The sequence below is a fragment of the Roseibium sp. genome (assembly GCF_051016195.1).
In the GTDB taxonomy this organism is placed as follows: domain Bacteria; phylum Pseudomonadota; class Alphaproteobacteria; order Rhizobiales; family Stappiaceae; genus Roseibium.
This window is the reverse complement of the sequence record NZ_CP134616.1, coordinates 5,370,031-5,427,037: the sequence shown is the minus strand read 5'-3', so window position 1 is coordinate 5,427,037 and position 57,007 is coordinate 5,370,031. Positions and strand designations below refer to the sequence as shown.

54 protein-coding genes, 1 pseudogene and 1 riboswitch (2 of these 56 running past the window's edge) are annotated in these 57,007 nt (G+C 58.4%); of the genes and pseudogenes, 30 read left to right on the top strand and 25 right to left on the bottom strand.

Annotated elements, in window-relative coordinates:
- The 3 genes from RDA78_RS24705 to RDA78_RS24695 all read right to left on the bottom strand — a co-directional run.
- Positions 1-332, bottom strand: the 5' portion of a protein-coding gene (locus RDA78_RS24705; protein ID WP_434052415.1) for a diguanylate cyclase domain-containing protein. The gene continues 1,213 nt to the left of window position 1, outside the view; the window shows 332 of its 1,545 coding nt (coding positions 1-332); it begins with the start codon at positions 330-332; its stop codon lies off the left edge, out of view.
- A gap of 226 nt (positions 333-558) precedes the next feature.
- Positions 559-2,094 carry a diguanylate cyclase domain-containing protein gene (locus RDA78_RS24700; protein WP_434052414.1) on the bottom strand — a complete coding sequence of 512 codons (1,536 nt, stop codon included), beginning with the start codon at positions 2,092-2,094 and terminating at the stop codon, positions 559-561.
- Positions 2,095-2,178: 84 nt separating this feature from the next.
- Entirely contained in the window at positions 2,179-3,372 is a 1,194-nt protein-coding gene (locus tag RDA78_RS24695; protein WP_434052413.1) for an aminotransferase class V-fold PLP-dependent enzyme, read from the bottom strand.
- 54 nt (positions 3,373-3,426) lie between these two features.
- On the opposite strand from RDA78_RS24695, the gene RDA78_RS24690 reads away from it, so the two are divergent.
- Complete coding sequence (locus tag RDA78_RS24690; RefSeq protein WP_434052412.1) at positions 3,427-4,032, top strand: gamma-glutamylcyclotransferase family protein; 606 nt, start codon at positions 3,427-3,429, stop codon at positions 4,030-4,032.
- 11 nt (positions 4,033-4,043) lie between these two features.
- Here the strand turns inward: RDA78_RS24690 and RDA78_RS24685 are convergent, their stop codons facing one another.
- Positions 4,044-4,775, bottom strand: a complete 732-nt coding sequence (locus RDA78_RS24685; RefSeq protein WP_434052411.1) for a VIT1/CCC1 transporter family protein — start codon at positions 4,773-4,775, stop codon at positions 4,044-4,046.
- A 275-nt stretch (positions 4,776-5,050) separates the two neighbouring features.
- On the opposite strand from RDA78_RS24685, the gene RDA78_RS24680 reads away from it, so the two are divergent.
- The 5 genes from RDA78_RS24680 to gltX all read left to right on the top strand — a co-directional run bounded on the left by RDA78_RS24680 (position 5,051) and on the right by gltX (position 11,646).
- Entirely contained in the window at positions 5,051-6,433 is a 1,383-nt protein-coding gene (locus RDA78_RS24680) for a class II 3-deoxy-7-phosphoheptulonate synthase (protein ID WP_434052410.1), read from the top strand.
- A gap of 156 nt (positions 6,434-6,589) precedes the next feature.
- Positions 6,590-7,141: a response regulator gene (locus RDA78_RS24675; RefSeq protein WP_434052409.1), complete on the top strand. Its 552-nt coding sequence runs from the start codon at positions 6,590-6,592 to the stop codon at positions 7,139-7,141.
- A 145-nt stretch (positions 7,142-7,286) separates the two neighbouring features.
- Entirely contained in the window at positions 7,287-8,954 is a 1,668-nt protein-coding gene (locus RDA78_RS24670; RefSeq protein WP_434052408.1) for an NAD+ synthase, read from the top strand.
- Positions 8,955-9,014: 60 nt separating this feature from the next.
- Positions 9,015-10,235: an MFS transporter gene (locus RDA78_RS24665; RefSeq protein ID WP_434052407.1), complete on the top strand. Its 1,221-nt coding sequence runs from the start codon at positions 9,015-9,017 to the stop codon at positions 10,233-10,235.
- A gap of 49 nt (positions 10,236-10,284) precedes the next feature.
- Positions 10,285-11,646, top strand: a complete 1,362-nt coding sequence (gene gltX / locus RDA78_RS24660; protein ID WP_434052406.1) for a glutamate--tRNA ligase — start codon at positions 10,285-10,287, stop codon at positions 11,644-11,646.
- On the opposite strand, the gene RDA78_RS24655 is transcribed toward gltX, so the two are convergent.
- A complete protein-coding gene (locus RDA78_RS24655) occupies positions 11,609-12,841 on the bottom strand; it encodes a DUF2865 domain-containing protein (protein ID WP_434052405.1) in 1,233 nt (410 codons plus the stop codon). The two genes, gltX and RDA78_RS24655, sit on opposite strands and share 38 nt — an antisense overlap.
- A gap of 251 nt (positions 12,842-13,092) precedes the next feature.
- Positions 13,093-13,593 carry a MarR family winged helix-turn-helix transcriptional regulator gene (locus tag RDA78_RS24650; protein ID WP_434052404.1) on the bottom strand — a complete coding sequence of 167 codons (501 nt, stop codon included), beginning with the start codon at positions 13,591-13,593 and terminating at the stop codon, positions 13,093-13,095.
- Positions 13,594-13,963: 370 nt separating this feature from the next.
- On the opposite strand from RDA78_RS24650, the gene RDA78_RS24645 reads away from it, so the two are divergent.
- Together RDA78_RS24645 and RDA78_RS24640 are read left to right on the top strand one after the other, a co-directional pair.
- The gene (locus RDA78_RS24645; protein ID WP_434052403.1) at positions 13,964-15,196 is read left to right on the top strand and encodes an MBL fold metallo-hydrolase; all 1,233 of its coding nucleotides are present in this window, start codon (positions 13,964-13,966) and stop codon (positions 15,194-15,196) included.
- Positions 15,197-15,348: 152 nt separating this feature from the next.
- Positions 15,349-15,864 (top strand): CreA family protein, encoded by a 516-nt coding sequence (locus RDA78_RS24640; RefSeq protein WP_434052402.1) that lies wholly within the window; start codon positions 15,349-15,351, stop codon positions 15,862-15,864.
- Positions 15,865-15,905: 41 nt separating this feature from the next.
- Here RDA78_RS24640 and RDA78_RS24635 read toward each other — a convergent pair whose 3' ends face one another.
- From RDA78_RS24635 to RDA78_RS24625, 3 genes are all read right to left on the bottom strand, one after another.
- Entirely contained in the window at positions 15,906-16,247 is a 342-nt protein-coding gene (locus RDA78_RS24635) for an ArsR/SmtB family transcription factor (protein WP_434052401.1), read from the bottom strand.
- Between the two features lie 73 nt (positions 16,248-16,320).
- Complete coding sequence (locus RDA78_RS24630) at positions 16,321-16,509, bottom strand: sugar transporter (RefSeq protein ID WP_434052400.1); 189 nt, start codon at positions 16,507-16,509, stop codon at positions 16,321-16,323.
- A gap of 139 nt (positions 16,510-16,648) precedes the next feature.
- A complete protein-coding gene (locus RDA78_RS24625; RefSeq protein WP_434052399.1) occupies positions 16,649-18,307 on the bottom strand; it encodes a L,D-transpeptidase family protein in 1,659 nt (552 codons plus the stop codon).
- Between the two features lie 274 nt (positions 18,308-18,581).
- Here RDA78_RS24625 and cysS point away from each other — a divergent pair, with 274 nt between their 5' ends.
- From cysS to rarD, 4 genes are read left to right on the top strand one after another with little or no spacing between them, the layout of a single operon-like run.
- A complete protein-coding gene (cysS, locus tag RDA78_RS24620) occupies positions 18,582-19,997 on the top strand; it encodes a cysteine--tRNA ligase (protein WP_434052398.1) in 1,416 nt (471 codons plus the stop codon).
- Entirely contained in the window at positions 19,994-20,515 is a 522-nt protein-coding gene (locus RDA78_RS24615; RefSeq protein ID WP_434052397.1) for a GFA family protein, read from the top strand. The genes cysS and RDA78_RS24615 overlap by 4 nt, the downstream gene beginning before the upstream one ends.
- A gap of 28 nt (positions 20,516-20,543) precedes the next feature.
- Positions 20,544-22,139 carry a citramalate synthase gene (cimA, locus tag RDA78_RS24610; RefSeq protein ID WP_434052396.1) on the top strand — a complete coding sequence of 532 codons (1,596 nt, stop codon included), beginning with the start codon at positions 20,544-20,546 and terminating at the stop codon, positions 22,137-22,139.
- 28 nt (positions 22,140-22,167) lie between these two features.
- Positions 22,168-23,079, top strand: a complete 912-nt coding sequence (rarD, locus tag RDA78_RS24605) for an EamA family transporter RarD (RefSeq protein WP_434052395.1) — start codon at positions 22,168-22,170, stop codon at positions 23,077-23,079.
- 24 nt (positions 23,080-23,103) lie between these two features.
- On the opposite strand, the gene RDA78_RS24600 is transcribed toward rarD, so the two are convergent.
- The 3 genes from RDA78_RS24600 to RDA78_RS24590 all read right to left on the bottom strand — a co-directional run bounded on the left by RDA78_RS24600 (position 23,104) and on the right by RDA78_RS24590 (position 25,387).
- Positions 23,104-23,346, bottom strand: coding sequence for a hypothetical protein (locus tag RDA78_RS24600; protein ID WP_434052394.1), 243 nt, complete (start codon positions 23,344-23,346; stop codon positions 23,104-23,106).
- A gap of 17 nt (positions 23,347-23,363) precedes the next feature.
- Positions 23,364-24,602: a GGDEF domain-containing response regulator gene (locus RDA78_RS24595; protein WP_434052393.1), complete on the bottom strand. Its 1,239-nt coding sequence runs from the start codon at positions 24,600-24,602 to the stop codon at positions 23,364-23,366.
- A gap of 149 nt (positions 24,603-24,751) precedes the next feature.
- The gene (locus tag RDA78_RS24590) at positions 24,752-25,387 is read right to left on the bottom strand and encodes a TIGR00730 family Rossman fold protein (RefSeq protein WP_434052392.1); all 636 of its coding nucleotides are present in this window, start codon (positions 25,385-25,387) and stop codon (positions 24,752-24,754) included.
- Positions 25,388-25,576: 189 nt separating this feature from the next.
- Between RDA78_RS24590 and RDA78_RS24585 the strand changes: the two genes are divergently transcribed.
- From RDA78_RS24585 to RDA78_RS24575, 3 genes are all read left to right on the top strand, one after another.
- On the top strand, positions 25,577-27,319 hold the full coding sequence (locus RDA78_RS24585) for a LysM peptidoglycan-binding domain-containing protein (protein ID WP_434052391.1): 1,743 nt from the start codon (positions 25,577-25,579) through the stop codon (positions 27,317-27,319).
- Between the two features lie 134 nt (positions 27,320-27,453).
- Positions 27,454-27,846, top strand: coding sequence for an ArsR/SmtB family transcription factor (locus tag RDA78_RS24580; RefSeq protein WP_434052390.1), 393 nt, complete (start codon positions 27,454-27,456; stop codon positions 27,844-27,846).
- 142 nt (positions 27,847-27,988) lie between these two features.
- On the top strand, positions 27,989-29,836 hold the full coding sequence (locus tag RDA78_RS24575) for an ABCB family ABC transporter ATP-binding protein/permease (protein WP_434056204.1): 1,848 nt from the start codon (positions 27,989-27,991) through the stop codon (positions 29,834-29,836).
- 44 nt (positions 29,837-29,880) lie between these two features.
- On the opposite strand, the gene RDA78_RS24570 is transcribed toward RDA78_RS24575, so the two are convergent.
- Both RDA78_RS24570 and RDA78_RS24565 read right to left on the bottom strand, forming a co-directional pair.
- Entirely contained in the window at positions 29,881-30,315 is a 435-nt protein-coding gene (locus RDA78_RS24570) for a 6,7-dimethyl-8-ribityllumazine synthase (protein WP_434052389.1), read from the bottom strand.
- Positions 30,316-30,386: 71 nt separating this feature from the next.
- Positions 30,387-30,530, bottom strand: a riboswitch (FMN riboswitch).
- A 101-nt stretch (positions 30,531-30,631) separates the two neighbouring features.
- The gene (locus tag RDA78_RS24565; RefSeq protein ID WP_434052388.1) at positions 30,632-30,823 is read right to left on the bottom strand and encodes a hypothetical protein; all 192 of its coding nucleotides are present in this window, start codon (positions 30,821-30,823) and stop codon (positions 30,632-30,634) included.
- Between the two features lie 95 nt (positions 30,824-30,918).
- Here RDA78_RS24565 and RDA78_RS24560 point away from each other — a divergent pair, with 95 nt between their 5' ends.
- From RDA78_RS24560 to RDA78_RS24545, 4 genes are all read left to right on the top strand, one after another.
- Complete coding sequence (locus RDA78_RS24560; RefSeq protein ID WP_434052387.1) at positions 30,919-31,836, top strand: LysR family transcriptional regulator; 918 nt, start codon at positions 30,919-30,921, stop codon at positions 31,834-31,836.
- A 188-nt stretch (positions 31,837-32,024) separates the two neighbouring features.
- Positions 32,025-32,729: a phosphatidylserine decarboxylase gene (locus tag RDA78_RS24555; RefSeq protein ID WP_434052386.1), complete on the top strand. Its 705-nt coding sequence runs from the start codon at positions 32,025-32,027 to the stop codon at positions 32,727-32,729.
- Between the two features lie 68 nt (positions 32,730-32,797).
- Positions 32,798-33,610, top strand: coding sequence for a CDP-alcohol phosphatidyltransferase family protein (locus tag RDA78_RS24550; RefSeq protein ID WP_434056203.1), 813 nt, complete (start codon positions 32,798-32,800; stop codon positions 33,608-33,610).
- Between the two features lie 82 nt (positions 33,611-33,692).
- Positions 33,693-34,442 carry an SDR family oxidoreductase gene (locus tag RDA78_RS24545; protein ID WP_434052385.1) on the top strand — a complete coding sequence of 250 codons (750 nt, stop codon included), beginning with the start codon at positions 33,693-33,695 and terminating at the stop codon, positions 34,440-34,442.
- A 40-nt stretch (positions 34,443-34,482) separates the two neighbouring features.
- On the opposite strand, the gene RDA78_RS24540 is transcribed toward RDA78_RS24545, so the two are convergent.
- The 4 genes from RDA78_RS24540 to RDA78_RS24525 form a co-directional block, all read right to left on the bottom strand.
- Positions 34,483-35,886, bottom strand: coding sequence for an amidase (locus RDA78_RS24540; protein WP_434052384.1), 1,404 nt, complete (start codon positions 35,884-35,886; stop codon positions 34,483-34,485).
- Positions 35,887-36,090, bottom strand: a complete 204-nt coding sequence (locus RDA78_RS24535; protein WP_434052383.1) for a hypothetical protein — start codon at positions 36,088-36,090, stop codon at positions 35,887-35,889.
- Between the two features lie 62 nt (positions 36,091-36,152).
- Positions 36,153-37,304: a M24 family metallopeptidase gene (locus RDA78_RS24530; protein ID WP_434052382.1), complete on the bottom strand. Its 1,152-nt coding sequence runs from the start codon at positions 37,302-37,304 to the stop codon at positions 36,153-36,155.
- 49 nt (positions 37,305-37,353) lie between these two features.
- Positions 37,354-38,511, bottom strand: a complete 1,158-nt coding sequence (locus RDA78_RS24525; RefSeq protein WP_434052381.1) for a M24 family metallopeptidase — start codon at positions 38,509-38,511, stop codon at positions 37,354-37,356.
- 364 nt (positions 38,512-38,875) lie between these two features.
- Between RDA78_RS24525 and RDA78_RS24520 the strand changes: the two genes are divergently transcribed.
- The 8 genes from RDA78_RS24520 (at position 38,876) to RDA78_RS24485 (ending at position 45,409) form a co-directional block, all read left to right on the top strand.
- Positions 38,876-39,718 carry a transporter substrate-binding domain-containing protein gene (locus RDA78_RS24520; protein WP_434052380.1) on the top strand — a complete coding sequence of 281 codons (843 nt, stop codon included), beginning with the start codon at positions 38,876-38,878 and terminating at the stop codon, positions 39,716-39,718.
- 54 nt (positions 39,719-39,772) lie between these two features.
- Positions 39,773-40,438, top strand: a complete 666-nt coding sequence (ehuC, locus tag RDA78_RS24515) for an ectoine/hydroxyectoine ABC transporter permease subunit EhuC (RefSeq protein ID WP_434052379.1) — start codon at positions 39,773-39,775, stop codon at positions 40,436-40,438.
- 4 nt (positions 40,439-40,442) lie between these two features.
- Positions 40,443-41,111 carry an ectoine/hydroxyectoine ABC transporter permease subunit EhuD gene (gene ehuD / locus RDA78_RS24510; RefSeq protein ID WP_434052378.1) on the top strand — a complete coding sequence of 223 codons (669 nt, stop codon included), beginning with the start codon at positions 40,443-40,445 and terminating at the stop codon, positions 41,109-41,111.
- A complete protein-coding gene (ehuA, locus tag RDA78_RS24505) occupies positions 41,111-41,923 on the top strand; it encodes an ectoine/hydroxyectoine ABC transporter ATP-binding protein EhuA (RefSeq protein ID WP_434052377.1) in 813 nt (270 codons plus the stop codon). The genes ehuD and ehuA overlap by 1 nt, the downstream gene beginning before the upstream one ends.
- 99 nt (positions 41,924-42,022) lie before the next feature.
- Positions 42,023-43,045, top strand: a complete 1,023-nt coding sequence (locus tag RDA78_RS24500) for a helix-turn-helix domain-containing protein (protein ID WP_434052376.1) — start codon at positions 42,023-42,025, stop codon at positions 43,043-43,045.
- Positions 43,046-43,225: 180 nt separating this feature from the next.
- The gene (locus RDA78_RS24495; RefSeq protein WP_434052375.1) at positions 43,226-44,029 is read left to right on the top strand and encodes an aspartate dehydrogenase; all 804 of its coding nucleotides are present in this window, start codon (positions 43,226-43,228) and stop codon (positions 44,027-44,029) included.
- Between the two features lie 96 nt (positions 44,030-44,125).
- Positions 44,126-44,779, top strand: a complete 654-nt coding sequence (locus RDA78_RS24490) for a GntR family transcriptional regulator (RefSeq protein WP_434052374.1) — start codon at positions 44,126-44,128, stop codon at positions 44,777-44,779.
- 108 nt (positions 44,780-44,887) lie between these two features.
- Positions 44,888-45,409 (top strand): GNAT family N-acetyltransferase, encoded by a 522-nt coding sequence (locus tag RDA78_RS24485; RefSeq protein ID WP_434052373.1) that lies wholly within the window; start codon positions 44,888-44,890, stop codon positions 45,407-45,409.
- Between the two features lie 12 nt (positions 45,410-45,421).
- Here RDA78_RS24485 and RDA78_RS24480 read toward each other — a convergent pair whose 3' ends face one another.
- From RDA78_RS24480 to RDA78_RS24460, 5 genes are all read right to left on the bottom strand, one after another.
- The gene (locus RDA78_RS24480; protein ID WP_434052372.1) at positions 45,422-46,372 is read right to left on the bottom strand and encodes a GNAT family N-acetyltransferase; all 951 of its coding nucleotides are present in this window, start codon (positions 46,370-46,372) and stop codon (positions 45,422-45,424) included.
- A gap of 124 nt (positions 46,373-46,496) precedes the next feature.
- Positions 46,497-47,405: a fatty acid desaturase family protein gene (locus RDA78_RS24475; protein WP_434052371.1), complete on the bottom strand. Its 909-nt coding sequence runs from the start codon at positions 47,403-47,405 to the stop codon at positions 46,497-46,499.
- A gap of 516 nt (positions 47,406-47,921) precedes the next feature.
- A complete protein-coding gene (locus tag RDA78_RS24470; protein ID WP_434052370.1) occupies positions 47,922-51,902 on the bottom strand; it encodes an efflux RND transporter permease subunit in 3,981 nt (1,326 codons plus the stop codon).
- Positions 51,899-53,002, bottom strand: coding sequence for an efflux RND transporter periplasmic adaptor subunit (locus RDA78_RS24465; protein WP_434052369.1), 1,104 nt, complete (start codon positions 53,000-53,002; stop codon positions 51,899-51,901). The genes RDA78_RS24470 and RDA78_RS24465 overlap by 4 nt, the downstream gene beginning before the upstream one ends.
- A gap of 23 nt (positions 53,003-53,025) precedes the next feature.
- Positions 53,026-53,577, bottom strand: a complete 552-nt coding sequence (locus RDA78_RS24460) for a PadR family transcriptional regulator (RefSeq protein WP_434052368.1) — start codon at positions 53,575-53,577, stop codon at positions 53,026-53,028.
- A 312-nt stretch (positions 53,578-53,889) separates the two neighbouring features.
- Here RDA78_RS24460 and RDA78_RS24455 point away from each other — a divergent pair, with 312 nt between their 5' ends.
- A complete protein-coding gene (locus tag RDA78_RS24455; protein WP_434052367.1) occupies positions 53,890-54,267 on the top strand; it encodes a hypothetical protein in 378 nt (125 codons plus the stop codon).
- A 30-nt stretch (positions 54,268-54,297) separates the two neighbouring features.
- Here RDA78_RS24455 and RDA78_RS24450 read toward each other — a convergent pair whose 3' ends face one another.
- The gene (locus tag RDA78_RS24450) at positions 54,298-54,426 is read right to left on the bottom strand and encodes a hypothetical protein (protein WP_434052366.1); all 129 of its coding nucleotides are present in this window, start codon (positions 54,424-54,426) and stop codon (positions 54,298-54,300) included.
- Positions 54,427-54,753: 327 nt separating this feature from the next.
- Here RDA78_RS24450 and puuE point away from each other — a divergent pair, with 327 nt between their 5' ends.
- Positions 54,754-55,668: an allantoinase PuuE gene (puuE, locus tag RDA78_RS24445; RefSeq protein WP_434052365.1), complete on the top strand. Its 915-nt coding sequence runs from the start codon at positions 54,754-54,756 to the stop codon at positions 55,666-55,668.
- A 61-nt stretch (positions 55,669-55,729) separates the two neighbouring features.
- Positions 55,730-55,858: pseudogene (locus RDA78_RS24440) on the top strand (DUF6538 domain-containing protein); the annotation flags it as partial.
- Positions 55,859-56,372: 514 nt separating this feature from the next.
- Here the strand turns inward: RDA78_RS24440 and RDA78_RS24435 are convergent.
- Positions 56,373-57,007, bottom strand: partial view of a ParB N-terminal domain-containing protein gene (locus tag RDA78_RS24435; protein ID WP_434052364.1) — the 3' portion only. 238 nt of this gene lie beyond the right edge of the window; only the last 635 of its 873 coding nucleotides appear in the window; its start codon lies off the right edge, out of view; it ends in the stop codon at positions 56,373-56,375.

Genomic DNA, 57,007 nt, shown 5'->3' with positions numbered 1-57,007 from the left:
CGGTAGTTGGTCCACAGCGCATCGAAAGTCTCCCGGGCAAATTCGGGATCAAAGGTTCTCACCAGCCTGTCGACTGACTTGTCCGATGAGGCAACGCCGATCTGTTCCCGGATGATCGTGATTTGCTGGTCGGCGACGACACTGCGGAACAGACGCTCTTCATTGGCGATGGTCTGTTGCATCGACGCGCGGGTCGCGACGAAACCGACGAAGAGCAGGGATACCGACGTGACCGCAATCAGAAGGCCTGCCAGCACAAACGCCAGGCGCGAGATGTGCTGTCTGGCGAGCTTTGGCGCCTGATCGCTGTATCGTCTCCGGAATTCGCCCAAGTTGTGAACTCTTCGTCTGCTACATCAGGTTTAGTTTTCGGTAGTGATGCGAGAGACGAATAAAGACCAAATTGATTAATATCGGGTGCGAATATTTGTAAAAGAGATAAATTGTTCTTGAGCTATTGTGACTGACGCAGACGGGTATGGTCGTTTTATCAATCTCGGGAGTCACCACACGCATCTTGAGCAGATAAATTCTGAAAGTTCGAAGACAATCAGAGGATTAACTTGCTTTGGCGCGCGTGTCCGCAGTCCCATGGGTATCGCTCGCGTCAAGATATGGCGGTAACGCAAACTCGACCGTGTCCCGGCCGTTTTCCTTTGCCCGGTAAAGGGCCAGGTCCGCCAGCCTTATCAGGTCCTTGTCGTTCAACCCGCATTCGGGTGCCGTGGCAATTCCGACGCTGACGCCGATCTCAACGCTGTTGCCACCACCGATTTCGATCGGAACCGACATGGACTTCCGAAGGTTTTCGGCAATGTCCTCAAGTTCGTTCGCGTTTTCGTATTTTGTCACCAGAACGATGAATTCGTCTCCACCGATCCGGCAGACGACCGAGTCCTTGCTGAAGTGCCGTTTGAATCGGTCTGCGACGCAACAAAGGACCCTGTCTCCGGCTTCGTGGCCAAAAGTATCGTTGATGGGTTTGAACCGGTCGAGATCGCAGGCGAACAGCGCAAAGCCCTTGTCCGGTAGACTGTCGATCGAATAGGCAAGGCGGTCGGAGAAGTGGTGCCGGTTCGGCAAACCCGTGAGCGCATCGTGGTTTGCGAAATGATGGTTCTTGCGCTCGCTCTCCTCGAGCTGTGATGACAGGCGGCTGATTTTCGCGGCGGCGGCAAAGGCGACGGTCGAGATGATCACGGTCATCAGGAGAATGAGCGGGAGAGCCATCAGCCAGATCTGCTGCCCGGGTTTTTTCTGGCTCCAGCGGAAAAAGCCGAGGACCGTGCCATCGGCGGCCGTGACAAGATGATTGGTAGGATGATCGCGCTCCGGTTCACCCCAAGTGAAGCGCAGATCGCTGTAGTTGAGGCTGTCGTTCAGTTCGGCGACCATGAGGTCATCGATATAGACGGCATTTATGAGAACGGCAGGGTAATCGTCGCGCATGTCAACGTCGCCATAGTCCGGAAGAACCGGGACTGCAACAAGAAGGGCAGGTTGCCCGTCGACAACGGCAAACTCGGAATTTGTCACCTCCAGAAGAATGGACTGGGGCAGGTACCAGTTGGCGAACGCCGAGTTCGATTGCCGCTTTCGCTCGGCGAATGTCGCGCGCGTGCGTTCGGCCAGCGCACGAATGACAGGCGCCGCCTCTGTTGTTTGTGCCGGGAACCGGATGTGGTCCTCAACGGCCTGTGCAATCAGGGTGCCGTCCGCGGCAACGACAAAGGTTCTTTCCAGATCGAACGTTTCCCAAAGGGCGAGAACGATCTGCTCCTTGAGGAAATCGCGATCGATAGGCTTCTGGAGGGCGGTAAAGGTTTCGTCCCATTGAGCGAGGTCGAACTGGTCGATCGCAATCATTTGCGTGTAGTTGCCGAGGTTGCCGGAAAAGCGGAGCTTTTCGCTATCTAGCGACCGCCGGTCGGCTTCGACCCAGGCAAGATGCGCAATGAATGTCAGCGAAGCGGCAGACATCGCGATCAAAAGCGCCGCCAGGCCGTAGATCCAAAGCTTGATCTGACGTCCAGTCGCCGACCTTACGGCATCCCCGTCCGGGGCAGCACTGGCCTTTCCCGTACCTCCAATCACGGCGAACACCCTCCTCAATCCAACGAACTGGATAGCAGAGCGAACTTAACGTCAGCTTTTGAACTTCGGATTTTCGGCGGAAACTCAATTCAAAATGCCAAGTGCCTTAACGAAGCGTTCTATTTCGTCCTCTGAATTGAACGCGTGCAGAGAGGCTCGGACAACGGAATCGAGCCCCCTGTGCGGCAGGTCAATCTGTGCGGAGGTTCCCTTGCTGACCGAAACGTTGATGTGTGCCGAAGACAGTCTCGCCTGGGTCTGCGCGGGCGTTTCCCCCTCCAGGGCGAAGGTAACGATTCCGCCCTTGCGGGCACCCTTGTCGTGAAGTGTCACGCCTTTTACGGCGGAGAGCTCCGAACGAAGTTGCGCCCCGAGTGCGCAGATCCGGTTGCCGATGCGTTCCATGCCGTAGCCGATGGCGTAACTGACAGCGACACCCAGTCCGATCTGACCCGCCACGTATCGTTCCCAGGTTTCGAAGCGCATGGCGTGCGGGACAAGTTCATAGCTGTTGTCATCCAGCCAGTTTGCAGACTGAAGGTCGATGAAAGGCGGTTCGATCTGGTCCAGAACATCATCGCTGACATAAAGGAACCCCGTGCCCCTCGGTCCGCGAAGGTACTTGCGTCCCGTTCCAGAGAGCATGTGGCAGCCAATTTCGCCGACATTCACGGGAATCTGGCCCGCCGACTGGCAGGCGTCCAGAAGATAGAGAAGCTTTGCGGAACGGGCGATTTCACCAACCTCTTCTGCCGGATTGATCAGGCCGGAGAATGTCGGGATATGCGTCAGCGCGATCAGGCGCGTCCTGGGCGTGATCGCGGATTTCAACGCGGCAAGGTCGATCTGACCGCTTTCATCGTCCTCGATAAGATCGATCTCGATATTCTTGCGTCGTTTCATCTGCAAAAAGGCGACGTAGTTCGAGACATACTCCGCACGCCCGGTGATGATCCGGTCTCCCGCGCGAAAGTCGATGCCGTAGAACGCCATGTCCCAGGCGCGGGTGGCGTTTTCGATATAGGCGATCTCGTGCGGCTTGCAGCCGACAAGGGCGGCAAGGCTCGTGTAAAATGCGGCCATCCCGCTGCTGTTTGCGCTTGCCGCTTCATAACCGCCGAGCGTTGCCTCGAGGTCGAGGTGCTGCTTGACGGCATCAAGCGCTGGCCGCAAGGCGAGGCCGGTACCGGCATTGTTAAAGTGGATCAGTTGCCCTAAACCGGGCGTGTCTTCCCGCATGGCCGCGACATCTTTTTGGGAAAGGGATGGAACAATCATGATGACCTTCGGCTTCGCGTTATCGGCATTCCACAGATCCGAGACCTGCACTCAATGACGATCACATATTTTGGATATGGTTCCCTCGTCAATGCCGACACGATCCCGGCCGACGCAAGTGTCACTCCAGGCACGCTTCACGGATGGATGAGAGAGTGGCGAGTGTGCGGCATGGGTGAGGACGGGCAGGGCCGCTGCGCCTTGAGCGTGCGCGAAGCGCCGGGCCGCGAGATCCGGGGCGTGATGGTGCGCGAACCCCGGTCCCGGCTGAAGGATCTGGAAAAGCGGGAAAAGAGATACCGCAAGGTCGAGGCTGTGGGCGATGCGTTCCGCTGCGACGCTGAGCGAACAAGCGGACCGGGCGACCTTTTTGTCTTTGTCGGTTCAGATGAACACAGTCGATGGGGCACGGACACGCATCCGATCCTGCAAAGCTATCTGGACTGTGTCCTGGCAGGGTTTTTCAGGCTCTGGGGCGAGGAGGGCATCGAGCACTTTCTCGATACCACTGATGGATGGCATGTGCCGGTTCTGCGAGACCGCGAAAGCCCCGCTTATCCGCGCGCTGTCGTTTTGCCGGATCGTCTTCGCCAGATAATCGATGCAGCCACCGCATCCAGGAACCTGACTTATATCGATGCTCCGGCGCGCAGCCGATGAACGGTTGCCCATCAGGCGATGAGCCCGTGGAGCAGGGCGCCCGCGAGATAGGCGATACCGGCGGCGCAAAGACCAATGCCGGTCGTCTCCAGTCCGGACACGATCCAGGACTTTGTCGACCAGCGCGCCTTGATCGAACCGATGAGAAAGAAGGCGAGCGCGGTCAGGACGGTAGTTTGCATCTCTGACGAACGCGACCCGAAAAGAAAGGGCAGCAGCGGAAGGCTGCCGCAGACCAGAAACGCCGTGAAAGTTGCCAGGGCCGCCTTGACCGGAGACCGCGCCGTGGAGCTTAGCCCGTACTCAGCCTGCATCATCGTCTCGATCCATGTGGCCTTGTTCGAGGTCACCAACCGGACGATTTCATCCAGATCTGCACCGCTGAAGCCCTTCGATCCGAAGATCTGCCTGATCTCTTCCCGCTCACCTTCCGGCGCGAGTGCGATGTGCTTTTCTTCGATGGACAACAGGCGGGCGTAGTCCTCCTCTTCGGATTTCGTTCCGCTGTAGTTGGCCGCCGCCATGGAAAAGCCATCGGCCAGCAGGTTTGCGATGCCGAGGATCAGGATCGTCTTTGCCGAGAGAGCCGCGCCGACCGCACCGGCAACGATTGCGAATGTGGTGACGGCGCCGTCGATTCCGCCGTAGATCCAGTCCCTGAGATAGCTGGCTGGGGGCTTTCCGGAGAGCCTGGACGCGATGTCATCGGGTCTGTGGCTGTGCTCCAGTCTTGGAGTTGGCATGAGACTGTCCTATCTTGTCGCAAGCAAATGGTGACGCGCGAGACCCGGCGCCGCCATGATCCCGGTCAAGGCCGAATTTTTCCGTGTCTTTCACCAAGACGGCCTGCGCGCCGGGTGCCTGACCAAAATTGCCGGATTGAACGGTGGCGCTTGCGCCCAACGGCGTGTATAACGCCGCACGTTTGCTGTCGTTTGGCAATCGAAAACCAATGAAAATGTCTCGGACGGCGCACTACCGTGAGAGAAATTGCGCACGTCCTGTAGGAGTAGGAAAAATGGCGGAGAAGTGGAGCCCGGAGACTTGGAGATCGAAACCGATCTTGCAGGTCCCGGAATACCAGGATCAAGAGGCTTTGGCGGATGTAGAGCAACGCCTGTCGACGTATCCGCCGCTTGTCTTTGCAGGGGAAGCGCGCGCATTGAAGCAGCAGCTTGCCGACGTTGCAGCGGGCAATGGTTTCCTGCTCCAGGGCGGCGACTGCGCCGAGAGTTTCGCCGAGCACCATCCCGATCACATCCGCGACTTCTTCCGCGTCTTCCTTCAGATGGCCGTTGTGCTCACATACGCCGCCAGCCAGCCGGTCATTAAGGTCGGCCGGATTGCCGGGCAATTCGCCAAGCCGCGGTCTTCCAACTTTGAAACGAAGAATGACGTCGAGCTGCCGAGCTACCGCGGTGACATCATCAACGACATCAACTTCAGCCCTGACAGCCGGATCCCGGACCCGAGCCGGATGGCGATGGCCTATCGTCAGTCCGCCGCGACGCTCAACCTGCTGCGCGCATTCGCGCAGGGCGGTTTTGCGAACCTTGATCAGGTGCACCAGTGGATGCTCGGTTTCATCACCGACAGCCCGCAGGGACACCGCTACAAGGAACTGGCCGACCGCATCACCGAAGCGCTTGCCTTCATGCGTGCCTGCGGCATCAGTTCAGAAAACGTTCCGCAGATGCGCGGCACCGATTTCTTCACCAGCCACGAGGCACTGCTTCTTGGCTACGAAGAGGCCCTGACACGCGTGGATTCCACCTCTGGCGAATGGTACGCGACGTCCGGCCATATGCTCTGGATCGGTGACAGGACACGCCAGCCGGACCATGCGCATGTCGAATTCTTCCGCGGCATCAAGAACCCGATTGGCCTGAAATGTGGTCCGTCCCTGACGCCGGATGGCCTGCTTGAGCTGATCGACATTCTCAATCCGGAAAACGAACCCGGGCGGCTGACGCTGATTGCCCGGTTCGGATCGGACAAGGTGTTTGATCATCTGCCGCAGCTTGTTCGCGCCGTCGAGCGCGAAGGCAAGTCTGTGATCTGGTCATGCGACCCGATGCACGGCAACACGATCACGGCGGGCGGATACAAGACGCGTCCGTTTGACCGCATCCTGAAAGAGGTGGAATCCTTCTTCGAAGTCCACCGGGCCGAGGGGACCCATGCAGGGGGTGTCCATGTCGAGATGACCGGGCGGAACGTGACCGAGTGCACCGGCGGGGCGCACGCCCTGACGGCCGAGCAACTCGGTGACCGCTACCACACCCATTGCGATCCGCGCCTCAACGCGGACCAGGCTCTGGAACTGGCATTCCTGATTGCGGAAAACCTCAAGAAGGAACGCGATGGCCGTCAGGCAACACCGATTGCGGCAAGTGCATAAAATCCACGAGCCAGTGGTCACCGAACGTTAACCAAAAAGGCGGCTTTTGCCGCCTTTTTAGGTAATTTGGACAGTCGTTTTCGCATTAGGTAAGCCACATTTAACGCTCGCGCCCCATATCTGAGGAACAGCAAATTTTCCGGAGGAGACGCAAGGGTGCGCGAGAAGTGGGATCTGTCCAGAATTTCCTGCCTGATTGCAGATGACAATCCGCATATGCGTACGATCCTGCGCTCTGTTCTGACAGGGTTTGGCATTCGCTCGATCTTCGAAGCGAGCGATGGCGCTGAAGCGCTCGAACTCGTCGTCGACCGGAAGCCGGACGTTGTCCTTCTGGATTGGGTCATGAACCCGTTCGGCGGAAGCGAGTTCCTGCGAATCCTGCGCGGCGACCGGGATCCGGTCATTTCAACCATTCCCGTGCTCGTCATCTCTGCCCATGCGAACCGGGCAACGATCATGGAAGCCATCAGCATCGGCGTCCACGGCTTCGTTGCCAAACCGATCGCGCCGGCGATCCTTTACCGGCACATAGGCGAAATCCTCGAACGGCAGGACATGAACGGCCGCTCGAAGGGGATCATGGGTCTCGGTTCACAGAAGCCGACACGCAAGCTAAACATTGCCGATGTGCAGCAGCCGCCGGGTGAAGGGCTTGCCGAAGCCGGGTCCGAAGGCGAAGATGACGCCGGTCTCGCGCTGCTTTGAGCGGCTCAGATGCGCTCGAATTGATGTCTTCCAACGCGTTTTTCAGGCGACAGCAATCTGCTTCCGGCTAATCCGATTTGAATGATTGCAACGGGACCTTCTTGCCGCTAAATCAGCAGGAACCTCTTTTCCTGGAACAGGTTCCATGATTTCCGATCACTTCAGACTGGCTGTCGCGCAGCTTAATCCCACGCTCGGAGACGTTTCCGGGAACGCAAAACTTGTCCGTGAAGCCAGGCGGGAGGCTGCGGAAGGAGGCGCGCACATCGTGCTGTCCTCCGAACTCATCCTGTCGGGATATCCGCCGGAAGATCTGGTGCTCAAGCCTGCCTTTGTCCGCAAATGCATGGACGCGGCCAGGGAACTGGCGGCCGAGACCGCGGACGGTGGCCCGGCGCTCGTGATCGGGACACCCTGGCGGGCCGAAGACGGCAAGGTGTTCAATGCGGTGCTGCTGCTGGACGGCGGTGAGATCCGCGCTGTCCGCTACAAGTACGACCTGCCCAATTACAGCGTGTTCGACGAGAAACGTGTTTTTGCCGCCGGGCCGCTGCCCGGACCGGTCGACTTTCGCGGGGTGCGGATCGGTCTGCCTGTCTGCGAGGATATCTGGAACGACGAGGTGTGCGAATGCCTTGAGGAAACGGGCGCGGAACTCCTGCTGGTTCCGAACGGATCGCCTTACTGGGTCAATCGTGCCGAAGAACGACTGCAGATCGTGGTTTCGCGCGTTGTTGAAACCGGCTTGCCTCTTGTCTACTGCAACCAGGTCGGCGGGCAGGATGAGCTGGTCTTTGATGGCGGGTCCTTCGCGCTTCAGGCGGACCGCACCCTTGCATTTCAGATGACGCAGTTCGAAACATCCCTTTCATTCAGCAATTGGCGCCGTGACGGCGAAACATGGGTCTGCGAAACCGGTGACGTCGAGAAGCTGCCGGATCTGGACGAAGCCAACTGGCGCGCCTGCGTCATGGGTCTTGGCGACTACGTCAACAAGAACGGATTTCCCGGTGTCGTTCTCGGCCTCTCGGGGGGGATCGATTCCGCGATCTGCGCCGCCATGGCCGTCGACGCCCTTGGCGCTGAACGCGTCCATGCGATCATGCTGCCCTACAGATACACCTCCGGGGAGAGCATAGCGGACGCTGCCGCATGCGCATCCGCGCTGGGCATCCGCTATGACACCGTGCCGATTGCCGAACCTGTTGAAGGTTTCAGGTCCGCACTGGGCGGACTGTTTGAGGGAACGGAAGAGGATACGACAGAGGAAAACCTGCAGTCGCGCGCGCGCGGTGTGATCTTGATGGCTGTGTCGAATAAGTTCGGCCGGATGGTGATGACCACCGGCAACAAGTCGGAAATGTCCATCGGTTATGCGACCTTGTACGGCGACATGAACGGTGGCTACAACCCGATCAAGGACCTTTACAAGACGCAGGTCTATCACCTTGCCGCATGGCGGAACGCCAACGCGCTTTCGGGACTGCGCGGGCCGGAAGGGGAGGTGATCCCGTCCAACATCATCACCAAGGTGCCGACGGCCGAGCTCAGGGAAAACCAGACGGACCAGGATTCCCTGCCGCCCTATGACGTGCTCGACGACATACTGGAATGCCTTGTGGAGGAGGAAATGTCCGTCAGCGAGATCGAGAAGCGCGGACACGACAGGGCTCTGATTCACAGGATCGAGCATTTGCTCTATATTGCTGAATACAAACGGCGTCAGGCACCTCCAGGCGTCAAGATAACGGAGCGGAATTTCGGAAAAGACCGCCGTTATCCAATCACGAACCGGTTCCGGGATCGCACTTAAGGCCATACCGGAGCCGTTCCCTTTCCTTCGGGCCCGTTTCGGGCACTCGGCTTGGCGTATATGTCCTATTTTGCTTTCCTGCGCGACAATGCGCGCTGGCTGTCCGCGAGTTATTTGCTCGCCACGTTTTCCGGTTTTGGCCAGACGTTCTTCATTTCGCTGTCCGCGGGAGATCTGCGCGCTGAATTCGGTCTTAGCCACGGCGACCTGGGCATGCTTTACATGCTGGCGACGCTCGGTAGCGCGCTTACGCTGCCTTACGTCGGCAAGAGCCTCGATCACTTTCCGGCGCAGAAAATCGCGATGGTCGTGGTCGTCAGTTTCGCCCTGTTTTGTATTGCCCTGGCGAACGCCTTCGCCGTTTGGATGGTGGCACTGGCCTTTTATGGCTTGCGCCTGTGCGGCCAGGGAATGATGACCCACACCTCGGTCACCACGGCAGGGCGGTGGTTCTCCGCACAGCGGGGCCGGGCGGTCTCGATTGCGATGCTCGGCTTTCCGACGGCCGAGGCGATCTTCCCGTTCTGCTTTGTCCTGTTGAGCGGTGTGATCGGCTGGCGCGGTGCCTGGTATGTCGCCGCGCTTGTTCTGGTCTGTGTTGCGCTTCCGGTCCTGTTCTGGTTGCTGGCGAAGGACCGCATCCCGTCAAAGGCGGAAGTCGCTTCGCTCAAGGTGGAGGGCAGGCAGTGGACGCGCGGCGAAGTGTTCCGCGATCCCCGGTTCTGGCTCGTGTCCTGCGGCATCAACGCGCCCGCTTTCATCGGCACCGCGATCCTGTTTCACCAGGTTTACCTGGTGGAGTTGCGCGGCTGGTCGCTGGAGATTTTTGTCAGCGCGTTCCTGTTCATGGCCGGAGGTGTCGTGGCAGCCTCGCTGCTGATCGGTCCACTGATCGACAGGTACTCGGCAAGAAAGCTGCTGCCTTATACGCTCCTGCCGCTGTGTGTCGCCTGTTTTGTTCTTGCCAACGTGCATGCACAGGTGGCCGCATTTGTCTTTCTCGGCCTTGTGGGGATCGGCAACGGTTTCAATGGAACACTCGTCGGCTCCTTCTGGCCGGAAGTCTACGGCACGCGCAACATGGGTGCGATTCGCGCCATGGCCTTTTCCATCATGGTCTTTGCCTCGGCTGCCGGGCCATTTCTGGTCGGCTGGCTGATCGATGTCGGCGTATCTCTGGATGTTCAGATCATGGGCATGGGTCTTTATTGCCTTGTTTTTGTCGTGATCCTGTCCCTGATGGCACGCGCCTATCGCGCAAGGCAGGCTGGTTTGGACTGACGGCACTTTTTGGTTGCCGTCCTCCCTTTCAGAAGCTAACTCAGGCGCCATGACTGTCACTGTTCGTTTCGCGCCGTCACCGACCGGCCACATCCACATCGGCAACAGCCGTCCTGCGCTCTTCAACTGGCTCTTTGCCCGGAAGGAGAATGGCCGTTTCATCCTGCGTTTCGACGACACCGACCTCGAACGCTCGAAAGCCGAATACGCGGAGTCTATCGAGAAGGATCTGCGCTGGCTGGGCATTGAACCGGACGTGATTGAACGCCAGTCCGAACGGGTGCCAAGTTATGACGCCGCAGCGCAAAAACTGAAGGACGCCGGACTTCTTTATCCCTGCTATGAAACACCGGATGAGCTTGACCGGCGTCGCTCGCGCCAGCGGGCGCTTGGCCGCCCTCCGGTCTATGACCGCGCCGGGCTGAAACAGACCGCGGAAGAGCGTGCCGCGTTCGAGGCCGAAGGCCGGAAGGCTCACTGGCGCTTCGTTCTGCCCAACCACGATGGCGACCCCTTTGAAACGAAGCGGACGGACGTTACCTGGCATGATCTGTGCCGGGGCAGTCAGTCTGTCGATCTGGCATCTCTGTCCGATCCGGTGCTGATCCGTGCGGACGGCACATATCTCTACACTTTGCCGTCGATTGTCGATGACATCGACATGGGCGTGACGCACGTGATCCGCGGTGAGGATCATGTCGCCAATACGGGTGTCCAGATCGCCATCTTCGAGGCGCTTGGAGCAAGCGCCCCGGCTTTCGGCCATCACAACCTGCTGACAACGCGCGACGGTGAGGGCCTTTCCAAGCGCAAGGGAGCACTGTCTATCGGCTCCTTGAGAGAGGCCGGGCTGGAACCGATGTCGGTCGCTTCACTGGCGGTCCTGACGGGGACAAGCCAGGCAGTGGAACCACTTCCCGACATGGACGCGCTCGTTGAAAAGTTCGATCTTTCCAGCGTCTCAAGATCGTCGGCAAAATTCGATCCCGAAGAACTCAAGAGCCTCAATGCACGGCTGGTGCACGATCTGCCCTTTGAAGCAGTCAGGGAGCGCCTGTCCGAAATGGATGTCGGCGGCGGTGCCGGTTTCTGGGAAACGGTGCGCGGCAACTGCGAGATTGTCCGCGACGCATTGCTTTACTGGAGTGTCGTCACGGGGCCAGTCACCGCGCGTGTCGATGAGGAAGACCGCGAATTCATCGCGCAAGCCAGAGAACTGTTCCCGGACGGTGACGTCTCCGAGGAAACCTGGGGTGTGTGGACAGCGGCCTTGAAGTCGGAAACCGGCCGGAAGGGGCGAGGCTTGTTCATGCCCTTGCGGCGTGCGCTGACCGGTATGGATCACGGTCCTGACATGAAGATGCTGCTGCCCCTTATTGGGCGACATAATAGTCTGGACCGACTACCCTGACCGGAGCCGAAGTTTCGGGCATTGGACGAAAGCCCTGATCGTCGGATTTGAAGACAGGCGAAACCGAAACGGCTTCGATCTCGTCTGCTTCCTTCTGCTTGCGGAGCGAAAGCAGGGGGAATTCACCATCCGAGACTGCGACAGGCTGAGCCCCGCTTGCATCGGACGAATTGCGTTCCGTCGAGAGAAAGGCGGCAACCTTCGTCACGTCAAATCCCTTCTCGAGATTGAACAGCGTGCCCGGATCTTCGTATCTCGGCAATTGCGACGAGTTCAGTGGAAGCCTTGAAAGGATTGCCGGCGCTTTGTCCGCCTCTTCGAACGTATTGCCCTGACTGGGCTGAATTGCACGGTTCGGAAGGCCTGAACTGATGTCGGAAAAGAACAGGCGTCCGCCGGACGATACGCTGACTTCGGACCACGCGGATTTCGATTTCGATTTCCCTGTCAGCCGGCAGCTGCATCCTTCGACGAATTCGGACTTGTATCTGAACGCGAATGGCTGCTCGGCATAAGGAATGCCGGCCAGTGACATCATTTGCGACTGGTCTCCGCCCGGGTTCCGGTAGACGTAGAGTTCGGTCGGGGCTGCCGGGCAGATCTCGTTGCAACGGGCGGCATCATTCACGAACTGGCTCTTGTCAGTTGAAAAGCTCACCGGAAAGAAATAGCCGTCGCAGGTGCGCACGCACAGCGTCCTGAAAACGCCGCCGGAGGGAAGTTTCGGGCGCGAGACATCCGAGCGCCTCTCTCTTCTGACGGTTGCAATCTCGCGGTCACCGGTCCGGGCTGCGGTTTGCTCCACCTGCGGTCCGGCGTTGAAGAGCCGGGAAAAGAACGATCGCTCCTTCGGCTGGTCCGAATTCGACTGCGCGTTCGCCTGCCGGTTTCGCGCCGGTGCGTTGCAGTCTTGCCTGTCAAGCGCCGCGCGCACCTGCCGGATCCGTTTCGTGTTCTTGACCGATGCGCCTCCACCGGATCGCTTGAGCTGACGCTCGATCGCGGCCAGATTGGAGTTCATACGTTTGAGTTTGCTGTTGAGGTCCCTGCATTTCGCGTTGCCGTTTTGCGCGCATCCGAAATGTCTGGCATCGCGCGAGGCCGCTGCGATCGCCTTTTCCTGCTGCCGTTTTGCTTTCGACCATTTGCGTGCGGCGGCTGACTGGGATCCGCCCGACGATTCCAGCTTCCGCAATTCTGACTTCAGGGCAGAGCAACTCGCTGCGTACACGGCATGGGATGGCAACAGCAGCGCTGTCGCAATAAAGACCGCCCGCACCAGTCGAATGGATTTGGCTCTTTTCTGACGCCGCATCGCTTGTCCCCGGCAGTTCAGCCTTCACGCCGAACCGTTATTACCCACTGAAGTATCATCCTTGTTGCCATCAATAGCAATGAAAGCGCTCACGTTAGGTTAATGCTGCGCGGACAAGATCAGGTTCGGTTTCAGGCACCGTCGCGCTCGCGGACAGCGCGATGGAGATGATCGAATATGTCGGCGAGCACTTGCTTCTGTTCGCTCGTCAGCGCGCTTTGAAGGTCCTCGGAGTAGGCAAGCGCCTTCGGAATGATGTCTTCGTAAAGTGAAATCCCCGCCGGAGCCAGTCTCAGCGCTTGCTCGCGCATGTCGTTCGGATTCTTGTCGCGAGCGATAAAACTGCGCTTTTCCAGCGCTGCAACGGCTCGACTGACCTTGGTCTTGTGCATCGACGTCGCCGTGCTGATATCGCGCGCCGTCATGACTTCGTGCTCACCAAGCGTTGCGATCACGCGCCACTCCGGAATACCGATGCCGTATTTCTCCGCGTAAATTTTCGAAAAGGAGCGGCTGACGGTCTCGGCAAGGTGATTGAGCTGATAGGGCAGGAAGCGGCTGAGTTTCAGAATCGGCCGGTCACTTGCACCGTTCGAAATCGTCCGGGTGTCGGAACCTGTTTTGCGCGACATGATGTATTCCAGCCCTGCAATCTGTCATCCGCCAAATCCCGATGGCAGAAATCCATGCCGTGTTCCGGCCACTTTGTGTCACTAGCAAGTATAACCGATCAAGCTGCGGGTGAAAGACAACCAGCGCTGCTTCGAAAATCGTTCAACATTGGAGCCAAAATTTACACAGAGCTTCGGCTGTCCAAGTCTTGGAGTGGACGAATTGGCGGACCTATCTGTTGATAAATAAGGAATAGTTAAGGAATGCAGGCGTGAAAAATTGCGAATCAGAGATGGAAACTGAGACGCTGCAGTCAACAGGGAAGTGGTGTGTGGCAGTTCGAATATTCCTGGAAGTCAACCAGACAGCTGGCATGAAAGCGAGGCCGCAATGACGGACAATTCGAAAAACTCCGAAAAATCCAAAGGAGCGAATGAACGGTTCGAGGAACTGGGTCGCGGTTGCTACGCCTACAGCTCCGACGGTTGCTCCAGCACGGGGGTCATCGTCGGTGAGCGCGGTGTCCTGATCGTCGATGCCCAGGCAACACCGGAACAGGCCGAGCGGGTGCTGGAGAAAATCCGCACCGTGACGGACAAGCCTGTCAGGCAGGTGGTTCTGACGCACTTCCACGCGGACACTTCGCTAGGGGCGGGCGCATTCGAGGCCGGCGAGACTGTCGCTTCCGACCTGACAAAGCGGATGATGGACACACGCGGTGCGGAAGAAATCCTGGTGGCCCGGGAACGGGTTCCTGATCTCTTTGCCGGGCTGCCGGCATCCACGACCGTAAGTCTTCCGAGCATGACCATCGCGTCGTCGATGTCGATCGATCTGGGTGGCATTGATGTCCGTCTCATGCATCTGGGGCGTGGCCACACCACGGGAGATCTCGTGGTCTGGGTGCCTGGCAGTGCGGTCATGTTCACCGGGGACCTCGTGCAGACATCTGCGGTTCCCTATTGCGGCGATGCCCACCTGTCCGACTGGACCAGAGCGCTTGACCGGATCGCGGCATTCCGTCCCACAACGCTCATGCCAGGCAGAGGCAAGTCCGCCATCGGCGCAACGGCTGTTGCGCAGGCGATTGAAAACACACGCGACTTCGTCACAACCTTGCGGGACGCTGCTGCGGCATGCGTGGAGCAGAATCTCGGGCTTAAAGACACTTTTGCAGCAGTGAGTGACGCGCTGGGTTCACAGTTCGGGTCGAAAGCGGACTTCGAACTCAACCTGCCGATCAATGTTGCCCGCGCCTACGACGAGGCGCTGGGGCTGGACCAGCCGCAAATCTGGACGCGTGAACGATGCGCCGATCTGAGGGATGCTCTGAGTGGGGTCGAACCGATCCCGCAAGCTGTCGAGGAAGACGGCGAAGTGGCGTCAGAGCTTCCTGAAAATCCGGTCGACAGGGCAGCCTCCGAGCTTGTTTCAGACAATGATTTCGCCGCGTCGCTTCTGGAACGCGACGCCGAAGACGCGCAAATTGAGGAAGAGCCGCTTGACCTGTCCTCGGAGGACATCGTCCGGCTTGGCGACGACGAAGCACAGAGCGGTTCGAGCGATGACGAAGACGTCAAGGAAGCGCCTGAGCCGAAAGTCCTTATGGAGGCTGCCCGATAAGCGGGACGCATCCAGTCGGTAACGAAAGCAAACTCGTTGAAACGCATGCCTCCCGGGGCGTGCGTTTTGTTTAGAGGCCTGACGGAAGGCTTGCTTGATTGAACCGGCATCGTCACCACATGTCAGTCCGATCTGCATTCGGAGGTAAATCGATGCGTTTTTCACTTGCCGGAGTTCTCGCGCTCGCTATCGGCATGCTTCTGGCGGCACCGGCTTTTTCGGCTGATGAGCCGGACCTGATATTCAAGAAATCGACCGTCTGGAAGTTTTTGACCCCTGATCACAAACTGGCAACCTACGCCATCGATGATCCCCTTGTGGACGGTGTCGCCTGCCATTTCACAGTCCCGGAAAAGGGCGGTGTATCCGGTTGGCTGGGTGTTGCGGAGGAAGTCTCCGACGTTTCGCTGGCTTGCCGGCAGGTTGGCCCCGTCACCATCAAGGAGAATTTCGAGCAGGGTGAGGAAATGTTTCGCCAGCGGAGGTCGCTGGTTTTCAAGAAGATGCAGATCGTGCGCGGCTGCGATGTGGAGCGGAACGTGCTGGTCTACCTCGTTTATTCGGACAAGCTAATCGAAGGCAGCCCGAAAAACTCCACGTCGACCGTGCCACTCATGCCCTGGGGAGACCAGGCGCCACCCAAATGTGGTGATTACCTGACGGATTGAACGGCTCGGGGGTCTCGAAAAAGTGCACTGGGGTACGGCGCCTAGTCTGCGTCGAGAGTTTCCAGGTGCTTGGCAACAGGTAACTCGGCATCGGCGCAGAAATGCTTGTAGAGCATGGCCATCACGTCTTTGACGGGCTCGCTCGAGAGCCGGTAATAGATCGTTGTGCCTTCCCGGCGGGTCGAGACCAGCCCTTGAGCGCGCAGGAGTGAAAGCTGTTGTGAAACGGTCGGCATCCTCATGCCGGTAGCCTCTGCGAGTTCGCTGACGCAGCGCTCCTCTTCAAGTACGAGGCACATGAGAAGCAGCCTGGGGGCAGATGCCATCATCTTCAGGAAGTCGGCTGCGGATTCTGCCTTGTCTTCGAGAGCTTTATAGTCCATTTGCTGACTTTGCCAAACGCGCGTTGAAACTGCAAGTCTTGGGTAAGACCCGCTGCAAGCGGTCGAAGTTCTCCTAAATCCGGCCCGCTACGGTGACAAGTATGTTGCCGTCACCGCATCCGGTTCCGGTTGCAAGACAGATGCTTTTTTGCTGCAACTCGCCGCCAAAAGCCTTGGTCCCGTCCGTAATGGCAATCAGCGCGGCGAAGGGGCCGCCGAGAACGAGGGCCAGAAAGAGAAGGACAAAAACGCGGTTCAACATCGGGGTCTCCTGAAGGCAATCTGTATCGATTGCCCGGAGACTACGGTTCGGCGCTTGAACTGATACTGAGCGGTGCGTTCAGCGTCCGTTCAGTTTTCTAAATATTTCCAAAAACTGAATAATAACAGTTGCTTGACCGCTAAAGATTCTCCGTCATTGCTTTGCGGAGCGCCTTGAGCAGCACCTCGTCGCGGCTATAGATGTCTTTGCGGAAGTGGGTGGACCCATCCTTGTTCATCCAGGCGGTCAGGTAAGTGAGATGGACCTCGACGGGAACGACTGGCTTGATGACCGTCCGTTTCTGCGTATCCCGAATGCCTTCCCAATGCCCGGGCGTGGAGTTGTTGTCCGCCAGCAGCACATCCGCAAGCGCAAACGGGTTGGACGCCCGGATGCAGCCATGACTGTAGGCGCGTTCGGCGCGCGAGAAGAGAGACTTGGACGGCGTGTCGTGGATGTAGATGTTGAACTCGTTCGGGAACATGAACTTGATGCGCCCGAGAGCGTTGCCGTCGCCCGGATCCTGGCGCAGCCGGAAGGGAAAATTGCCACCAGAATAGCTGTTCCAGGCGACACGCGTTGCCGCCACTTCGTTGCCATCCTGAAACACTCTGATGTTCTGGCGGCTGAGCGCTGACGGGTTCTGTTTCAGCTTCGGCAGATATTCCTTCGTGGCAATCGAATAGGGCACGTTCCAGAACGGATTGATCTCGACATATTCCAACTGGTCGGAAAAGACGGGGGTCGCATGATAGGGTTTGCCGACAACGACCCGTGTTGTGTGGATCGTCTTTCCGTCCCGCACCACCTTCAGGTTCTGATCGGCGAGGTTCACGAAGACATAGAACTCGCCCAGGTAGTCGCGCATCCAGCGCCGGCGCTCCATGTTGAGCTCCATCTGGACGAGTTTGTCCTGAAGGGGGATGTTGAGGCGCGCCAGCGTGTTTTTGCCGATCACGCCGTCGGTTGCCAGACCGTTGTGCTCCTGAAAGATCTTCACCGCTTCGACGATTGCGCCGTCATAGACATCGCCGCTGTGCTCTTCGGCGCCGGGGATATCCTCTTCCATCAGGCGTGCGCGCAGGACAGAGACGCGCGGGTCCGTCATGCCGGGCTTGAGCACTTCACCCTCCGGCACGGAGGTGAAACCGCCGGTTTCCGCTTTCTGCCTGTATTGGGCGAGCCGGCGCTTCAAACGTGCATAATTGTCGGATTGCGGCGCGAGACTGTCGAGAAAGGCGCTGAAATCGACAGATTGTTCTGCGTTTTCAAAAAGGGTCTTCGGCTCCGGCCGGTCCGGAAAGAGGTTCAGGGCCCTGTTGATCTTGTTGGGTTGCACCCGTCCTGAGGACAGATGTGTCGCGTAGCGCAGGAACTGGTTGGAGAGCTCCAGGTCGAATGCTGCCCATTCCGCCGGGGTCTGCGCGGATTCGGTCTGTTGCGCCAGGCCGAGGGGATTGTAGTTGTTGGGATTGAGCGCGTGGTCGTTGGCTTCGGCCATCGCGGCGATTGCCAGGTGCGCGTTTTCCCGCAGGCCGTTCTGATCGAACCACACGGGTGCGTAGACGCGTTCATCGTAGTAGGTCCGCAGTCCTTCCGGAACGGCTTCGGAGATGGACGCCTTTATGGCAATGGCGATCGGGGTCTGAGGTTCAGGGGCGGCATTTTCGACCAAGGGGGCTTGCGTTTCTGATGACTGTGCAAAGACGCTTGCATCAAGGATTGACGCAGCGAACACGAAAGCGCCGGCCAATGCGGCAGCGTTGGAAGCCAGTTTTTTTGAACGCGGCACAAGCATGCGAAATCCCCCTCTGATTCCCTTTGGGTAAAGTCTAGTCGATGTGGGAGGATGCGCCAACGCCGCGCTTTTCCAGGTGCGGCGCAAGTCAAAATGCAGCCTTGACCGCGTGCTGCATTCCGGTCCATAAAGCGCCCATGATGACGGCCACACGGAACATCATTTCGATCACCATTATTTGCAGCTAGCGACACCGCTGGCTGTGGCCGTTCCCTCTTGGCATAACATCTCCTGAGACGGATCGCCCGGTCAGCCGGCCAGGAGACCGTTTGACATGAGCGCCGCTGAGACTGAAAAATCCAGCATATACAAAGGCTTGAAGTTCACCAATACGCTGACCCGCGAAAAGGAAGATTTCCGGGCCATCGATGACGAGAACGTGCGCCTATATGTCTGCGGCCCCACAGTCTACGACTTCGCCCATATCGGAAACGCGCGCCCCGTGATCGTGTTCGACGTGCTTTACCGCCTCCTGCGGCACGTCTATGGACCGGGCCACGTCACCTATGCACGCAACATCACTGATGTGGATGACAAGATCAACGCCCGCGCGTTGCGGGATCATCCGGAGCTGCCGCTCAACGATGCGATCGCCCGGGTCACTCAAAGAACGGCGGATCAGTTCCACAAGGACATTGAGGCGCTGAATGTGCTTCCGCCCGATCATGAGCCGCGGGCGACCCAGCACATTGACGGGATGATCGAAATGATCCGCCTGCTGATCGATAAGGGGCATGCCTACCAGGCCGAGGGAGAGGTGCTCTTCGACACCGCATCCATGCCGGATTACGGCGGCCTCTCCAAACGCAAGCTGGACGAGCAGATCGCTGGTGCGCGCATTGCGGTCGATGCACACAAGAAAAACCCCGGAGACTTCGTGCTCTGGAAGCTTTCGTCCGACGAGGAACCGGGTTGGGAAAGCCCGTGGGGGCGCGGCCGTCCGGGATGGCACATCGAGTGCTCGGTCATGAGCGCGCATCACCTCGGCAAGGTGTTCGACATTCATGGCGGCGGACTTGACCTGATCTTTCCGCACCACGAGAACGAGATTGCACAGTCCTGCTGCGCGAACGACACGAAGACCATGGCCAACTATTGGATGCACAACGGTTTCCTTCAGGTGGAAGGAAAGAAAATGTCCAAGTCGGAAGGCAACTTCTTCACCATCCAGGAACTTCTTGAGACCGAGAATTTCGGCGGCCGGAAGTGGCCGGGTGAGGTCCTGCGTCTTGCCATGCTCATGACGAATTACCGCGAGCCGATCGACTTCTCGGTCCGCAAGCTTGAGGAGGCGGAAAACCTGTTGTCGAAATGGCCGGATTTGGTCGAAACGGACGCGGAGCCGTCGCCCGAGGTTCTGGAAGCGCTGAAGGACGATCTGAACACCTCTGCGGCGATCCAGGCGCTTCACGCGTTGGCCGGTGAGGCTTCGAGAGACAGTGGCAAGATGGAAGTCTATTCCGCGTCTGCAGCGCTCATGGCACTGGGTCCGGTCGCAGCGGACATGAGCGGTATCGACGATGCCGCAATCGAAGCCGCGGTCACGAAACGTCTGGAGGCGCTCAAGGCCAAGGACTGGCCGGAAGCCGACCGGATTCGCGATGAACTGATGTCTCAGGGAATTCTGCTAAAGGATTCAAAAGACTCTGCAACGGGCGAACGGATAACGTCCTGGGAGGTCAAGCGATGAGCGAGACCGAAGCAACCGTCCACACGGGCGGATGCCAGTGCGGCGCGGTTCGCTTTCGCGTCGAGGGCGAACTGGGGACCGCGTCGATCTGCCATTGTCGCATGTGCCAGAAGGCCTTCGGCTCCCTTTACGCGCCGCTCGTCGGCATTCGCGCGCCCGCAACGCTGATCTGGACGAGGGGAGAGCCGAAGCGCTTCCAAAGTTCAAATCACGTGGCCCGTGGCTTCTGCCCTGAGTGTGGGACGCCGCTGACCTATGAAGCTCCCGGAGACGTCGGCATTGCGATCGGCGCCTTCGACAATCCGCACGGGATCGCTCCGGTGATCCAATACGGCGTTGAAGGCAAGCTGCCTTACACCGACGCCATGGCGGCGATTCCCGAGCGCCGGACCGAGGAAGACGTTGAGACGGCTGTCTTCCTGGACACAATTGTATCCAACCAGCATCCCGATCACGACACCGAAACCTGGCCTGCGATCCAGTCCGCCGCGCCGGTCTCGCCTGAAAAAACAAAATAGCCAGTCGAATGACGGCGAGGAAACACCCATGACCAAGGAACGCCTCTATCTGTTTGACACGACGCTGCGCGACGGCGCCCAAACCAGCGGGATCGACTTTTCGGTAAACGAGAAGATCGTGATTGCGGAGCTCCTGGAACGTCTCGGGGTCGACTATGTCGAAGGCGGGTATCCGGGCGCAAATCCCGGCGACACGGAGTTCTTCAGCCGGAAACGGACCCAAAAGGCCCTTTTCACGGCCTTTGGCATGACCAAACGGGTCGGCCGGTCCGCGTCCAACGATCCGGGATTGCAACAGGTGCTTGCGAGCAAGTCGGATGCCTGCTGCTTTGTGGCGAAGGCCTGGGACTATCACGTCGAGATCGCCCTGGGCTGCACGAACGAGGAAAACCTCGAGTCGATCCACGACACGGTTGAAGCAGCGGTGGCTGCCGGCAAGGAGGCCATGATCGACTGCGAGCACTTCTTCGACGGGTACAAGGCAAATCCGGACTATGCCCTCGATTGCGCCCGAACGGCCTATCAGGCCGGGGCGCGATGGGTCGTGCTGTGCGACACCAACGGCGGAACGCTGCCGGACGAGGTCTACCATATCGTTTCCAAGGTGCAGGACGTGGTTCCCGGAACGCATCTGGGCATTCACACCCATGACGACACAGGGCAGGCGGTTGCCAATTCGCTTGCGGCAGTCGATGCCGGTGTGCGCCAGATCCAGGGAACGCTGAACGGGCTGGGGGAACGTTGCGGCAACGCCAATCTGGTCACTCTGATCCCGACGCTGAAGCTGAAGAAAGCGTTCTCGGAACGGTTCGAGATCGGCGTCGGCGACGAACAACTCGAGGACATCACCTCCGTCTCGCATGCGTTCGACGAGATCCTCAACCGTTCGCCCGACCGGCAAGCGCCTTATGTCGGGGAAACCGCATTTGCCACCAAGGCGGGGATCCACGCCTCTGCGATCCTGAAGGACCCCCAGACCTACGAACATGTCGCACCGGAAGTCGTCGGAAACCAGCGGCGTGTGCTTGTTTCCGATCAGGCGGGCAAGAGCAATCTGCTCGGCGAGTTGTCTCGTGTCGGCATCTTGGTCGACAAGGCGGATCCGAAACTCGACCGGCTGCTTGCTCTGGTGAAAGAAAGGGAGTCCGAGGGCTACGCCTACGAGGCCGCGGATGCATCGTTCGAGTTGCTGGCGCGGCGCGAACTCGGAGAAGTTCCGCGCTATTTCGAGGTCAGCTCGTTCAAGGTCATGGTTGAGCGCCGGTTCAACGCGATCGGTGATCTCATCACCGTTTCGGAGGCGGTCGTCAAGGTCGACATTGAGGGCGAAACCCGCATGTCGGTCGCCGAGGGCAATGGCCCGGTGAACGCACTCGACATGGCGTTGCGCAAGGATCTCGGCAAATATCAGGAGGCGATCGCGGGGCTGGAACTGGTCGACTACAAGGTGCGTATCCTGAACGGTGGCACGGGCGCGGTCACCCGTGTACTGATAGAAAGTCACGACGCCCGCACGCAGCGCCGCTGGTTTACGATCGGCGTGTCTCCAAACATTGTCGACGCGTCCTTCCAGGCACTGGTCGATTCAATCACATTCGCTTTGTTGAAGGCGGACAGCGTCTGATACTCCGGACGCGGGAAAGGCAAACCACATGTCTCAGCCGGTCTCTGAAGCCGAGGCACAGGCGGAGTTTCGCCAAGGCCTGCTTTTCGGGCTTGCAGCCTATGTCATGTGGGGCTTTTTTCCGGCCTACTACAAGCTTACCGATTCCGTGCCCGCCGATATCGTCGTATCGCATCGAATCGTGTGGTCGGTCCTGTTTGTGGGCCTTTTTCTTTATCTGCGCGGGCGTTGGCATGAAGTCGGTGATGCACTGAGGCAGCCGGCAGTTCTTGTGCGATTGATGGCATCGTCAACCCTGATCGGGGTGAACTGGCTGGTTTTCGTCTGGGCCATCGAACAGGAGCGTGTCCTCGACGTTTCGCTCGGATACTTCATCAACCCGCTGGTGAGTATTCTGGTCGGACTTGTTGTGCTGCGCGAACGGCTCTCGAAAGGGCAGGGAATTGCCGTCGGTGTTGCTGCCGTTGCGGTTCTGATACAGGCGGTACTGGCCGGAGGTGTTCCCTGGGTTTCGCTGATCCTGGCCTTCAGCTTCGCCGGATACGGTTATGTTCGCAAGGTTACGCCGGTCAAGGCGACGCCGGGAATGTTCGTTGAGACCCTTTTGCTGTTTCCGCTGGCAGCGGGCTACCTCCTTTACAGTCTCGGCGAGGGGGCCGATGCACTGGTTCTGCACGACGTACCGGTCCTGATTGCCCTTATCGGTACCGGCATCGTGACGGCGCTGCCGCTGACACTGTTCTCAGCGGCCGCGCGCAGGCTTCCACTGTTCATGCTGGGCCTGATGCAGTATCTCGCGCCGTCTCTTCATTTTCTGATGGCGGTTTATGTATGGAACGAGCCGCTCGATCAGGCGAAACTGCTCACTTTCGCAATGATCTGGGCAGCGTTGGCAGTGTTCACGTTTGACAGCTGGAAGCGTTACAGAGCTGTGCACTGAGAAGTTGGTCCTGACGCACCAGGGTCAGGACTCATTAATTTTGTTGAATTGGCGCAGCAAACGGCGATGAGCTGCAAGGAAAAGCGCGACAAGCGGGCTTCCTGCCCGGTTGAGCGGTTTGACGGTGCGGATCGAAGCCGTTTTTGCGTCCTGGAGGGATAGGGTAAATTTGCCCGGCAACGTCGTTGCAAATCTTTGGAAACCGGATGGTTTCCTGCAGCTTTGCGCCTCGTATCCGAACAAATTCATCCCTACCAATTCATCCAAATTAATGAGTCCTGACCCTAGATGCTTCGCCCCGCGCGCTTGGCGGAATAAAGATTTAGGTCCGCCGCCTTCAGGCTCTCCGACAGGTCGCCACCGACCAGCGGGGCCATGCCGATGCTCGTTCTGATGTTGAGCTTTTGCCCTCTATGCTCGACCGGCGTCGTTTGAACATCCTCCAGAAGGGCTGCCAGGCGGTCGTTGGCGGCCTGTTCCGACTGGTTGCGCAGCAGCACACAGAACTCGTCGCCGCCGAGGCGGATGGCAAAATCGTCATTGCTGGCGAATCTGGATAGACGCCGCGCGAAGCTCTTCAGGACCGCGTCGCCGAAATCGTGTCCGTGATTGTCGTTGACACTCTTGAAGGCGTCGAGATCCATGACAACAAGCCAGTTTTTCGTCCCCGCGTCCGGAACCCAGGACTGGATCGTTTTCACCTGATCCTCCAGAAGAAATCGCCGATTGTAAAGGCCCGTCAGCGCATCCCTCATGGCAAGGTTGTTCAGCTCCTTGATGCGGTAGATATAGGCGAGGTTCTGCGAGATTCTCAGCAGGAGTTCCTCAGGTGAGCAGTTCTTGTCGACAAAGTCCGCCGCGCCGTATTTCAGAAAGCGGACCCTGTTGTCGGAATTCGTGATGGCCGACATGCCGATAATGCCGACCTGTTCCCGGCTGTGGTTGCGCCTGACCGCTTTTAGAAATGCAAACCCGTCCTTGCCGGGCAGAAAATAGTCCGCAAGAACAAGCTTGATGTCGTCGTTTTCCTTCAGGCACTTGAGCGCTTCGTCCGTGCTTGCAGCCTGGTAGACCTTGTACCTGTGCTTGGAAACGACTTGCGCAATCGATTGTCTTTCGACGGTCGCGTCGTCGAGGACGAGGATGCCGATACCGGGGTTTTTCGCGAGGCGCCGGATCAGGTCTGCGACGTAATCAAGACTTCCGGGAGAGTCTTTCAGAACGTAGTCGATGACGCCCTTCTGCAGCATTTTCTTGCGGATTTTCGGGTCGAACCGGCTCGTGAACACGATCGTCGGGATGTTCCACTTGTCACACAAGTCGACAATCTCGCCGTCCGGCGCATCGGGCAAGGTCAGGTCGACAAGCGCAAGGTCCGGTTCGCCGATGGGAAGATTGAGGCAGCTTTCCGCCTCGGCGTAGTTGCGCGCAACCATGATTTGATACCGACCGACGTCATGCAATTTCTTGACGATCGCCTTTTCGAAAAACGATGCGTCTTCAACGAGGAGGGTGGTCTGCATGGGAACGTCCGGTGCGGGCGGGTTTTAAGGAGTTTACTCTTGCGGATGGAGAGCTGCAACTTCCGGTACGGTAGGCGTGAATGGATATGGCTCGGCGTGTGTTTGCGCGTTGAGGACCTGAAGCCCGCAAGGCAAATGGTCAGCACTCGTCAGAAATCCGACACCTGCGCAACCGCGCCTGTCTGTTCCGGTGCCCGCCCTGCCACGGATGCCCGCAGCATAGGCAGGATATCCTCGACTTTCTTTGCAACCAGGTAGGGAACCTCGGTATCCGGCCTGATGTAGCCTTGAGCGCGCATGTGATCCAGGAGTTCCAGCAGGGGCGACCAGAAACCATTTATGTTTGCCAGGGCGACCGGCTTCTTGTGCTGGCCGAGTTGCGCCCAGGTCATCATCTCAACGGCTTCTTCGAGCGTGCCGATGCCGCCAGGCAACGCGATAAACGCGTCGGATTTCTGAAACATCAGGTGTTTGCGCTCATGCATGTCCTCGGTGATGACGAGGTCTTCCAGCGTTTCCAGCATGACTTCGCGCTTTTCCAGGAACCTCGGGATGATTCCGGTCACCGCTCCCCCCGATTCGAGAGCAGCATTCGCGACCGTTCCCATCAGACCGACGGAACCGCCGCCGTAAACCAGACGCAGTCCCGCTTCGGCGATGATCTGGCCAAGCCGTGTTGCAGCCGCTTCATGCGCCGGGTCCGATCCGAAGCTGGAACCGCAATAGACACAGACGCTTGTAAGTTGATTTTGAGAAACCGTATTCATGACGCAAAGATGTGGCATTCAGATCGCCCAAAGGTCAAGCATTCTGTTTTGAGACCTTTGGGAAACAAGCGGGATTTCTTGCCGTGCCCTCAAAAGGGGGCTATGGAATGATAGCTAACTAAATGTGACAGGGGCAGATGCTGCGCCAGACCACGATCTGCATTTGACGCAGTGCGGCATGCGCGCAAGCCTTCTGACGGGAAAACAATGAACAAGAACAATTTGGTCCGCACTGCAGTTGTTGCGGTACCGCTCGCGATAGCGGCGATCGCTGGCGCCTATTTTTATAAGGAAGTCTTCTTCGCGCCGGAGCCGGAAACTGCTGATACCGCGCAGAAGCCGACGAACACGGAAGCCAAGTCCGAAAAGAAAGAGGTGCAGGCCTCTGCGCCGGCCGGGGACGATGCCGGAAAGGTGCCGGGCACCGAGGAAACGGCTGCAAAGCCTCAGCAGGCCGAGGCTGAGCCCGACGCAGTTCCGGTCCCGCCGGTTAAGGGACCGAGCTTCGATGTTGTCGGTGTCGAACCCACGGGTGAAACCGTGGTTGCCGGCCGGTCTGACGCCGGTGCAATGGTCGCCCTGACCGCCAATGGCGAAGTTGTCGGCAAGAGCATTGCCAACCAGGCGGGTGAGTGGACAATTATTCTCGAAGAGCCGCTCAAGCCCGGAAACTATGATGTCGGTCTCGAAGTGCACGACGAGAAGGGCGCCTCGATCGAGGAGTCCGAACAGCGTCTGATCGTCTCCGTCCCCGAAGGCGGCAAAGAGCAGCCGCTCGTGGTTCTGAACTCGCCGGATGCCCCCTCAAATGTCCTGCAGAAACCGGAAACAGATGAGTTGATCGCGCAACTCCCGGCTCAACAGGATGCCGGACAAGCCGCAGCAGGCGCCGAAGGAGCACAACAGGACGAAGCAGTTGTCGCCGCATTGCCGGCCGATGCAGCCGGCGGTGCAGTTGTGGAGGGGTCTTCTTCGACCGGCCAATCTACGCAGACGGAAACAGCCGCCGCGCCGTCGCCGGCACAGGAAACGGCATCACAGTCACAGCAAGCCGCTGGAAGCTCTGAGAATGTTCCTGCACCTGCCGCGACAGCAGGTGCACCGGAAACGGACGGTACCACGGAAACGGCTGCATTGACCCGGGATGAAATCGCATCGCCTTCAACTGATACCAGCGCACAGGCCTCGGATCAGGCGGGTACTGGTACTGCCCAGACCGGTCAGTCCGTCGCGGGTGTGCAGCCCGGTGCTGACGCCCAAAAGCCTGAGGGCACGGTTGGTGGAACACAGACAGCGGCTGGCGAGGTCAGCGGCAACGGCGTTCGGCAACAGCCGGAAACGCAAGCTGCAATTGGCGCGACGGCGCAGCAACAACAGCAAGCCGCAGCAAATTCCGAACCCTCCATCACAGTGGAAGCCGTCGAATCCGAACCGGACAAGGTGTATGTCGCCGGAACCGGAAAACCGGGGTCTTCGGTGCGCGTCTATGTCGGTGAAGACTACCAGGGTGAAGCCAAGGTCAATTCCAGCGGCAGGTGGCTGGTGCAGGGAACCAAGAATGTCCCGGAAGGAAATGTCGAAGTTCGCGCGGACCTGATCGCACCGGACGGTGACACGGTCGATGCGCGCGCCGCCGTAACCTTTGAAAAGGAACAGGACAAGCAGATCGTCCTGACCAAAGTGGTCGCCACAGGATCGGGAAGCGGGCAGGGAAGCCAGGGCGCCGATGTCCAGAAGTCGCTTCCGGTGGTCATCATCCGCAAGGGTGACAATCTCTGGCGCATCTCGCGGCGCCTGTATGGTGATGGTGTGCGCTACACCACGATCTACCAGGCGAACCAGGACCAGATCAGGGACCCTGACTTGATTTATCCGGGCCAGGTCTTTCTCACACCCGAGGGAGACGTGAACTGGCCGGATCGTGAACAGGACTCCTCCAACAGGGGCTGACGGAAAACCCAGCCTGTTGAAATGTGGCGGGGTCCTTCGGGTTGCCTGCCAAATTCCCTTGCGCCACTTGCTTTTTCACAAATTCATCGCATATCTACGATGAAATACGGTTTCGTGAAAAAGGGAGTGGTTTGATGAGCGAGACGGGTGAACCGTCAGGAAAATCCTGTGGTCCCAGCGCGGAATGCTTGTCAAACTGCGAAGAGCTGGCTGCGATTTACCGCGCACTCGGACACCCGGCACGACTTGCTATCATCAAGCAGTTGGCCATGCGCGCTGAAGCCTGCTGTGGTGAAATTGTCGATCACCTCCCATTGGCGCAATCGACCGTCTCGCAGCATCTGCAAGTGCTCAAGGATGCAGGGCTTCTGGTCTGCGATGCAAGGGGCCGGAATTGCCACTATTTCCTCAACCACGACATGCTGCGTCGGGCAGAGGGTTTTTCTGATGAATTCTGGAAAGAACTGAATGCCCTGAAGACGCCCGGGGATCGCGCCGAGAACTCGGCGAAATTGAAGATCGAATAACGAAAGCGGGTCGCGTCCCGTGGCCCCGGAGAAAAAATTGACAGATCAATCAGCCACCTCGCCGCAAGGGTCCTCCGACGCGGTTGGAGGCAGCCAGGGTCCTCAGGCGCAGAAAGCTGTCAGCGCCGACGAGGGCAATACGCTGTCGACACTCAGCAATTTGTGGCCCTATATCTGGCCGTCGGACAGGCCCGACCTGAAGCGACGCGTTCTTCTTGCGCTCTTTGCCCTCATCATCGCTAAGATCGTGACGGTGTTTTCGCCCTATTTCTTTGCCTGGTCGACGGATGCGCTGACCGGCACCGAGACCGGATTGCCCGCCTTTCTGGTCGCGCCCGTCATGCTTGTCCTCGCCTATAACGCGGCGCGCTTTCTCGCCGTCGCGTTCAACCAGTTGAGGGACGCCCTTTTCGCGCGCGTTGGACAGCATGCCGTTCGCCAACTGGCCATTCTGACCTTTCGGCATCTGCATCAGCTTTCCTTGAGGTTTCACCTTGCGAGGCGGACGGGCGGCCTCAGCCGGGTAATCGAACGCGGGGTCAAGGGGATCGAATCCATCGTCCGTTTCACGATCCTGAACGGCATCCCCACTGTTTTCGAGTTCGCCATCATGGCGGCTGTCATCTGGTACCAGTTCGGCTTCAATTACGTTGTCATCGTCGCCGTGATGATCATTGCCTATGTCTGGTTCACGATCAAATGCTCGAACTGGCGCATTGGAATCCGCCGGGAAATGAACGAGAGCGATACCGACGCCAATTCCAAGGCGATCGACAGCCTCCTGAACTTCGAGACGGTCAAGTATTTCGGCAATGAAAAAATGGAGGCCGCGCGCTTTGACGTCTCCATGGCGAAATACGAGAAGGCAGCAACGAAAACCTGGACGTCTCTTGCCTGGCTCAATCTCGGGCAGGCGGTGATCCTGGGTATCGGCATGGCGGTCTGCATGGCGCTTTCGGCAAGAGCGGTCATGTCCGGTGAACAGAACATTGGCGACTTTGTTCTGATCAATGCGCTGTTGATGCAGATCTCCATCCCGCTCAATTTCATCGGTTTTCTGTACAGGGAGATCCGGCAGGGTCTGGCCGACATTGAATCCATGTTTGATCTGCTGCTGGTTCCGGCTGAAATAAAGGACAAGGACGGTGCAGGACCGTTGAACGCCGTTGGCGGCAAGATCGCCTTCAAGGATGTGAAGTTTCACTACGATTCGGATCGCCCGATCCTGAAGGGCGTTGACTTCGAGGTGCCGGCTGGCAAGACGATTGCCATTGTCGGTCCTTCGGGCGCCGGCAAGTCGACCATTTCGCGCCTGTTGTTCCGGTTCTACGATGTCACCGGTGGTGCAGTTGAAATCGACGGCCAGGATCTGAGAGACGTCACCCAGGAAAGCGTGCGCCACGTCATTGGAATGGTGCCGCAGGACACGGTCCTCTTCAACGATACCATCGCCTACAACATCCGCTATGGACGCCCGGATGCGACAGATGACGAGGTGCGCGAAGCCGCCCGCATGGCACAGATCCACGACTTCATCGAACGGTTGCCGAAAGGTTATGCATCGGAAGTCGGCGAGCGGGGATTGAAGCTCTCGGGTGGTGAAAAACAACGGGTTGCGATTGCGCGAACGATCCTGAAGGCTCCGCCAATCCTCATTCTCGATGAGGCGACATCGGCGCTCGACACCCACACTGAGCGGGAGATCCAGTCCGCACTGGATCAGGTTGCGAAAAACCGCACGACGCTTGTCATTGCACACCGCCTATCGACGGTCGTGAATGCGGATCAGATCATTGTGCTCGAAGCGGGGGAAATCGCCGAGCGCGGCACACATGCCAAATTGCTGGACAAGAACGGTCTTTACGCCTCCATGTGGGCACGACAGCGCGAAGCCGACGAGGCCGAGGAACGTTTGCGGGCGGCGCGGGAAAACGACGAGTTGGGAATTGTCACACGCGGCAGAACCGCGGATTACATCCCGGCGAAATAGCGGGATCCCGGCAAGGAGCGCGCTGCCCCTCTCCGGGAGCTGGCTCAGGCGCTCAATTGTTGCCGGAACGTGCTGATCTGAAGCGCGGCCTTGGCCGCCTCACGGCCCTTCAGCACGAAATGCTCACGGTAGATTGCCGTGTGATGGTCCGTTTCCTGGAAATGGTGCGGTGTCAGCGAGACGGACAGGACTGGAACATCCGTTTCGAGGCCTGCCTGCATCAGACCCGTCACCACGGCCTGCGCAACGAAGTCGTGTCTGTAGATGCCGCCGTCAACGACGAGCGCCGCCGCAGCAATGGCCGCGTACTTGCCTGTTTTCGCGAGGGTTTTTGCCGCAAGCGGCATTTCGAAAGCACCGGGAACGTCGAACACGTCAATGTTTTCGGCTGGTATGATCTGTTGAAAGCCTTCGAGCGCCTGGTCGACAATATCGGAATGCCAACCGGCCTTGATGAAGGCATAGCGGGTGTGTGTCATTGGTGATCTCCCTTGTTTGCGACACGTCACCCAAGGCGATCACCAGCGGCCCGGATCGGCGCGATCCGAGCGCTGTTTCTCTTTCTTCCGGACTGTAACCGTCGGCCCAGGCATCTCACCTGATCTGCTTGACCCTTCCGTGGGGAAGGCGCTCGCGGGCTCGCAGCGCACTGCATACCGCCGGTGGGGACTTTCACCCCGCCCTGAGAATGCCGCCTATGTTGCAGGCGGCGCGTCCCAAGACAAGCGTCGAATTTCAAAAAAACCAGGTGCGTCCGACGGCCGGACTTCTTGACGAAACGGAAGCTTATCGCCGTCAGGCCGCGCGGTCGGTTGTGCGCGCACTTTCTTCGGCGGCACCGATGTCGTTTGCGGGCGCATTTCTCCGGGTTTGCCGGTTCGGAGCGCCACCGAAGAGAAAATTCGTGACAACCCTTGCCAGACCTCTCAGCTCCTTGTTGCGGGCAGCGCGGGCACGTGTTTCGTAGATGTTGCCGGTATGGATCATGACAGGCTCCTTTTGTCTGTGGAGGCTTTATCTCATGTTGCGAACTTTCGAAGAATTGGGCTAATCTGGAAGATATCTTTCGAAAGTTTCGAATAATGCGACTCGATGATCTGAAGTTCTTCAAACGTGTGGCTGAACTTGGCAGCCTGTCTGCCGCAGGCAGGGAGTTCGGCCTGTCACCGTCGGCGGCCAGCAGCCGGTTGAGCAATCTTGAGAAGGAACTCGGTTCCCAGCTCGTTGCCAGGACCACGCGGCGCACTGGCCTGACAGAAGCGGGGCAGGTCTTTCTCCGCCACACGAGCAATGCCTTGGGCGAGATGGACCGCGCGCGCGCCTTGATCGACGCTGCCGAGGATGCACCACGCGGCATGCTGCGCATGTCGCTGAACGTCTTTTTCGGGCGCAAGCACATCCTGCCGTACATTCCTGAATTCAGGGAGCTTTACCCCGAACTGAGGCTGGAAGTGGATATGACCGACAGGATTGTCGATCTGGTCGCCGAAGGCTACGACATGGCGATCCGGGGCGCGCCCTTGCCTGATTCCAGTCTGATCGCCCGCAAGCTCGGCGGCAACCCGCGCGTTCTGTGTGCGAGCCCGGATTACCTTGAACGCAAGGGCGTTCCAAGATCACCGGAAGATCTGCGCAATCACGACTGCGTCGGCTTCGATCCGATGCCTGTCTGGTATTTCGAAGGACCGGAAGGCGAGATTGCCTATCATCTGGAAGAACCGGTCATTTCCGGTGACAGCGGTGATTTTGCATATGATGCCGCCATTTACGGACTTGGTCTTACGGTCAAGTCCCTGGCGCATGTGTGGGAAGATCTCCGGGACGGCAGGCTCGTTGCCGTGATGGAGAACTATCCGGTGGCGCGGACCGGGAACATTTATGCAGTCTATCCTCCTGCCAGGTTCATCCCGCCCAAGGTGACGAAACTGGTCGATTTCCTGATCTCCAAATACGGCCGGCCTGCCTATTGGGAAATGGACTATCGGAAGGCGGCGGAGTGATCCGTCTTTCCGAAGCCGGTTTTCAGAAAACCGCAGGAAAATCAGTGCGGGCAGGTTCTCATCGGGTGAAAAAGCCTCTAGAAGCGGAGAGAGTACTGCAGCGCAAGGAGCGCATGCCCCGGAGCGGGTTTCAGCGCATGGCTGCGGGATTGCATTCGTTGTTCTTACCTTGAATTCGGAAGATCTTGATGTCGATTGTCGATACCGTCACCAAAGCCATGGTCCCGATCCATCGGGAAGGGTGGCCGTTTATTGCCATTTCGCTCGTTGCGACACTGGTTGTCGGTTGGTTCGTCGATCCTCTTTTCTGGATCGGGCTCTTCGTCACCGGCTGGGTTTGCTATTTCTTCCGCGATCCGAAACGGGTCACACCGGTGGGTGAAGGTCTTGTGATCTCACCGGCGGACGGTGTCGTAAGTCATGTCGGCCTCGTCAGGCCGCCGCAGGAGCTTGAAATCGGCAGCGAACCGTTGATGCGTGTTTCGATCTTCATGAACGTGTTCAACTGCCATGTGAACCGGGCCCCCGTGGGCGGCAAGATCGAGCGCGTCGCCTACAGGGCCGGGAAGTTCCTCAATGCCGAACTCGACAAGGCCAGCGAGGACAATGAACGCAACGGTCTCGTCATCATCATGGGCGAAACGCAGATCGGCGTCGTGCAGATCGCCGGGCTGGTGGCGCGCAGGATCGTTTGTTTCGTCCGTGAAGGTGAAACGCTCTCCGCCGGGGATCGCTTTGGCCTGATTCGTTTCGGGTCGCGTCTTGATGTGTATTTTCCTGCCGGCACCCAGCCGAAAGTGGCGCTCGGCCAGACCATGATTGCCGGTGAGACGGTCCTCGCGGATCTCGCGCAGCCCCAGTCACCGGCACAGCCCCTGACGCGTGTGAGTTGAGGTAGACGGTGGCCGAGAGCAAGGACAGCAGCGCCAGCAAGAGCCGTCAGACGCCCCGGTTCCGCCGCGTGCCGATGCGCCTCATCGTGCCGAACATGGTCACGCTGCTCGCGCTCTGTTCGGGTTTGACCGCCGTGCGCATGGCCTTTGACGGCCGCTGGGAATTTGCGGTCGGCGCTGTCATCCTTGCAGCGGTTCTGGATGGTCTTGATGGCCGTGTTGCGCGTTTGATGAAGGGCACCTCACGATTTGGCGCAGAGCTGGATTCCCTGTCCGACTTCGTGAATTTCGGCGTGGTTCCGGCGCTAATGCTGTATCTCTGGTTGCTCAAGGATGCCGGAAACCTCGGCTGGATTGCGGCCCTGATCTTTGCAATCTCGATGGCCCTGCGGCTGGCCCGCTTCAACGTTGCACTGGACGACCCGAACAAGCCGGCCTGGACGTCACGGTTCTTCACGGGTGTCCCGGCCCCGGCCGGTGCACTGACGGTGCTGCTGCCGCTTTATCTCGACTTTCTCGGATTGTTTCCGCACTGGTTCGCTGATGCCGCGTTCGTTGCCGCCTATACGGTTGGCATCGCCTTCCTGGTCATCAGCAGACTGCCGACTTTCTCCGGCAAGACGCTCGGCACGAGGGTCCGCCGCGACTACGTTCTGCCCCTGATCGTTGTGGCCGTCCTGATCGTGGCGCTGACGGTCAGCTATCCCTTCCGCATGGTGGCGGGCGCCGCAGTTCTTTACCTGCTGGCGATCCCGGTTTCGTGGCGCGCGCACCGCAAGCTCGTGATGGCCGATGAGAACATGGCCCTCGACGACGATGGCGATGAATGCGACACGGATCTCGACAACATAGCGGACCGCGACAAGGACCACGGCGGCTGAGCCGGACCGGCCTCGCAAATCGGGTTTCATCCGGACACTTTCAGGTTCAGTTAGAGCGCCTCACAACCAAGAGGAGCTCCCTATGCTAAGCGGAAAAACAATTCTGATCACGGGCGCCAGCAGCGGCATCGGCGCTGCTGCGGCACGGATGTTTGCAGGTGAGGGCGCCAATCTCGTTCTTGCTGCAAGGCGAAAGGACAGGCTTGAAGAGCTCAGGGCCGAATTGCCGGAAGCAACGTCCCGCATCAAGGTGTTCGCAGGCGACGTTGCAGATCCCGCATTTGCTGAAGCCGCAGTCAGCGCGGCACTGGAAACCTTCGGCCGGCTGGATGGCGCGTTCAACAATGCCGGCATGCTCGGTGACATGGGGCCGGTCTCCGATCTGAGCCTGGAAAACTGGAACCGGGTTCTGGCAACCAACCTCACCAGCTCCTTTCTGGCCGCAAAGCATCAGATCCCCGCAATGGCCGGATCGGGTGGCGGATCGATCGTGTTCACATCCACCTTTGTCGGTCATACGATCGGCCTGCCGGGCATGTCCGCCTATGCGGCCTCCAAGGCCGGTCTGACCGGGCTGACGCAGGTACTCGCTGTTGAATGCGGTCCGCAGAACATTCGTGTCAATGCATTGTTGCCGGGCGGCACCAAAACCGAAATGGCGGGAGATGATCCGGCTTTTCACGATCATGTCGCGGGATTGCATGCCCTGAAGCGCATGGCAGAACCGGAGGAAATTGCACGGGCCGCGCTCTTCCTCCTGAGCGATGCCGGCTCCTTTGTAACCGGGTCTGCACTGCTGTGCGACGGCGGGAATTCCATCACGAAGGCGTAGACCGCCGGAGTGTTCTGGTAGCGTTCGAGGCAAGGGGGCGTCAGTCGACTGCCGGAAGCGGTATGGAAAAGGCCGCGTTGCGTTCGATGTCGTGCGCAACGCGGAACACGGTTTTTTCTTCAAAGTAACGTCCAATCAGTTGCAAGCCGATGGGAAGTCCCTCCGAATGCATGCCGCAGGGCATCGTAAGGGCAGGGTGCCCGGTCATGTTGAAAAACGTCGTGTAGCGCGTGATCGCATTGCCGATTGCCTCGTCAATGCCGTCACGCCGGGTGCTGACGGTTCCGACCTTCTGCGCGATTTCGGGCGTCGCGGGTGTCAGTATGACATCGACCTGATCGAAAAGAGCGTTGGTCTGCTGCCGGTAGGTTTCAATGAACCTTTTGGCTTTCACGTAGTGTTCCGCGAGGATGCACTGTCCGACGGCCAGTCCAGCCCGAAAATCCGCGCTGTAAAGGTCACCGCGCGTTTCCAGATACGCGGAATGCGCGCTGAGTGCCTCCGGCATCTGAACGGTAAGAGACACTGTTCGCGTCTGTTCCATGTCCGGAAACGTCACAGGCACAAGCTCAGCTCCCCGTCGGATCAGATGCGTTTTCACGCGTTCCAGTGCCTCCAGTATCTGCGGATCGCACCGGTCGAAGAAAAAATCCGCCGGTATGCCGACCTTGATGCCCGAAACATCCAGTCCAAGCGCATCGGAATAGGCTTCGAACGGCAGATTGGCGGACGCAGGGTCCCTGGGATCGTGGCCGGAGATCGCCTCGAGCAGGTCCGCACTGTCGGCGATCGTTCGCGTGATGATGCCGACATGGTCGAGTGTCCAGCAGTAGGGCACGATCCCCCGGGTCGGAACCCGGCCGATTGTCGGTTTGAGCCCGACAAGGCCGTTCAGTGCGGCAGGTGCGCGCACGGAACCGCCCGTATCCGTGCCAAGGGCCGCCGGAACCAGGCCGAAGGCAACCGCTGCCGCAGAGCCGCTCGAGGACCCGCCGGCCAATCGCGTTGTGTCATAGGCGTTCACGCAGGTTCCGTAGACATCGTTTTCGCCAGTGGCGCCGTAGGCGAATTCATGAAGGTTGGTTTTGCCCATGCTTATCGCACCGGCGCCGCGCAGGCGCGCGATAACGAAAGCATCCTCCCGGGCAATCCTGTCATGGAAAACGCGTGATCCTGCGGTTGTATTCACACCTGCGACATCGATGAGATCCTTGCTCGCGTAGGGAATGCCGGCCAGCGATGACTGTGACAGGTCGTCGTTTGAAAGTGACGCCGCGTTTTCTGCCGCCTCTGCCGATGTCACGGTGATGAATGCCCGGGAGACGGCATTATGCTGGCCAATGCGCTCCGCGAAGACGGACACCAGTTCCGGCGGTGAAATCTTTCCGGATGTGAGCAAAGCTCTCAAGGACCGGATATCTTCAAAGGCGGGATCTGTCGTCATTTATCGTTTCTGAACGCCAAGCGCCGGGGGTGTCGTGCCCAGATCTGTCTTGCGAAGAATCTCCAGCTCTTCAAGCAGGTTCTGAAAGCCGGTGATGATGCCCATCTTCGGGTTGATCAGCTCATTCAGTTCAGCTTCGGACCAGTCATGGCAGGCCATCTGGTCACAGACGCCTTGCAAGGTCTGTTTCTGCAGCGGTTTCATCGTTTGTCTCCTGACAGGCCGGCCCGATGCCGCGCCTCCGCAGTGCCTCGTGTGTCAACCTCTCAACAAATGATGAGGGTCTCGGGCGTTCTGCCGGTGAGTATTTCAGCACCGTTCTCAGTCAGGAGAACAGTGTTGGAGATGAAGTAGTCGACAACATCCGTGTTGGTGAACCAGCTGTGCGCGTGGAACACCATGCCGGTTTCCAATATGCGGTCGGAGTTGGGAAAGAGTGATGTAACCATGGAACCTCCTGTCCAGCTCGGCGGAAATCCGATGCCGACCATGTAGCCGCAATGATGACGCTCATAGTCATGAAGACCGGCCGATGCGGCAACCTCGCGCCACGCACTATAGGCATCTCCGGCCTTGCCGCCCGGCTTCAAAGCGGCGCAAATAGCCTTCATTCCGTCGATTGCCAGTTCGGCGGACGTTTCCGCGCCTTTCGGGGCATTGCCGATATAGGCCAGCCGTCCCATCGGTGCCTGGTATTTGCGGTAGGCGGCGCAGGTTTCCAGAAAGACGGCATCGCCGTTTTGAAAGACCTCGCCGCGCCAGGTGGTGTGCTCTTCTCCGAGCCGTGTCGTGGGTCTGATAAAGGGGCCAAAGCCGGGATACTCGCTGCCCTCGCGGATCATCCGATCGTGATAGGCAGCCGCGATCTCATAGTCACTCGCCCCTTCGCGGACGGCGTCGACGGCCGCAAGGGTACCAAGATCGACGGCCCTTGCAGCCTTGCGCGTGTAGTCCATCTCCAGCGCGGATTTAACCTGCCGAAGATCGTCGATGATGCCCGAAGCGTCCACCCAGTGGGCATCGCCGTCCTGGATCAGCTCCGCATGGCGCGGTGTCAGAAACAGGCTGCGTTTTTCAATTCCGACGCGCCCGCCTTTCAGCCCGAGATCCGAGACAGCACCAAGGACGGCATCTGAAAGCTCTTCATGATCCTGATGTCCGTAAAAGGCAGCGTTTTCAACCTGGTTGTGAACGGTGATCTTCTCCATCGCCCGGCAGCACAGCGCCATGTCGCCACTGCGGTTCAGGACGAGAACATGCGCAGCGAAGAAACCCCAGTGGTCCAGTCCCGTCAGCCAGTAAATGCTCTCTGGAACGGATATGAGAATGCCGTCGAGGCCGTTGTCGGAAAGGGCGCTGCAGGCGCGGTGCAGGCGTTGCTTGAGCTCGCTTGCCGGAAACGGTCTGGTGTTATCCATGGCATTGAAGTCCTGGGGTCGTTGGTGAAGAAAGGCCGTGCATGAGTCTTCAGTGTCTGCTCAGCAGGATCGAGCGCGGATACTCGGTGATGTAGTCGGATCCCGTGTCTGTAACGACAACGGAATCGCCGATGCGCCCTGCAGTGACACCGTCGATCGAAATGCCACCGTCAACGGCGAAAGTCATTCCTGGCTTGAGAACGGTCTTGTCGCCTTCTTTCAGTTCAGGCGCTTCAAGATAGGCGACACCAATGGATCGGCCCGTGCGGTAGCCCGTCTGATAGCCGCGCTCGCGGTATACTTCGTTGGCGGCCATGGCGACCTCTTCGGCCGGAACACCGGGACGTATCGCGGCGATTGCTGCCTGCTGCGCCGAAATGGCAGCTTCTTGCACGTCGCGGGCCTCGTCCGTGACATCGCCGATGTGAAACATCCGGTCGAAGCCGAGTTTGTATTGCTTGAACTGGGCCATATTGCAAAAGCAGAAATAGACCGGATCGTACCTCTGGTAGGGTTTGATGCCCGCACGCCTGTGCACCATGGATGTGTCCGAGCCGCTCTGCATGATTTGTAGATTGTGGATCATCGGCGACACGAAGCGATCCCAGCCCATGTTCGTCAGGAAACCGGCCGCTTTCCGTGACCCGGCCTCAATCACGGCAAGTGCGGACTCGTATTCCAGTGCGCCTTCGCGCAAAGAGTCGTGCGCAGCTTCCATCATCGCACCGGCGATCTGTCCGGCTTCTTTCATGACGCCAATCTCGAATTCGGTCTTGATCATGCGCATCCCACCCAGAACAGGGGAAATGTCTCTGAGCGGTGAAGCTGAAAAGGTGTCATCGAGGAAGTTGCGGACGATCGCCGGAATGGAATTCCGTTCTACCCAGATTTCGTCCGGCGCGCTGCCCACCACTTCTGCAAGGACACGTCCCCAGTTTCGCTGCCCGGCATCTTCCCAGACCCTGACATCCTCGACCCAGGTCATCGCAGACACCATTTCGCTTTCCATCAGCGGCGTGATGACGGTAGGCGCACCGTTACGGCGGACAACCAGCAGGGTCGGTCGGCCGAATTCAACGCCAAGGTAGCCCCAGAAGCCGGCGAGATACGCAATGGAGCTTTCATCCGTGAATACCGCAAGCTCGATGTTTTCATCGTGCATGCGCCGCTGCAGCTCCTCCGTCTTCCGTTTTGCGTGTTCGAGCATTCAGGCGTCCCCTTTCCGGCGGCTTCCGAAGGCTGCGCACAAGACACCTTGCTCATGCCCGTGAAAAGGAAGCACCCGGACGGTCCGGCTGATGTCAGGCACAGCGGCGGGTTCAAGTGGCATGTGCATATCCCTCTTTTCAAGTCGGTGGCGGAAGCGCAAGCACAAGGAAGGCTATTAGATAGGTGCACCTTTGAATTTATGATTGCGAGGTTACAAGAAAAATATGTCATAAACAACGCAAAAATCTGCAAAAATGACTGAAAACACAAAAACTAAAGGCTGTTTGTTGCAATGGCGCACATAATTGGTATACCTTTATGTCATTAGGGGATCAAACACCTTCACACAAGGGAACAGACCTATGACAAATATTGGAAAGTCGATTACCGCCGCCATCATGCTGATGGGGGCTGTGTCTGTAGCCTCCGCGGGCACGATCCAGGACCGCATTGACGCTGGCGAATCTATCCGCATCGGGTTTGCAAATGAAATCCCCTGGGCCTATCCGGGAGACGGAAACGAACCGCTCGGATTTGCCAACGTGCACGCCCTCGGTGTTCTGAAGGCGATGGGGTACGAAAACATCGAACCGGTCGTCACGGAGTGGGGCGGGCTGATCCCGGGTCTGAAGGCTGGCCGTTTCGATATCATTACCGGTGGCATGTACATTATCGGCAGCCGCTGCGAGAACATCTCGTTCTCCGAACCGATGGGCATCTTTGGTGATGCATTTCTGGTTGAGGCAGGTAATCCCAAGAACATCAACAGCTATGCCGACATCAAGGACAGCGGATCGCTCATGGTCACTGGTGCCGGCTACAACACCGTTGAGGCCGCGAAGCAAGAAGGGGTCGAAGACAGCCGGATCATGCAGGTGCCCGGGCCGACCGAAATTCTCGCCGCCATGCGCGCCGGTCGTGCGGATGCCGGAGCCGCCACCTATTTCACCCTGCTTGGACTTGCCGAACAGTCGGATGGAAAACTTGAGGTCACGGACCCGAACGACCTGCCTGACTGGACAAAAAACTGGGTGGGTATCGGTTTCCGGTCGGAGGATGGTGACTTCCTGAAGGCCTTCAACGCGGCACAGGCCGACCATCTTGGAAGCGATGCAATGCTGCAAGCCGTCGCGCCTTTCAAGTACGGAAAATCCCAATTGCCGGATCCGAGCGTGAAGACCGAATGGATCTGCGCAAACCGTTGACGTGGAAGGGTGGGGTGGTTGCCCCGCCTTTTCGAACCGATAGTCGGAGGTCGCATGGCCTACTCGGATTTCCTTGCTGATTTCGGCGGCCGTTTTCTGGACGGGTCGTTCATCACGGTCGCACAATTCCTGCTGTCCGCGGCGTTGGCCATCGCCATCGCATTGAGCTTTGGGCTTCTGAAACTGGCGCGCCACTGGGCCGCCCGCGGTGTTGCGACCCTGTACATCGAACTGTTCAGGGGAACGTCGCTTCTGGTTCAGCTTTACTGGATCTTCTTCGTACTGCCCTTGTTCGGACTGACACTGGAAAAATTCACGGCGGGGTTCCTTGCGGTCGGCATGAATCTCGGCGCCTACGGCGCAGAGCTTGTGCGTGGGGCGGTCCGGTCCGTGCCGAAAGGGCAGTGGGAAGCAGCCTATGCGCTTTCAATGTCACCGGCGCGGCGCATGTGGCGCATCATTCTTCCGCAGGCCTTGGTGATCATGTTGCCGGGCTGGGGAAACCTGCTGATCGAACTGCTCAAGGCAACAGCCCTGGTCTCGCTGATTTCGGTGACCGATCTCATGTTCGAGGCAAAGCAGGTCAACAGCACGACCTTTCTCTCCATACAGGCGTTTGGGACCGCTCTGGTCATCTACTACATTTTCGCGCGGTTCCTTTTGACCCCCTCGATGCGATGGCTCGAACACACCATGGCACGCCGGATCGGAAAGGCCTGAGACGATGTTCGACTGGAGATGGGATTTTGCCTGGGAAATTCTGCCACGTCTCATTGAAGCGACGGGCAACACGCTGATCGCGGCAGGAGCCGGTTATCTGATAGCCGTCGTGCTCGGGCTGGTTCTCGCGCTTGCACAGAGAACACCACTGCGGCCGCTGACATGGATCGTACGCGAATTCGTCGAATTCATAAGATCCACACCGCTCGTGCTGCAGATCTTCTTCGTGTTTTACGTCGGACCGCAGTTCGGCATTCGGCTGGATCCGTGGACCGCGGGAATGATTGCGATCGGTCTGCACTATTCCGCTTACCTCTCGGAGGTTTACCGGGGAGGGCTGGAATCCGTTCCAAAGGGGCAATGGGAGGCGTGCACGTCCTTGAGCATGTCCATGCGCCAGACCTATGTCCGCGTCATCATCCCGCAGGCTCTTCCACCCTCGGTCGCCGGCATGGGCAATTATCTCGTCGGAATATTCAAGGACACGCCGATGCTCTCCGTCATCGGGGTTGCCGAACTTATGCACACTGCCAACGCGATTGGTTCCGAGCACTACCGTTTCCTGGAGCCTTTCACGCTGGTTGGTCTCATTTTCCTGGCGATTTCCCTGCCTTCCGCTGGCCTGATCAGGCTTTTTGAGAACTGGGTGCGCCGCAGGATAGGAATCGACTGATGGACAAGCTGACTGCCTATCCGCTCGAACTGGAGGGGACCGATATTCCCATGGTCCGGTTCATGAATGTCACCAAGCAATACGGTGCTCTCACGGTACTGGAAAACCTGAACCTGGACATTGCCGAAGGGGAAATGGTCTCGATCATCGGCCCCTCCGGTTCCGGCAAGACGACCGTTCTGCGCATGTTGATGCTGGAAGAGATCAACAAGGGTGTCATCTATGTGGATGGCAAACCGCTCACGCACATGGCGAAGAACGGAGCCCTGGTCCCAGCCGACCGGCGGTACCTACGCAAGGCGCGTGAGCCGATCGGAATGTGCTTCCAGCACTTCAACCTTTTTCCGCACATGACGGCCCTGCAAAACTGCATGGAGGGCCCGGTACAGGTTCTTGGGTTGACGAAGCAGGAAGCGCGCGCGCGTTCCGAAGAACTGCTCGAGATGGTCGGCATGATCGAAAAACGCGATCAGCACCCTTCGCGGCTTTCCGGCGGGCAGCAACAGCGGGTGGCGATCGCAAGGGCGCTCGCCATGCGCCCCAAGGTCATGCTCTTCGACGAGGTCACGTCGGCCCTCGACCCGGAAGTGATCGGCGAAGTCACCAATGTCATTCGAGAGCTCGTGTCCGCACACAGTCTGACAATGCTGATGGTGACCCACCAGATGGGGTTCGCGCGCGATATCTCCGACCGGGTCTGCTTCTTTTTCGGCGGAAAGATCGAGGAGCAGGGAACGCCGGATGAGCTCTTTGGCAATCCGCAAAAGGAGCGCACACAGCAATTTCTGAGTGCCGTCAAATCAGCGGACTGATCGCAAACACCTGAACCGCGAAGTTCAGTGCGTGGAAGGAGCCGCGAGCCAAAGCATCGAAGATCGGGTTCCTCAGAATTTGGGACCGGGGAGGAGCAAATGACCGCCGAAAAGACTGAAAAATGCGCACGCCAGCCGTTCAACACAGTGTTACAGAACCTGGAGCCATACGATTTGGACCGGTTGACGTCTGGCTGCCCTGACACGACAGGAATTGTGCAACTCAGTGAAGGTCGCTTTGCAGGTCGAGTGCTGGATCTCAAATTCCCCGGTATCGCGTTTTGTCTGGAGTGGTGCAACCAAACGATCGAGAAGGAAGTGCATCTTGAGGATGACAAACTGACCTTCTGCACGTTTGTCGATACACCGGCTCCAGATCTCTCTTTCAACGGTGTAAACAAGAAAAATGACTGGGTTCTCCTGCAGACACGCGGATGCGAGGACGTTCTGATTTTTCCGGCCGAAAGCACTCTTCTGACTGTGAAAATCAGGAAAAGCGCAGTGCGGGAGTTTCCTGACTTTCTGCCTGAGATCACGGACTGGCTGCAAGGAGCACGTGCGCACGGAGAGTTTTTGAAGACGAAGGTATTTGCCTATCGACTGAGGGAAGTCGGCCGTGTCGCGCTGGAGGCTTCGCAGTTGCCCGGAAACCTGAAACGTCGGCAGGCTTTTGGCGACAATTTGCTGGTGAGCCTGGTAACCGGCCTGATCTTTGAATGGCTGTCGAAGCAGACATTTTCCACATATCAGAAGCCGCGTGCACTGGAGCTTTTTCAGGCGGCGAGACCTGCTTTGTTGGAACATGAAGGGGACGCGGAGCCGTTGAATTCGTGCCAACTCGAAAGATTGGGTTCACGGCGCTCGATCGAAAAAGCCTTCGGTAAACTGCTCAACATGGGACCGGCGAAATATTCGCGGATCGTTCGTCTGAACAATTCGCGCCGGAAGCTGCGTGACAAAAATTATGCAGATGCCAGCATAGGTGATATCGCAGCGCAGGAAGGGTTCTGGGACTGGAGCAGGTTTACGTCCTACTATCGAAAACAGTTTGACGAATTGCCGTCGGAGACGCGCAGCAGATGCCCATTTACAGGTGCCGCATCAGATCCCCGGGCCGCATGAATTCGTCTGTCGGAACGCAAGCGGATAACCGTGGCGATGGCACGCACGAAACGGCAAGAGCTCAGCAGCATCCAAAACACGGCTTCGTGGAGCACGCCGGCGGCCGGGTGACATGCGCGCTGAACGTGTTACCGGTTCCTGAAAACTTGGCTGCCACATTGCCAAATTGGAGAAAACCACATGAAAATCGGCATTGCCGGTACGGGTGCGATCGGACTTGGGGTCGCAAGAGCGCTCGTCGATGGAGACATTCCCGGATGCGAACTTTCCGGTGTATCAGCCCGGAATGCCGGGCGCGCCGAAGAGATTGCCTCCAGGTTTGCTGTCCCGTTGCGCTTTCTCAGCTTTGCCGGCCTTGCCGATGCATGCGATCTCGTCGTTGAAGCATTGCCGCCGGAAAGTTTCGAAGGCCTTGCCCGGCCAGTTCTTGAAAACGGCAAGGTGCTGGTTGCCATGTCGGCAAGCCAGTTGCTTGGGCGGGGCGACCTGATCGATCTGGCGGACAGGAGCGGCGGGCGCATCCTTGTGCCTTCAGGGGCAATGCTGGGTCTGGATGCGATCAAAGCCGTCAGCCAGGGCGCGATCACGTCGATAACGATCGAGACACGCAAGCCCGTCGCGGGCCTTCAAAACGCGCCATATCTTCAAAAGACGGGTCTTGACCTGAGCGAGCTCTCCGAAGCCGCCTGCATCCTCACCGGATCGGTGACGGAAGTGGCCCGCGAGTTTCCGGCAAACGTGAATGTGGCAGCGGCACTCAGCCTGGCCGGGATTGGCCCGGACAGAACACGTATGGAGGTTTGGGCGGATCCTGCCTTGAGCCGCAACCTGCACACGGTCCGGGTCGTCTCCGACAGTTCAGACTTTACCATGCAGATTCAAAACCGGCCGAGCGCGGAGAATCCGGCCACGGGCCGCATCACTCCGCAAAGCGTGATTGCTCTACTGAAGGATCTTCAATCGGTCATGCGAATAGGCACCTGACGTTATCGCAAGCAAAGACCTGGTTCTTGTAAATGAACTGCGCCTGTGCTGTGAACTTGCAGAATGGCGGAACAACGAAGGCGCCCGGGAAACCCGATGACCAAAGAAGAGATTTTTGAAACCCTTCGCATGCGGATTTGTCTCCTTGACTATGCACCGGAAGCCCGTCTGAACGAACGTGAACTCGCAGCGGAATTCGGCATCAGCAGAACCCCCATGCGGGCGGTGCTGCAACGTCTTGAGCGGGACGGCCTCATAGAGAGCAGGCACGGGCAGGGAACATCCGTCACGAGCATCGATCTGAAGAGAATGCACGATGTTTACCTGGTGCGGATGCGGTTGACGGAAGCGCTGGCCGACTCCGAACAACTCCCGCTTTCCGATGAACTCGAAGCGCAACTCGCCGATTTGGTTGCAGCCTGCGATATGGTCGGCAAGAGCCGTGACAAGCGTGAGTTTGCTCAGATCAACATCCGGCTTAACACCATCCTGCATGGTCTCGTGAAAAACGACGTGCTGCGCGAGATTAACGAGAAACTTTTCTTCGAGTCCGCAAGGTTCTGGTTCCTGCTTCTCGACGAACTGGACTTTGCGGAACAGGTGCGCGCGCTGAGTGACGAAATCTCGATGATCCGGCGCGCAATCGCGCTGCGGGACATAAAGCTTGCAGCCGAAATTCACAAATCCCATTTGGCATTGGTGCTGTCATCCATACGGCAGCAGAGCGACGCTTCCGGCGATACTTTGTGAGTGCTTGCATCGCTTGATGGGTGTCAATGATCTTGGGCAGAGAAGCTGGGAGTGTTTCAAGCTCCAGGCGGCACGTGACCGCTGAGGAAAACCCGGGAGAAGAGTGTGATGCCGGATGTCGAGATCAAACAGGCAGAAACTCAAGATCTGGAACCGTTGCGGCAGCTTTATCTGGACGCCTTTCCGGACGAAGACCTGTTCCCCCTTGTCTCAAACCTGCTCGGCGGCAGTGCGCCGGTCCTGTCTCTCGTGGCGGTTTCCGGCGAAAGGACCGTCGGGCACGTGATCTTTACACCTTGCAAGGTCGATCCGAGCGGCATCGGCGTTGCCTTGCTTGGCCCGCTCTGCGTGACGCCCGGGCTTCAGAAAGCAGGGATCGGCTCCGCCCTGGTGCACGCCGGTTTCGATCGCCTGAGAGCAACGTTTTCGCAGGTGTTTGTTCTCGGGGACCCGCAATACTATGGACGTTTCAGGTTCAAGTCCGACGACCTTGTCGAAACACCCTGTCCGATCCCGGTTGCGTGGAAGGAGGCCTGGCAGTCGGTTTCGCTAGATGACGCTGCCGTCGCCGTGTCCGGGCGTCTCGTTGTCCCAGATGCCTGGAACGATCCGGCACTCTGGTCGGATTGAACCGCGCGCGTTTCAACCGCTCTTTCGGATGAACATCTGCTCGGTGACCGATTTGCCCCATTGATCACCGACATATTCGTTGGCGAGGGTAAAACCATTGCGCTCGTAGAGCGTTCTGGCCGCATCGAGGCCCTTCAGCGTCCAGAGATGAATTTCATCGAACCCGTGTTCATCGCAGTGGTCGAGCGCCCTGAGCAGCAGCGTTTTGCCAAGGCCAAGACCGCGAAGCTTCTCCGACAGGATGAACCAGCGCAAATGGGCGATGTTTCCGTCAAGATCCTCGCCGTCGATGCTGATCGATCCGATAATCTCGCCGTTGTCCAGGATGCTCCAGCTGTTGTTCAGCGGTCTGCTGACGCGCTGCATGAATTCGGCCATCGCCTGCGAAACGACGCTTTCGAAGGTCGGTCCCATGCCGATGATCGCGCCGTGCGTTCGAGCATGCAGCGCGGCGATGTCGCCGATCATTCCGGTCTGATACCCTTCTACGATATCAAAACGGTGACCCGTTTTGTTGGCGTTCTGATCGGAATCCGACAGGGCATCGGCATAGGTTGTCAGCGCATCGGCGATCAATCGCGCCGACCCGTTTCTGATCTTCGTTAGGGCGGTTCGCGCCTGCTGATCGCCGAACGTGTCGATTTCGGCGAAGGTTTTCCAGCCCGAGTTGGTGAGGCTCAGACCAAAGACACGTCCATCCTGTTCGGAGCGGGTCTGGATGATGTCGCCTCGGATTTCGAGAGACTTGAGAAGCCTGCTGATCGTTGATTTTTCCAGCTTCAGCCGGGTGGCCAGTTCCTTTGCCGTCACGCCGGGGTGCAGCCCGATTTCCATGATCGCATGAACGCCCGAACCCGAGAGGTCCGTGCCGGCGATCGTTTTGTCCAGAAACCCGAATTCCCGGACAAGCTGACGGGAGGCGGAGCGAATGTCCTGGACAAGCGAAGTTGAAACGTCGGTCATGGGATACCTGAATATAGTTGTAGGATGCAACTATATGGTCGCCGCATGAGAAAGGCAAGCGAACAAAAGCAACTTCAATCGTCGGAAAAGGTGGGAAATCCCAGCCTGCAAAGGGCGGCGTAACTCAACCTGTACCGGTCAGATTCTTCAGGCTGCCGACATAGTCCCTGTGGAAGGACCGATAGCTTTCGGAGGTTGCGCCGAGATGATCCTTCGTGAGTCGGTGCAGATCGGGGAGCTTGTGAAACGGAACCGTCGGATAGCTGTGATGCTCCGCATGATAGGGCATGTTCCAGGCCAGTCTCCGGACAAGCCGGTTAGTGTATGTCGTTCTGCTGTTCTCCAGCATGTTGGAAACGAAGGGACAGCGGCCATGCTCGGCGAGCAGATAAAGACGCAGGAAAGGTTGCCCGAAGAGGCAGGGGACAATCCACACGAACAACAGTGCGTCTGACGCCAATATGAACGACAGCGCCGCGAGGACTGCGTACAAGGCGACCGAGGTCACCGCCTCATGTTGGACCTTCTTCTGTCCACCGGCTGGAACGAATGGATCGGCGCATCGGCCCGATGCGTTTTTCAACAGTGTCTTCAGTTCGCTCCACCATGTCGGCAGACCACTGACATGAACAAGATACTGCCGAATGGTGTGGGGCTTCGCTCCACCAAGCTCGGGATCATTTTCCGGATCCTGGGTGTGGCGGTGGTGAGCGAAATGGAAATACCGGAACCAGTCCGCGGGCACCAGGATGAGAAATCCGCAGATCCTCGCAACGAGGTCATTGAGCCATGGTGACCGGAACGCCGTTCGGTGGATCGTCTCATGCAGAACAGTGAACAGGAAAACGATCAAAATACCCTGCGGCAGCATAAGCAAAGGCCAGCCGGGGACCCCAAGCGCGATTATGGTTCCCAGAAATGCAATCGACCCGAAATGAACCGCAAGCGCCGCAAGGCCTTTCCGGTTCGACGTTTCGTTCAATTCGGTTCTCTGTTCTGCCGTCAGCCCGGCCAGAAAAGATCGATGGTCCATCAGGCCATTTTATCACACGTGAGGACAGGGGGTAGCTTGAGAACCGTTTGCGTGTCGTTTGTTCGCATTTCAGTTGCGGCATCAGGCCCAGGCACCCCTGTTCCGGCTCACGTGCCGCTTGGCCGGAATGACGTGTGCACCGTCTCACCCAGGGTGTCATCCCCGGCTGGATCGGGGACCTAATCCACATCGGCACAATCTGGCAAAGGCAGTAATGGAGAAATGAATAACCCAAACGCCATGACGACATGGGCTCCGGTACGAGCGGGTCCCGGATCTCCGCTGCCTGTGTCCGGGATGACGAACAGGAGGTGCCGGCACCGCGTTGTAGCCTCATCCTGAGGAAGCGCGCAGCGATGTCTCGAAGGAGGACCAAAGCGCTCGGAGCGAACGATTGTGCTTCAAGTTCGGACCAATGCCGATATCAAATCCAGGGCCTTGGCTTGCTGGAACAGGTCGACAAAAAAGGCCGCGCGGTGCGCGGCCTTTTCATCTTTTAGATTGCGGTTTCCCGGATCACTCCGCCGCGAGCGGCTGTTCGTCCTGCGGCGGCACCTTGGGCGGAGCCGGCTTGGGCATCGAGACAACCTTTGCGGCCGGGCGTTCCTTCTCCAGATCGGGATCGGTCCACTCCACATCCTGGTCAGCGTCGCGGTCCGTCTCTTCGACAGCGCCGGCTTTGTCGCGGCGCGTCACGATGAGTGCGATGAGCCCGCTCCAGGCCTTCTTGATGAGGTTCCAGATAGCGGCAAACGTCCGCGCCCAGGTGCTCGGCACTGCTATCATCACCGGTATCATCACAAGCGTTAGGATGGTCGAGAAGGCGAGACCCGAAATCACCGCAGTCGACAGCTGGATCCACCAGATCGCCGTGATCCCGCCGACCGCGATCGTCTGGGAGAAGAAGTCCAGGTTGACCGCGGTTGCCATCGGAACCAGACCGACAATTGTCGTGACCGTCGTCAGCAGGATCGGACGGATACGCTGACCCGAGGTCTTCAGGATCGCATCGAGCGGATCGAAGCCGTCATGCCGGAATCGGTTGTAGGTATCGATCAGGACGATGGCGTTGTTCACCACGATCCCCGCGAGAGCCACGACCCCGGTTCCGGTCATGATGATCGAGAACTTCTGACCGGTCAGCATCATGCCGAGCAACACGCCCATGACCGACATGACCACCGTGGAGAGGGTCAGGAAGGTCTGGTAGAACGAGTTGAACTGGGTCAGCAGGATCAGGAACATCAGGAAGAGCGATGCCATCATGGCCCGCATCAGGAACTCACCCGATTCCTTCTGGTCCTCGTCCGCACCTCGGAACTGAAGATAGACGTTATCAGGGAAGGTCTGCGTGTCCAGCCATTCGCCGAGCTCCTGAACCTTCGCGTCGACCGTCAGCGGCTTGCCTTCCGCATCGACCGCCGTCTTGTCGACGGTCGCCTTCAGCATCATGGAATAGAGGCCGTCGCGGCGGGTGATCGAAGACACTTTCGGCTCCGGCGACCGGTCGATGAAGTTGGCGATCGGGACCAGACCGAGCGGCGTCTGCAGACGCAACTGGTCGAACCGGTCGAGCGTCCGTTCGTCGGCCGGGAGCCGCACACGAATATCAACCTCGTCCTCCGAATCCGTCGGCCGGTAATTGCCGATCAGAACGCCGTTGGTGACCAACTGGACCATGTTGCCGACCGAGCCGATTCCGGCCTGGTAGCGCCCGGCCTGTTCGCGGTCGATGTCGATCTGCCACTCGATGCCGGGCAGGGGACGGTCGTCCTCCTGGTCGATCAGGTGCTCCATCTGGTCCAGATACACGCGGATGCGGGCAACCTGTTCCACCATGGTATCGTAGTCGGTTGACGTGACTTCAAGCTGGATGTCCTTGCCGGTCGGCGGCCCGCCCTCGATCTTGCGCGTTTCAACCTTGATGCCCGGGATATCGGACGAGCGTTCGCGGATCTCGGCAAAGATCTCCGAGGCATTCCGGCGGCAGCAGTATTTCGCAAGTTCCAGCGTCATTTCGCCGATGAGATCGCCCGGTTTGTCCTGGACACCGCCGATAAAATCAGGCCCGCTGCCACCGCCTGGCGGGTAAGCGGAGGTGATGACATTCTGGATACCGGCGGTCTGAAGCACTTCCGCCTCGACCTGCTTGACGATTTCAAGCGATTCTGCGGCCGACATGTTGCCGCGCGCCGACACCATGACGACGGCCTGATCCGGCTCCTCGTCGACGAAGAACTCGACACCTGTCGGGTTCGACGCAAACGACGTGAAGATCAGGGCGCATGTTCCCAGGACCGCGACCAGTGTCAGGACATTGCCGACCGGGTTGCCGGCCAGCAGCTTGAGGTGCCGGACATAGAGGCCGGTGAAACCCTTGACCGTACTGGCGTCAAAGCGAAGTTCTTCAGGTTTGTCGCTTTCACTGTTTCCGTTGCGCGTGCCGAAACCGAGCCACTTGCGCAGACCGTCGAACATCCACTCAATCAGATGGACCAAAGGAGAGATGGCCTTGTAGGCGGCCCATATGGCGACGATTGCAAACGCGAAGACGACCAGGAAGAAACCCGTGTCGAGCGCGATCGGATGCTGGAACACGGTAAACGGGTGCCCAAGGCTTGCAATTGATCCAAACGCGGAACTGATCGTGTCTGTCACGATTGGCGGGCGTGATGTCGCCAGGAAGTAGGCGAAATAGGCCGCAAACCCGACGGCGAGCATTTCGAACGCAAGCGAGACAAATGTCACGGAGCGGAATTGCTTGGAGGGTTGCTGGCTTTCCTTTTCAACCTTCAGTGCCGCGCGCTCCCTGCGCCAGCGAACAAATGGGCGCAGGATCAGATAAGTGGCAATCAATGCGACGAGGCCGGCCGCACCGGCAGCAGGCGCCGCGGTCGGTGTTGCGGAAACGGCTTCCAGGAAGTCGGGCGCGCCGGGTACGGCTCCGAAGGCCCCCAACGTCACCACGACTGCGATCGCACCGAAAATTGTCGCCAGAACGAAGGCAGCCCTACGCTCGATCCAGTGCGTGACCATCGCGAAGATGCCGCCGGTCACCGGCAGGAACACCATGGCGGTGAGAAGCGCCGCCGTCAGAACGATGATGACCATGATCGGCAGGTAGCTCATGAACTCACCGGCGACACCCGGCCAGAGCAGCATGGGCAGGAAGGCCACCAGCGTGGTCGCGGTCGAGGACACGATCGGCCAGAACATCAAGCGCGCTGCGCGAATGTAGGCTTCGCGGTCTTCCATGCCTTCGCTCACCTTGCGGTCGGCATATTCAACCATGACGATCGCGCCGTCGACGAGCATCCCGACCGTCAGCACCAAACCGAACATGACCATGATGTTCACGGTATAACCGAGCCCCGACAGGATCAGGAAGCCGACCATGAAGGAGGTCGGAATCGCAAGACCGACCAGCAGGGCCGAACGCAGTCCAAGCGCTGCCAAAACCAGGATCATGACAAGGAAGATCGCCGTCAGGATCGAAGACTGAAGCGAGCCGAGCACCTCGAAGATGTTCGAGGACATGTCGATCATGTAGTCGACCTGGATCGTGTCCGGCCAGTCATTCGTCGCCTCGTCGACAACCGCCCGGATAGCCTGGTTGTTCTCGATGATGTTGGTGCCGATACGCTTGGTGACGTTAAGGGCAATGGCAGGGCTGCCGTTCACGCGTGTGTAGGAATCGGCGTCCTTGAACGTGCGCCGGATTTCGGCCACGTCGCTCAGGGTGACGACGCCTTCACCTGCCTGCTTGATCGGCAGCGAATAAACATCCAGCGCGTTCTCAACAAGACCGGGAACCTTGACGTTGAAACGTCCCTGGCCACCATCGATGTAACCTGCGGGGACAAGCTGGTTGTTGTTCGACAGGGAGGTCAGCAGTTCCTGCTGGGTGATCGCGTAGGATTCCAGTTTTTCCGAGTCGATCAGAACTTCGAGCTGCTCTTCACGATGACCCGTCAGGTCGGCCGAACGCACGGTATCGATCGCCTCGACCTGGTCCTTCAAGCGGCGAGCATGCTGGTAAAGCGTGCGTTCCGGAACATTGCCGGACAGCGCGATCGTGATCGTCGGGACCAGCGCAAAATTGGTTTCCGAGATGGTCGGTTCTTCGGCATCCGCAGGCAATTCGCCCTTGGCCGCGTCCACCTTGTCGCGGACGTCGGCAAGCGCTTCGTCCTTGTCGAAGGAAATATCGAATTCCAGCACGATCCCAGCATGGCTTTCAGAGGCAATCGCCGTGATTTCCTTCAGTCCGTCGAGGCCGCGGAGTTCCGTTTCCATCGGGCGCACTAGAAGCCGTTCGGCGTCTTCAGGAGAAATACCCTGCTGCACGATCGAGACGTAAAAGATCGGAACGTCAATGTCGGGACTGTCTTCCTTCGGGATGCTGATATAGCTGAAGACCCCGGCGACGAGGAGCGCCAGCATCAGCACGAAGACTGTCTTGGGACGTCTCAGAACGCCTTCAAGCATGTTTATCATTGACTGAGCCCCGCAGTTTCAAAGACCGGCTGGACGGTTTCCCCGTCGCCGACGAATTCCTGGCCAACCACGATCACGGTGACTTCCTCCGGAAGACCGCCGACCCACAGGCCGTCGTTTTCTCCGCCAAGGACCTTGACCGGGTAAAACGCGGTCGTGTCGTTCTCATCGACGGCACGCACCCCGACGATGCCTTCATCGCTCAAGGTCAAGATGGCAGGCGAGATCTTGTGTGCCTTTTCCACCGGAAGCGCCAACCGCGTCACGGCGGTCACGCCGTCGCGGGCGACGCCGTCCGGGTTCGGAAGTTCGACTTCGACGCGGAACGTGCGCGTATCGGGTTCGGAAGAGGGCGAGACGTAGCGGACCTTGCCGGTCATCGTTTCTCCGGTGACAAGCCTGACTTCGGCCGGCATTCCAATTGAAATCTGGCCGATGTTGAGTTCGGAAACCTGCCCGATCGCGATCATCGGATCGGAATTCACGACGGTTGCGCAGATGCCGCCATTGTCGAGCTGCGCCCCGATCTCCGCCATTGGGCTCTCGATCACGCCATCGATCGGCGAACGGATGACCGTGCGCTCCAGTTCAAGCTCCGCCTCTTCAACGCGCGCCCGAGCCGCATCGAGACCCGCCTGGGTCGCAGCGGCGCGGGTTTGCGCCGTGAAGCCTTTGTCGGCAAGTTTGGTTGCGGCAGAGTGATCGAGTTCGGCCTGCGCCAGCAATGCCTTGGCTTCCAGAACGAACGCTTCACGCGAGCCGCGATCCAGTTCGCACAGCACGTCTCCGGCAACCACGCGGGCACCTTCGCGCGCGGGGCGCCGAACCACATCGTCCTTCGTCTCCGACATCACGGCAACCTTGGCTTCCGCCTCGGTCCGTCCGCGAACTTCAAGTATGGCCTGGCGGTCCAGGGCCGTCAGCTTGAGCACCTGGACCCGGAAGGTGGCATCCGCGTTTTCCGCAACGCGCTCGGCCGGTGGCGGCACGGCATTTTCGCCGTCGCCGACGCCGCCGATGACGATTGTGCCGCTCGACATCCAGTAGCCTATGCCTGCGGCAAGGCCCACCGCCAAGATATAGGACAACTTAACTTTCATGGGTCTTTACTCCGAAACTAAACTTACTCGGCGGCGTCCGACACGGGCTTTGCCGCGTCTTCTGCAATCTTCACGAGTGCGTCTCCGTGTTTTTCAAGGTAAGCGAGCGTGCAGTTCATGCAGGCGATGCCGTAGCTCCTGGTCCAGTTGGAGCCAGGGTGGCAGCATTCTTCATCTGATTCCGTCAGCAGGCGCAGTTCTTCAAGCACCTGGGCCTTACGCCGTTCAAGCGCGCGCCGGATCACGTCCGGCGGCAACTGCGCAGCGTTAAGGGCAATCAGCAAAAACGGGGATTTGAAGGTGTCGGGGGCTTGCGGTTCGCAAAGGTAGTCGATCAATTCCGCATGGCCCGCTTCCGTAATGGAGTACACTTTTCTGGCGGGTTTGCCGGCCTGCGGTTCCTCGCGAACGGTCACGAGGCCCTCGGACTCAAGGCGCGCGAGCGCAGGGTAGATCGATCCGAAACTTGCGTCGTCAAAATAGCTGAACCGTCCGTCGGTCGACTCTTTGCGGATCTCGTATCCGGTAGCGTCGCCGAAAGACAGGATCGCCAGGCACAGGCTGCGTACACTCATCGGTCTCTCCGTTCCCGAGGGCGTCCCCCCGGATTGACGGCATCTGTGAACCCCACACCGAACACCGGGCTATATCTCCGGCTGCAACGCGATGAGGGGTATATGTTGGTTCGATATATCGACCTAATATATATCATCCTGGAATGAATCAAGGGTGCGCTGCACAATTATTTGGGCCTGTGACGAAAATGATCAACGCCGACTGTGCGCCCGCACTGGCGGCACGGCTTGTTCAAATTGTCACCTTGTTGTTTGCCGCCTGCGCTTTAGGTTCTGGCAATGGGTGCAGTCGAAGGCTTACAGGAGATACCGATGTCAGACAGGAAGCAGACGATCACGCCGCCCAGGCTCAGGAACGATCCCCTCATCCGGCTCGTCGCAATCAATGGGGCGGCAGGCGTTTGCATCGCAATGCTGGTGATGGGTGGTATCTTCTGGGCCAATATCGGCAACTTGCGGGTGCTGGTGTCGAAGGCTGAAGATCCGGTCCTGCCGGTCCTGATGCTGGCTTTCGCGCTTGTGATCACACTGGGGTCGGTTGTCATCGGGTCGGCAATCATGCTGCTCGGCAGGCAGGAGCATCGCGGTAATCCGCCAGGCGGCAAGTTGCTTCAGGCCTTGACCGCCGACTTTCAGGACGCGGGCGCTTATGCGCCCGTACGATCCGGCGGGACGCGAAAAACCGGTTGAACTGACATGATTGCACAGCACGGTCCGAACTTATTCGACGGACGCGCGATTGACTGCAATGGCGCTAGCTTCTGTCACGGTATTGGTGCCGACATCTGAAAAGAGGGTCATGGCAACGGCTGCCAGCAATAGCAGCACGCCCGCGGATGACATTTTCATTTCATCTATCCTTGCGATCGTGGCCGTCCCCCAGCTCTGTCCGCGGAGGACTGTTTAGTTGCAAGGCTCTAAAGTGCGGATAATTGCGTGCATAAAATTTTACGGATCGCCCTTTTTTTGTTCCTGCGACGGCGGAAAGGTTGCGCTCGCTCACATGTTGCGGTCTTTTGAAAGCATCTGATTTGAGAAGGAATTTCCAGTTGTGGCGCGACCGGTGCATGGACTTTTGAGCCGTCCCGGGATCCATACTCGGCCTTGGACGTCCCGCATCTCCGGCACCTTGATCAGAAATCGTCTCGAACCGGACCGGCAACGATGGAGCACGACATGAACGAGACCTATCCACGCGACATGGTGGGGTATGGCCGCACCCCGCCGGATCCGAAGTGGCCTGGTGGTGCAAAGCTCGCGGTGCAGTTCGTGGTGAACTACGAGGAAGGTGGAGAAAACAACATTCTTCATGGAGATCCCGCCTCCGAAGCCTTTCTGTCGGAAATCGTGGGTGCTCAACCCTGGCCGGGCAAGCGGCACTGGAACATGGAATCCATCTATGAATATGGATCTCGCGCAGGTTTCTGGCGTTTATGGCGACTGTTCACCGAGCGCTCGCTCCCCGTCACTGTATTCGGCGTTGCCACGGCGCTGATGCGGAACAGCGAAGCCGTCGCGGCAATGAAGGAGGCCGACTGGGAAATCGCCTCGCATGGCCTGAAATGGATCGAGCACGGGGACATGGAAGAAGCCGAGGAACGGCGGCAGATCCGTGAAGCAATCCGTGTTCATGAAGAGGTGACGGGAGCGCGCCCACTCGGCTGGTACACGGGACGCTGTTCGATGCAGACGCAGAACCTGGTGCTGGAGGAGGGGGGCTTTCTCTATGTTTCCGACAGTTACGCAGATGATCTGCCGTATTGGGTGGAAGGGCCGGACGAAGACCACCTTGTCATACCCTACGCGCTCGACACCAACGATATGCGATTTGCCTCAGCGCAGGGCTTTAACTCGGGTGATCAGTTCTACACCTATCTCAAGGACGCTTTCGACACCCTCTACGATGAGGGCCGGCGCGGAGCTCCGAAAATGTTGAATGTCGGTCTCCATTGCCGGCTTGTTGGCCGGCCTGGCCGCATTGCTGCTCTGGCAAGCTTTCTGGACTACATCGCCAGCCATGCGGATGTTTGGATCACGCGCCGAATCGACATCGCCTGGCACTGGCACGCGCATCACAGTAGAAGTTCCTAAGATAAAACAAAAATAGAAGAAATCGTTGCAGTAGGGTACCTTTTTAGGGTACTCATACCGCATGCGAAAGAACTATCTTTACTCGAAAAATGGCCGCTGGTACTGCAAGCTGAACGTACCTGCAGATCTCCAGCAGATAGTCGGGAAAACAAGACTGAAGAAGTCCCTCCAGACTTCAGATAGACGCGTAGCTGCTGTCAAAGCGCCCGGTATCATTGCCGCTTGGAAGCTCATGTTCGATCAACTTCGCAGTGGCGATTCAATCGAGCGTTGGATTGAAACCTACAAAATAAATACTGCTGGGCAAGATGGTGACCAGCTTGAAGCCATCCAACAAGTCATGTCGGATCAACTTTTTGAACGCGATGACCTTAGCGATGACAAGAAGCGGCTCGCTTTGAGAGTCGCGAGCGGAGGCGCAGTCCTAGTGCGCGACATCGCCAGAAAGTACCTTGGATCGCTCGAAGGGAGGGTTCAAGAAAAGACGATAATTATCTACCGGCAGGCTCTAGAGATGGCTGCCAACATTCAGCCGGATGCCATGAGGTGGGACCGGAAACTCGCTCAGCGCACGCTCAACGTCTGGATTGGTGAAAAAGCTCAGAACACCGTTGCAAAGCGCTTTTCAGCACTAAAGGGATTGTTTCATTGGGCCGCTGACAATGAGCTTATCCCTGTGGACAACGCAGAGGTGTTTGACAGGCTCAGGTATCCAAAGCGGACTCCTGTTGAAACCAAAAGAGTTCGCCCGTACTCACCAGAGGAAGGGCGACAGTTAATCGCTTTGTGTTGTGAAAGTACGTCGAAGCTATGGCCGCTAGCTTCCGTCCAAAATGGAGACTGAAAGCCCTCGCAGCAAGTTCAGGGTTTCCGGGTAGTTTTGAGGCGAACTCCCGTCGAAGGCGTTCCGCATAATCTTGGGCCAGGGCTTCAAGCCTTTCTTCCAGCTCATCTTCGGAAAGAGGCTCACGCTCAAGCCCTTTATGCGCACGTTGAGCTTCTATCCAAGTATCGTGCGCAAAAGCTTGGGAACCTAACCCCCGCTTTACCCGCCGCATATTGCCCAACTGGCCGTCTGATACACCTACGGACAATTGGATTTGCTTTTTGGAATGAAGACCCAGTAGAACTAGCTGCCACGCCCGATTTTGCTTCTCTTGGACAGACATAACCAGTTTTGCTTGGCTGTTTGCACGACCAGACTCCAGGATTGCCTCGTCGAGCGTTCCAGTAAAGAAGCGCACTGGAACTTCATTTTCGTACTTTTCAAGCTTGTATGCTTCCAACCGGTGATGCCCGTCGATGAGAACAACAAGGTTGCCGAACCGTTTGACTGTTA

Coding starts and splice junctions, on each gene's coding strand:
- RDA78_RS24695 (WP_434052413.1), bottom strand. CDS start 3,372: ATGATTGTTCCATCCCTTTCCCAAAAAGATGTCGCGGCCATGCGGGAA.
- RDA78_RS24690 (WP_434052412.1), top strand. CDS start 3,427: ATGACGATCACATATTTTGGATATGGTTCCCTCGTCAATGCCGACACG.
- RDA78_RS24685 (WP_434052411.1), bottom strand. CDS start 4,775: ATGCCAACTCCAAGACTGGAGCACAGCCACAGACCCGATGACATCGCG.
- RDA78_RS24680 (WP_434052410.1), top strand. CDS start 5,051: ATGGCGGAGAAGTGGAGCCCGGAGACTTGGAGATCGAAACCGATCTTG.
- RDA78_RS24670 (WP_434052408.1), top strand. CDS start 7,287: ATGATTTCCGATCACTTCAGACTGGCTGTCGCGCAGCTTAATCCCACG.
- RDA78_RS24665 (WP_434052407.1), top strand. CDS start 9,015: ATGTCCTATTTTGCTTTCCTGCGCGACAATGCGCGCTGGCTGTCCGCG.
- gltX (WP_434052406.1), top strand. CDS start 10,285: ATGACTGTCACTGTTCGTTTCGCGCCGTCACCGACCGGCCACATCCAC.
- RDA78_RS24650 (WP_434052404.1), bottom strand. CDS start 13,593: ATGTCGCGCAAAACAGGTTCCGACACCCGGACGATTTCGAACGGTGCA.
- RDA78_RS24645 (WP_434052403.1), top strand. CDS start 13,964: ATGACGGACAATTCGAAAAACTCCGAAAAATCCAAAGGAGCGAATGAA.
- RDA78_RS24640 (WP_434052402.1), top strand. CDS start 15,349: ATGCGTTTTTCACTTGCCGGAGTTCTCGCGCTCGCTATCGGCATGCTT.
- RDA78_RS24635 (WP_434052401.1), bottom strand. CDS start 16,247: ATGGACTATAAAGCTCTCGAAGACAAGGCAGAATCCGCAGCCGACTTC.
- RDA78_RS24630 (WP_434052400.1), bottom strand. CDS start 16,509: ATGTTGAACCGCGTTTTTGTCCTTCTCTTTCTGGCCCTCGTTCTCGGC.
- RDA78_RS24625 (WP_434052399.1), bottom strand. CDS start 18,307: ATGCTTGTGCCGCGTTCAAAAAAACTGGCTTCCAACGCTGCCGCATTG.
- cysS (WP_434052398.1), top strand. CDS start 18,582: ATGAGCGCCGCTGAGACTGAAAAATCCAGCATATACAAAGGCTTGAAG.
- RDA78_RS24615 (WP_434052397.1), top strand. CDS start 19,994: ATGAGCGAGACCGAAGCAACCGTCCACACGGGCGGATGCCAGTGCGGC.
- cimA (WP_434052396.1), top strand. CDS start 20,544: ATGACCAAGGAACGCCTCTATCTGTTTGACACGACGCTGCGCGACGGC.
- rarD (WP_434052395.1), top strand. CDS start 22,168: ATGTCTCAGCCGGTCTCTGAAGCCGAGGCACAGGCGGAGTTTCGCCAA.
- RDA78_RS24595 (WP_434052393.1), bottom strand. CDS start 24,602: ATGCAGACCACCCTCCTCGTTGAAGACGCATCGTTTTTCGAAAAGGCG.
- RDA78_RS24590 (WP_434052392.1), bottom strand. CDS start 25,387: ATGCCACATCTTTGCGTCATGAATACGGTTTCTCAAAATCAACTTACA.
- RDA78_RS24585 (WP_434052391.1), top strand. CDS start 25,577: ATGAACAAGAACAATTTGGTCCGCACTGCAGTTGTTGCGGTACCGCTC.
- RDA78_RS24580 (WP_434052390.1), top strand. CDS start 27,454: ATGAGCGAGACGGGTGAACCGTCAGGAAAATCCTGTGGTCCCAGCGCG.
- RDA78_RS24570 (WP_434052389.1), bottom strand. CDS start 30,315: ATGACACACACCCGCTATGCCTTCATCAAGGCCGGTTGGCATTCCGAT.
- RDA78_RS24565 (WP_434052388.1), bottom strand. CDS start 30,823: ATGATCCATACCGGCAACATCTACGAAACACGTGCCCGCGCTGCCCGC.
- RDA78_RS24560 (WP_434052387.1), top strand. CDS start 30,919: ATGCGACTCGATGATCTGAAGTTCTTCAAACGTGTGGCTGAACTTGGC.
- RDA78_RS24555 (WP_434052386.1), top strand. CDS start 32,025: ATGTCGATTGTCGATACCGTCACCAAAGCCATGGTCCCGATCCATCGG.
- RDA78_RS24545 (WP_434052385.1), top strand. CDS start 33,693: ATGCTAAGCGGAAAAACAATTCTGATCACGGGCGCCAGCAGCGGCATC.
- RDA78_RS24540 (WP_434052384.1), bottom strand. CDS start 35,886: ATGACGACAGATCCCGCCTTTGAAGATATCCGGTCCTTGAGAGCTTTG.
- RDA78_RS24535 (WP_434052383.1), bottom strand. CDS start 36,090: ATGAAACCGCTGCAGAAACAGACCTTGCAAGGCGTCTGTGACCAGATG.
- RDA78_RS24530 (WP_434052382.1), bottom strand. CDS start 37,304: ATGGATAACACCAGACCGTTTCCGGCAAGCGAGCTCAAGCAACGCCTG.
- RDA78_RS24525 (WP_434052381.1), bottom strand. CDS start 38,511: ATGCTCGAACACGCAAAACGGAAGACGGAGGAGCTGCAGCGGCGCATG.
- RDA78_RS24520 (WP_434052380.1), top strand. CDS start 38,876: ATGACAAATATTGGAAAGTCGATTACCGCCGCCATCATGCTGATGGGG.
- ehuC (WP_434052379.1), top strand. CDS start 39,773: ATGGCCTACTCGGATTTCCTTGCTGATTTCGGCGGCCGTTTTCTGGAC.
- ehuD (WP_434052378.1), top strand. CDS start 40,443: ATGTTCGACTGGAGATGGGATTTTGCCTGGGAAATTCTGCCACGTCTC.
- ehuA (WP_434052377.1), top strand. CDS start 41,111: ATGGACAAGCTGACTGCCTATCCGCTCGAACTGGAGGGGACCGATATT.
- RDA78_RS24500 (WP_434052376.1), top strand. CDS start 42,023: ATGACCGCCGAAAAGACTGAAAAATGCGCACGCCAGCCGTTCAACACA.
- RDA78_RS24495 (WP_434052375.1), top strand. CDS start 43,226: ATGAAAATCGGCATTGCCGGTACGGGTGCGATCGGACTTGGGGTCGCA.
- RDA78_RS24490 (WP_434052374.1), top strand. CDS start 44,126: ATGACCAAAGAAGAGATTTTTGAAACCCTTCGCATGCGGATTTGTCTC.
- RDA78_RS24485 (WP_434052373.1), top strand. CDS start 44,888: ATGCCGGATGTCGAGATCAAACAGGCAGAAACTCAAGATCTGGAACCG.
- RDA78_RS24480 (WP_434052372.1), bottom strand. CDS start 46,372: ATGACCGACGTTTCAACTTCGCTTGTCCAGGACATTCGCTCCGCCTCC.
- RDA78_RS24475 (WP_434052371.1), bottom strand. CDS start 47,405: ATGGACCATCGATCTTTTCTGGCCGGGCTGACGGCAGAACAGAGAACC.
- RDA78_RS24470 (WP_434052370.1), bottom strand. CDS start 51,902: ATGATAAACATGCTTGAAGGCGTTCTGAGACGTCCCAAGACAGTCTTC.
- RDA78_RS24465 (WP_434052369.1), bottom strand. CDS start 53,002: ATGAAAGTTAAGTTGTCCTATATCTTGGCGGTGGGCCTTGCCGCAGGC.
- RDA78_RS24460 (WP_434052368.1), bottom strand. CDS start 53,577: ATGAGTGTACGCAGCCTGTGCCTGGCGATCCTGTCTTTCGGCGACGCT.
- RDA78_RS24455 (WP_434052367.1), top strand. CDS start 53,890: ATGTCAGACAGGAAGCAGACGATCACGCCGCCCAGGCTCAGGAACGAT.
- RDA78_RS24450 (WP_434052366.1), bottom strand. CDS start 54,426: ATGAAAATGTCATCCGCGGGCGTGCTGCTATTGCTGGCAGCCGTTGCC.
- puuE (WP_434052365.1), top strand. CDS start 54,754: ATGAACGAGACCTATCCACGCGACATGGTGGGGTATGGCCGCACCCCG.